Here is a 55,559-nt window from a genome sequence, read left to right as displayed (position 1 = left end):
GTTCGTGGGTGCTGCGTGTTGCTTCATGGGGCCGAGGTGTGAAGCTGGAGGCGGCCATCCTCGATCATCTGATGTTGGTCGCAGGTTCGAATCCTCGGCAGGGCTACATGCAGACGGTCCCGCGTCTGACCTGCAGGTTTCTAGCGGCTTGTTGGTGGTTGAGGGCAGTTTCCAGGTCGGCGACCGCGTGGGTGGCGCCTGATGACCGCAGGGAAGCGGAACTCGGAGGCTCCGTCGGCTTCTGATCCTGATGTAGCGGTGCGGGCAGTCACGGTGATCATGGGCACGGTCGTCGGGCTCACGTTCCTCTTCGGCTTCGGCAACGTCCTCAGCCTTGCCCTCCGCCTGGGCGTACCTGTCTGGGTGGCGCCGCTCGTCGCGCCCGCGGTCGACCTGACCATCCTCGGAATCCTCCTGGGCACTCGGTACCTCGTGGTCCGGGGCGTTGCTGCTGACGTGCTCCGTCCGCTCCGTCGGTTGTTGATCTTCGCCAGCGTGGTCACGTTGGCGTTGAACGTGGCGGATCCACTCGTTGCGGGCGACTACGGGAAGGCGGCGTTCGACGCCGTGGGACCGCTGCTGTTGATCGGGTGGTCCGAGGCTGGCCCCGGCCTCCTGCAAGCGATGATCGAAACCTGCCGGGCGCCGTCGCGTCTTCACCCGGAGGAGGGCTCAGCGGTCGGCGACGGGGAAGTGGTTGGCGCCGTGTTGGTCCATGCCCAGGGCGGAGACGTCCGAGGCGGTCCGGAGGAACGACCGGCTTCGTGTCCTCGGGGTGAGGCTGTCGATGACGATCTGCTGGATCGGGCGAGGGAGGAGGACGAACGTCACTGGAAGCAGTACCGGCGTCCTATCTCGGCGGAGACGTTGCGGAAGCGACTCGGCGTCGGAGCGGCTCGCTCGCGGGGCCTGGTCTCGGCGGTCCGGTCTGGGCAGGTGGCGGGCGTGTCCCTGCATTCCGCGCAGACCGGATGACGAACGGGGTGAGTGCCCTGGCTCCTTCCGGAGAGCGGAGAGGGGCATCTGTGGGTGACCAGTGCGTGGAGCTGTCCGATGCGATCGAGGTTGTGCAGGAGCTGCTGGTCGCGGCGCAGACGTTCGGCCGGCAGGCGGCCGCCCGGACAAAGTCGTCGACCTTCGGCGTGGGGACGGTATCGATCGACTTCGACGGTGGAGCGAGGAGCGTCGTCGGCGGTGCTGGTGGCGCGGTTCTCGGTCGTCACATTGTCCTCACGGTTGGGCCTCGTTGGCCGAGTGCTCTGGCGAAGTCAGGATGTGCCAGGTATGTTCAATTCGTGTCAACAAAGTCGACCGAGATGTGCTTGGACCTGCCGCTATACGAGAGCATCGAGTTCGCCCACAGTCCCCTCGTCCTCGTTGCCGCCCAGATCAACTTCGAAGAAGTCGGCGAAGACGTGCAACACGCGCAAGCGCGTGACATGCAGAAGAGCATGCCCCCTGAGTGGACGGTCTTGCAGAACGCGCCCCAGTTCAGGACGACACTCACGCCCACGGGGGCGGTGAATGAGCCCAAGCGATCCGCGTATCGGTTGGGCACTGCGGACGGGGCATGGTCGCTCGTGATCAACCCCGACAGCGTGACGCTGGAGACTCGCTCCTACCGGAGCTGGGACGACATGTTTGAGAAGCTGACTACGATCGCAGCGGCGGTGGCGGGGGTTTTCGACCCGGCACAAATTTTGCGGGTCGGGGTCCGGTATGTGGATCAGGTGCCCCTGCCCGACGGACGTGATTCGTGGCAGGGTTTGATCCCGGATTCCCTCCTCGGTGCAGGGCTTCACCCAGTGCTTGGCCAGGCCATCGTGGGATCCGAGCAGCGACACCTGCTCCAGATCGACGACCAGGCCCGATGCCTCGTTCGTCATGGCATGATGGCGGATGAGCGCCAGCGGCCAGGGGGTGTCTACTTGCTTGACTACGACGTCTTCAACGAGCATCCGTCACCGTTCGACGTCCAGAAGGTCCGTGATGTCGCCGACCGGCTTCATTCGTACGCGGGGTCGTTGTTCCGCGTCTGTCTCACAGACGAGTTGTACGCGATCTTGAGGGGCTAGGTCATGTTCAAGTCTCCGACACGGATCACGACGTTCGATGAACCTGAGCCGCTCGGTGCGTACACCACGGCAACCGACGCGCGACTCGGAACGGCGTGCGACGACCTGCTCGCGCAGATCGACCGGATGCTGGCTCCCGAAGAGGACACGCGCTTCGAAGCAACACGTATCAGCAGCTACCCAATCGCTCATGAACCCTTGTTCGGCACGCTGGTACATGACACCCCGGCGGTGTTCCTCGCCGGATGGAGCGACCCTGACGCAAGCTGGCTGCTCGGTCATCGGCCAGCTGTCCAACGGCCCGATGAGGCCGGGGAGGCAACCGCGCAGCTGGATACCAGCATGCGGGAGATTCAATCTTGGCTCGGCATCGGTCTCGCTCTCGTCGTCAGAGCTGTAGGTATCAGCCGGGGAACCGTTTACGCCTGGCGTGAACGCAACAGCACGCCCCGCCCTGCCACTGTCGCCGCGGTGCTGCGGGTGCACGGCCTCGTTTCGGCCGCCGTTCGTTCGGTCGGTGTCGATGTGACGCGGGCCTGGTTCCACGCCGGCGAGCCTTCCCCGCTGGACGATATGGTTGCGGCCCAAGGCGATTTGGTTCTGCTGCGCAAGGTTTCATCGCGAGTGCGCAGGGAACTGCTCAAAGTGCCTCTGCCTCAGCCGAACCCGCTACTGTCGGTCACCGTCAATGATCGGGCGGAATGACCGCCGATCTGGGACGCTCGGGCGACTGGCCTGATGGACTCGCCGACCGACTCGCCCGCTTTCGCCAAGGCTACATTGTCGAGGACGTACCGCTTTTCTTCGCCAACCTCGGTGCTGCCGAGTTGTGGGAGCACGCGCGCCACCTCATAGGAAGCGGACCGCCTGAGATTACGGTCGAGCCGGGCGGGATCCTTCACCACGCAATGATTCTCACGCAGGGTTGCGACATTATGCGTAAGAATATTCCGTGGGTCACGCTGGCGCCCGTCTACGATGCAAGCACGCGCCTCACCCCTGAACAGATCAGTAGCGCGCGGGGCGGGAAAACACTGCATCTGCTGCCACTGACAGCCGCGTGGACTCACGGTGAGCCTTGGTTCGTTGACCTCCGTCTTGAACTACCCGTTGAGAAGTCCGCTCTCCTCGATCGCGAGCCGATCGAACCGTTCGTTGACGAGGTCGATTACCGGCGCCTGTCTGAGCGTCTGGCGATTCGCAGACAACGCCCCGATCTCCCAGAGGACGTGCTCGATCACGTCGTCGGCCCGCTGTTCGACGCTGTCCGCGCCGAGCCAGATGCCGGAGCCGCCCTGAACCAGAGCGTGTACGAGGTCCGGTTGCAGTGCAACGACGCGCTGACGCCATCGGTTGTCACGGTCTTCGTGCTTGCCAAAGACGGCGAGGAGCCTGACGAGGGCGGGTGGGTGCGCATCGTCGGATCGATCTACGGCGCTGCCCAGGAACACGGGCTTACCATCATTGGCCCCGAGGTCGTTGGACTCGATGAGTTGACGGCTCGCGACTATGTCACAAGCGCCCTGATCACCGACGTAGAATCCTCATGAGCGAGCGCGTGAACAGCGCAACCTTTGGGTGACAGATGATTTGCCGGAGGTTACGAGGCTTGACGGGCGATCGCTGATGCGAGGGTGGCCATGTTGTCGCTCAAATGCGTCAGCGAGGTTGTACCTGGGATCAGGAGCGTGTGTGGTGAATCGTCGAGGTGGAACCTGAAGATGTTCTGGAGTTGTTCTCGCACAGGCAGTTCCGGTTGCAGTGCTTGGCCGCCTGCGAGTGGGCGGTAGGGGACGTAGGCGATGTTGTTGTGCTGGCAGTGGTTTCGGACTGCGTGGTCGGGGTTGGCAGGGTCGCGGTAGTTCTGGACCGCGGCGATCGGGGTGAGGGTTTCGGCCTGCGCCAGCTGGTCCAGGGTGACTTTGGACAGGCCGATGTGGCGGATTTTTCCTTGCTGGCGTGCGGTGATCAGCGCGCCGACTTGGTCGTTGAGCGGGATGCGCGGGTCGATGCGGTGGAGGTAGTAGAGGTCGATCGTGTCGCGGCGGAGGCGGGTGAGGCTTTGGTCGATGCAGGAGCGTAGGTAGTCGGGGTGGCCGTAGTGGTCCCATTCGCCGGGGCGTGTTCGTCGGATGCCGCCCTTCGTGGCGAGCGCCAGGGTGTTGTCGTAGGGGTGCAGGGCGTTGGCGATGAGGGTTTCGCAGGCGTGGGGTCCGTAGCAGTCGGCGGTGTCGATGTGGTTGAGGCCGGCGTCCAGAGCGGCGCGGAGGACCCGGGTGGCGTGCGCGGGGTCGGAGGGCGGGCCCCAGCGGTCGCTGTTGCCGGTGAACTGGATGGTGCCGAGCCCGAGCCGGGTGACCGGGATGTCCCCGCCGAGCAGGAAGGTGTCGAGGACAGGTGTTCGTGTTGAGGCGTTCATAGGTTGTCCCACAAGGAGTGTTGGTCGGATGGCGGGGAGAAGGGGGTGCCGTCCAGGTTCAGGCCTGCCACGGCCATGAGCCCACCGAGCGTGGCTTCCGCCGGTGTGGCGTCGTGCATGAACGTGCGCAGGAGGGCCGCGGTGCCGACGGTGTCCCAGAGGGCGCGGTGCGGCTGGCTGCCGGGTGCGGCGTGGGTGATGTCGTCGGACAGGGACAGTCGGTCGAGCCAGGCTTGGAGTCCGTGGCCTGTGCGGAGTTCGGGGTGGCGGTGTTTGGCGAGGCGCAGGGTGTCGACCAGGCCGATCGGTGAGGCCTCGGGGAGGACGGTGTGCAGGAGGCGCCAGTCGACGCGGACGTTGTGCCCGACCAGCGTCGCGTCGGCAACCAGGTCGATGATGGCGGGGGCGACCTCATCGAGGACGGGTGCGTCGCGGAGGACGGTGTTGGTGATGCCGGGTGAGGTCCAGGGCCCGCGGGTGATGGTGCGTTGCGGGTCGATCAGCGTGCTGAACGCGTTGTCCACGTCGGGTGTGCCGCGGTGGATCGGGACCAGGGCGATCTCCAGCAGTGCTTCGCCGGCGGGGTCCTGGGGGCCGCTGCCTTCGACGTCGATGGCGACGAGGTGGGCGTCGGTCCAGGGGGCGGTGTCGTCCGGCACGAGTGGCTCCGTTCGCAGTGCGGGGGTGGTCACTCGTCATCGAAGCGGGTCTGGTGCTCCAGGTCACGGCGAACCTCCGCGATGTGGTGCTGATCTGCCTCATCGGGGGTGAATCCGACGAGGGAGCGGCCGTGGTTGCCGTGGAAGTGCGGCAGGGTCGTGTCCCAGATCTGGTAGCCGGTCTGGTGCTGGATGGGGTAGCGCTGCTGCTCGCTCAGGCCGCGGGTCCAGACGTGTCCGTCGTCGAACGCGACCGGCGAGGAGTACCCGAGGGTGTCGAAGATGGCGTCCAGCTCACTGGTGGTGGGGGCGCGGTGGGCGTCGCGGCACAGGGTCTGCTGGGCGAGCGGGCAGATGTCGCAGAGGTCGTTGACGCCCCAGTGTCCATTGTAGTCGGCGACGCCGTGGGCGGCGGCGACACCGCAGGATGTCTTGCGGTACAAGGGTGTGCTGATGCCTGATTTCTTCCACGCAGCGACGACTTTCTCGTCGATTTCCGCGGGCATGGCCTTGCGGCGTGCGACGTCGTCGAGGCCGTAGGGCAGCGGGATGCCGAGCGAGGTGATGAATTCCGCGTTCTCGGGTTTGTGGTAGTAGCCGGTGAACACGATGCCGTCGGCGTCGCGGCCGGCGTCGAGGACACGGTTCATGGTGTCGGGGTGGTCGTTCCAGCCCGGCACGATCGGCCGCCAGTAGAGGATGACCTTGGTCCGGCGGCCGGGTGTGCGGCCGGCGGTCTGCAGGGAGGTGAGGGTGATGGAGCTTTTCGCGATGGGCTCGATCCGGGTGTCCTCGATCCCGGAGTAGGTGAACAGCAGCGTGACGCGCAGGTGGGTGAGCGACTCCAGTTCGGCCATGTCGGCGTCGGTCACGCGGAAGCGGGTGATCAGCAGGACCAGGTTCGTCAGCCCGCGCCGGTCCAGGTCGTGCAGGGCGGCGAACAGTTCGGGCTTGACCGCGGGAAGGAACGGGTCGGTGGCCTTGTTGTAGAGCTGGATGGGGGTCACGTGCGGGGCGAAGCCGGGGTGGTCGACGAGTGCTTGCACGGCGTTGGCGGTGGTTTCGATCAGCTGCGGGATCTTCTGCTCGAAGTTGCCCCAGAAGTGGCGGACGCAGTAGGCGCAGTCCAGCGGGCAGCCGATGATGTTGTTCATCGACAGGCCGCTCTTGCGGTAGCCGATGAACTGGGCCATGTACGGGTCGAGGCGTGCGATCTGTTCGGCCGGCATCATCCGCAGGGCGCGGGTGCCGCGGGAGATGGCTGTGTCGAGCGCGACGGGTGTACGGGTCATGGGTGCGGTACCTCCGGAGTGTCCTGTGCGGTGGCGGGTGGGCGGAGTAGTTCTGCGGCGCGGTGCCCGCCGAGCCAGATGTGGAAGTCGCGCCAGGCCGCGGTGGCGTCGTCGGAGCTGTGGATGAGGTTGTCGACCAGCCGGTGCTCCCGGCGTGCCGCGGCGAGGCTGTCGGCGCCCAGATCGGCGCGGATGGTCCCCGGCTTGGCGACGATCGGGTCGAAGTCGCCGAGCAGGGCGCGGGCCCGCGCGGGCGCGTCGCCTTGCGCGTGGTGGCCGAGGGCGACGACGACCTGGTGGCCGACGTAGCGGTGCCGGAGGCAGCCGGCGACATCGACGTCGAGCCGGTGCCGGTGGACGAACAGGTCCCAGTAGTGGGTGAAGATCTGCCAGTCCTGCACCGTGATGCGCTCGGCTACGACGAGGGTGACCGCGGCGGCGACCCGGTCCAGGACGGGGTTCACCAGGTCACGTTCGAGGCAGTCGGGTTTGAGCAGCACCACAGTCCACTGTGTCCAGTCCACAGGTGCGGCGACGGGCACGCCGGTCATGCTCTGTCCCAGCCGAGAACGTCGGGCGAGGGGACCCGAGCCGGCCATTTGTGGTGCAGTAGCCACCAGTGGCTGGGGTCGAGCGAGGCGAGCATGTCCTCGTCGATCGGGCGCCCGGGCTCGTGAATGAGGTGGCGGTGCAGCTCCAGCAGCGCGATCAGCCGTTGCCAGTACGCCGGAAGCCCGGTCTTGGCCAGGGAGTCGAGGGTGTGGCTGATCCGGTTGGCCCGCAGCTGTGCTTCCTGCGCGCAGACCTCCTCGACCATCGCGCGCGTGGTACTGACCGGCATCGGCGTCACCGGCAGCGACGATGGCCGTGCCTGGCGGGCTTCGGCGACGATGGCGCGGGCTTTCGCCAGGTGCTGGTCGCCGATGTGCATCGACCCGACGTGGTGCGTGTACGTCCCCAGCCGCAGGTCGAGCAGGCGCGCGGCCAGCTCCTGGATGAAGGTGAAGGAGAAGACGTCGGACACCAAGCCCTGGAAGGCGTCGTTGGCGCGCATGTAACAGACCGCGTGCAGGCGGTCCTCGCGTTTGAAGAGCTGAAACGCGATGGTGCACGACACGTCGGGGTGCTCGCCGTCGCCGACTTCGTGGGCGCCGAAGATCGGGATCACGGCGCGTTTGGTGTCGGGATCCTCGCGGATCAGGTCCAGTGTCGCGTCGAAGGCCGAGCGCCGGCCGGGGCCGGGCGTGCGGAACAGGCGGGTGCCGTAGGCGGCGCCGGCGATGGTGACGCCGTCGGGGGAGTAGCCCGCCATCCTCGGCGCGTAGTAGCGCATCATCGCCAGGTCATCGCGCCCACCGAGGAACCACAGCACCTCGGCCAGGTTGAACACGATGTTCGCTTTGCGGGAGGCGAACATCGGGACTCGCGCCGCGGGATTGCCTAGCTGGAAGGACACGTTCAGCCGTTCCGGCCCGGCGTTGCCGCGGGTGCTGATGTGTCCCGACGCTCGGGTGAGGTCGGTGAGCACCGCGGCGTACGCGTCGTGGAAGCTGCGGAACGACGACGGTGACAATGAGCGCCTTCCGGGCGGTGCGGGCTCTGGCATCACGGCTCCTCACTCGGCACGGCGGCGCCGCCGAACGGACGGCGAGTGCGTGGAATGACCGTGCCGGGCGGGGTTCGGTGCGAGGAAGGGTTCGCTGAGCGGGTGGTGATCGGTCGTGATCGGCATCCGGCGGTGGGCAGCCCGCTACGCTGGGAATTCGTTAAGTTCGTGCGATCAGACCGCCGCCGGGAGGAACGTGCAGTGACCCGCCGCCCGACCTGGACGCCGCCCGAGGTGAAGTTGCTCCGCGAGGTCCAGAACCTCAGCCAGCGCGCGTTCGCCCAGCGGCTGGGGTACGCCCAGAGCACCGTGGTCGGCTGGGAGAAACCGCAGCGGGCAGCACCCCTGCAGCACGAGACGGTCGAGGTTCTCGATGTGGAACTCGGCCGCCTGGAACCGGACAGGCGGGAGCGATTCGATCAGGAGCGCGGTGTCGTCGTGCACCGGCTCGGTGCAGGGTCGGCCGTCAGGACGGCCGCGATCCTGGCTACTGTCGATTCGGAGCCCGGTGCTCCGCTCCCGTACACCCCGCCAGCCGGCGTCGTCGGCTCCGCCCGGCTGTTCCTGGAGTCCTCGGCACGTGTCTTCCTCGTGCCCGGCTCGGCCGGCATCGGGAAAACCAGCCTGACCCGGCACCTGGCCCAGCAGTTCACCCGTGAGGCCGACTGCCAACTGCTGACCGTGGGCAGCTGGGAAATGTCCACAGTGGACATCGCAGCCGAGATCCTGCGCTACGCCTCGATTCCACGCGGCGACGACGCGTTGCTCACCCTGGAAGAACACAGCGCCCGGCTCACCCGGCCCTGCCTCGTGCTCGTCGATGGCATCGCCAGCCACGAGGCATTCGCGACGGTAGGCCGCCAGATCGACGCGATTCTCCGCCAGGCCACAGCCTCCGCGCTGCGGTTCCTGCTGACCGTGCGAACCCCGCCTGCGATCGAGACCACTGCCCACCCGCTGCTGCATGCCTCCCTGTTCACTCCGGCCGACGAGCGTCACGCCTTGTCTCCCTGGCCGGTCGGGGAAGCTCGCGCGCACTGGGAGCGGGCCGCGAGCGCATCGTTCGACAGCCTCTCTGCGGGCATTCAGCATCTGGTGCGCACGCCCTTGTACATGAAGCTCGCTCTTGCCGCTCCACCGCTGGCCGGCGGAGGCGACCTCGGTGCTTACGCGCTCGTGGATCACTGCGTGCGCCGCGTCCTGGGCACCGACGGCACCGAGCGCTACTTCCCGCTGCTCACCGAGCTTGCGCACCGCTACGGTCACGACGATCTCCCCGCCGCGCTGAACGTCCTCGACGACGGGGCCCACCCGGTTCCCGAGCTGCCGTCCGATCTGCCGGCAACGCTGCTGCGGGTGACCCAGCACCGGCAGGTGGAGTTCTCCCACGACGTCCTGCGCGAATTTTTCCTCAGCACTCGGATTGCCGATCTGCTCCATCGCCAGGGACGCTCGGTCGCAGCCGTGCAAGCGCTCAATGAACTGGCCGACCGCGCATCAACGTCCGGCGCGGCCCGCAGCATGTTCGCCCTCGTCCTCGAGCGCCTCGACCTGCTCGCCCCCGCTCTGCTGGAGGCGATCGCGACCGCGCCCACCGCATCACTGAGAACCACCGTGCCTCTGATGATGTCGATGGCCGGGGCGGCACGGTTCCTGACACCCGAAGTCCTGCGCTCCTGTGCCGCTCGCGCGGAGCACGACAACGATCCCGCGCTCAGCCGTGCCCTGCTGGGGAACCCGCGCCTGCACCACGCGCTTGGTCCCGGCCGCTACCGGTGGCTGCTGGCTCTGCTTCGGCAGTTCGGTGTGACGCTGTGGGCCGAGGTCACGTCGTTCGTCGAGGAGAACTTCGACAGCACCGACGCGTACACCTTCCTCGACCTCGCGAACCTTGCTGACGGCGCCGAGGCAACGTTTTTCGCCCGCCACTTCTATCTCTTCTTCGCCGACGCCGCGAACAGCACCCTGGAGATCTTCCTCAGCCACACCGATTGGCGCGTCCGCGCGGCCCTGGCCGAAGCGCTCGGCGACGACACCGTATCGGTCGACGACACCGGGCTGACCGTCATGACCAGGCTCGTGCACGACACCGACTACAAGGTCCGCGCGGCCATCGCTCCCGATGTCGGACGCGCACCCGGCCACGCCGCGGTGACGCACCTGACGGTGCTGCTCAACGACGACAACTGGCACGTGCGTGAGCGCGCGCTGCAAGGCCTGGACCGGCTGGGACTTCCCTCCCGACGACCCGACCTCATCCAGGCCGCGCTGGACATCCTGGCCACCGAACCAGCGTGGTCGCGAACACCCGGCCACATCCGTCCAAGCCAAGATCGTCTCCGTATTCTCCATGCGCCACCCCGTGACGCGGCGGCCTCGAACGAGGAGGCCGCCGCTTTCGCACACGACCCCCGCGCGATCGTCACCATCCTGCGGGAGATCCGGACCGGGCATCTCACCCCTCCGGACTACGTCCGTGACCGGCTCATCGACGGCGGACGGCGCAGCGACCGGTGGCTGGTGCGCCGCGAAGCCGAACACGCCGCGATGACCGACCCTGCCGAGGACGACGACCCGCGTCGCGTCCGCGAGCGGTACCGCCGCATCCGCAACCACCGGTCGGTGCAGATCGCACTCGATCTGCACGACGTTGCCGGCGCCGTGCAGATCGCCGAAGCTGCGGCCGACGCCGGCGCGGACTTCATCGAGGTCGGCGACCCGCTGATCAAAGAAGCAGGAGTCAGGGCCATCGAGCAGATCAAGAGCGCCGTCGAGGACACACCGGTGATCGCCGAAATGATGTCCGCGGACTGGGGCCGTGACCAGGTCGTGCTCGCGGCCCAAGCTGGCGCGGACATCGTCCAGCTCATCGGACCGGCCACCACCGCCAGCGTCCGCGCCGCCGTCGATGCCGGCCGCCGCCTCGCCGTCCCCATCCTCCTCGACGTTCCGGTGAAGGCCAGCCACCGCTGGATCACCGAGATGGAACGCGCCGGCGTCGACGGCTTCACCGTCACCACCAACATCGATGTCGGCATCGGCAGCACCACCCCGCTCGACGTCGCACGCGAACTACGGCACTGGACCGCGCTCCCCGTCGCCGTCAGCGGAGGCTTCAGTACCACGGACTCCGCGGTGCTGGCCAGCCCGGACTGGGACATCCTCATCGTCGGCCGCAGCGTCGTCGACGCCCTCGACCCCGCGACCGCCGCCAAGAACCTCGTCGAACTGGTCCACCTCAGCGAAAGGCACCGATGAAGATCAGCCCACTGACCCAGCACGACATCGCCGACGTCATCGAGCTGATGAGCCTCGGCGCGCCCTACATCCGGCCACGCACCGCCTCCGACTACTGGCTCTACGCCACCCTGTTCTCCACCACCTGCCCGATCGCCCGCGACGGCGATCACCTCGTCGGCGCGATCATGGCCTTCCGCAGCCAAGACAATCCCGACGACGTCTACCTCCAGGACGTCATCACCCACCCCGAGCACCGCCGCGCCGGTGTCACCACCGCCCTACTGAACGCGGTCCGCGAACGCAGCCAACTTCTCGGCGCCCGCAGGCTCTACCTCACCTCCGAACCCGACAACACCACAGCCCACACCACCTGGACACGACGAGGTTTCACCAACGTCCCCGGCGATCAGACGATCGAGGGCGTGTCCGTCATCAGTGACTACAAAGGACCCGGCAAGCACCGTGCCGTCTACGAACTCCTGATCTGAGCGTGACGCACTGGGCCAGGCCGCGCGGTTGAGCCTTGGCGCAGGCCGTCTCTGGGAAGCGACGCCGACCACCGCGCTAAAGACCTTCCCCGTTCACGATCTTCATGTGCGGGCAATAGTCCGGCCTGCCAAGGCTCAGCGACCCGGCAGGGTGCTGGGATGCCCAGAAGGCTCGCGCGCTCGCCGAGTTGTCGACCTTCGTCGTCGACCACTGGAATCCTGGGCCGCGTGCGAGGACTGCGGCGACCAGGAGCGTGCCGATACGCCGTCGACGGTAGGTATCGTCGACGCGGATCTGCTCGATGACGCCGCGCCGGTCGATGCCGCACATCTGTACGTCGATGTCCGCGACGCTGCGCTCGCTGATCTGCAGCGCGATGTAGCCGACGCCGGCGGGCTGGTCCGGTGGATGCGCGACCAGTTCGACGATCGGGCGGTGGTACTTCGGCGGCACATCGACGCGACGGACCGCGGTGTGGTCGAGGGGGAACCACCCCGGCCGGTCGAGGCGGAGTTCGGTGCAAAGGTTACACAGCGTGGCATCCAAGTCCAGGACGTGGTAATACGGCAAGGTTTGACCAGCGAGGTCGAGCGAGTGGCCGTTCAGGCACCGTGTGTGAGGGCCTGGGGAGCGAAACGGGTAGCCGGGGTCCGGGGCGGTACCCACCGTGCCTAGCTCGCTCACGCGTTCGAGTATGCGAGGTATCGAACGGCCCAGTCCAGAGATGGACCTCACCCGGGTGAGCCCGATCGGGCGCCGCCGGGCGAGACAGCTGAAGGCGACGCTCGCCCGGAACGTGGCTTCTGGCCGCTACGCTCGACCACGCGGGCTTGGCGCATCCCTCCCCCTCGTGCGCTGAGCCCGCCCTTCTTTGCAGGAAACTGCTTCGCGTCACTTCGTCGTGCTCTTCGGCCAGTGGGACGAGATCGCCGACGTGGGCTCGTTCGTCGGTCGTAGTCATGTTCTACGGTGACGTTCATGAGTACTCCGCCGGCCGATGACAAGGCCCACGTTCGGCACGAACTGGACCTCGATCGGGTCGAGTGGCGTTCGACGGCCCCAGCGGATGCGGGTGACGTCGAGGATTGGGCCGAGTACGCGTTCGTGCCACACAGCGACGGAGTCACCTACGTAGCGCTGCGGCAGTCGAGGGCGGTCGGGGTCACGCTCGTGTTCACGCCTTCGGAGTGGGACGCGTTCGTGAAAGGCGTTCGGGATGGGGAGTTCGACTTGCCCGGGTGACAGCAGGGCCGGCAGAAGCTGTTCGGAGGGGCTCGATGGCGGGGGTTGGAGCGGAGGTTGTCGATCCCGTCAGCGGGACGGTCGAGAAGGTCAACGTGGTGACGAAGCACCTCACGAGCGCGGGGGAGCCGCTGGCCGAGTTCCAACGCCTGCTCGAGCTGGCAGCGCAGGGCACCGCCGCCGATGAGGTCGGCCAGGCGATGGGGCTGGCGGCGGAGGCAGCGCAGGCGATCCCCGGGATCATGGGCTTGCTAAGCCGGGTCTCGGCGGACCTCGCGGCGTATGCGGCCGGGCTTGCCGGGGATTCCGCCGCGACCACCACTCCGCGCGTTGAGCCGAAGCCGCCGGCGCCTTCAGTTCCGCCGGGGCCGCGGAACGAGCCGGAGCACGTGAGGAAAGCCCGGCAGGAGGTGGCGCCGCCGGTGCAGCCGAGGAGCGGGCAGAAGACCCACGGCCGCTGGGCCGCGGGCGACGGAGCTGCTGGCATGCAGGCCATCGTGAGCAGGCAGGACGAGTACCAGTTGGCTGGCCTCGGTATCGCGAACGGCGCGGTGGCCGCGCATGTGGAGACGAAGATCGCGGCGCACATGGCGGCGAACAGCCTCACCGACGTCACCTTGACGATCAACAACGTGCCGTGCAAAGGGCCCTGGAGCTGCGACAAGGTGATCCCCGCGCTTCTACCGGAGGGGTCGGCCCTGACCGTCTATGGTGAGTCTCCGGCAGGTACGCGGATCATCAAGCGCTACACCGGAGGGGCGACGCTGTGAAGCTCGAAGCGTGGTGGGACGAGGACGCGGACGAGGGGACGATCGTGGAGACACCGGCCGAGCTGGATGCCGTGCTCGACGCGGTGGCTGCGCTCGACGGCCCGGCACTGGTTCAGTTCTACGACGCGGACGAGCCGAAGCAGGTCGAGTTCGCAGTGGGGCTCAACGGGGATCGCGGCGTCCTGCGCTACGCCGGGCTGGACGACATGGGCGGCTCCACCAGCAGGGCCACGAAGCAGCGGTTCACTGCTCCCGAGGGTGGCGTCCTGTACTACTGCATGTCCGCCGACACCGAGTTTCCTGATGACGCGGAAATCCCCGCTGCGGATGCCAGGGAGGCTGCCCACGAGTTCCTACGGATCGGCGGAACCCGACCCACCGGCGTCGCCTGGCAGGACGCCTAAGCACGTGGACTCCAACCAGGACAACGCACCCCGGCGCACCGACTGGGCTTGGAGAAGCCAGCGCCAGGCGGCCCGATCGCAGCAAGGGGCGGGTCCCCGGGCTTACGTTGGGACCCGCCCCTAGTCGGTGCGTCGGCTACTCGGCGGGAGGGACCTGGATCTTCGACGCGATAGCCAGGAGCTGTGTCCAGGCCTCGGCCGGAAGGTAGAAGGACCCTCCCTCAGGGTCTTTGCTGTCGCGCACGTGGGCGCCAGCCTTACCGAAACCGACTTCGACACAGTTCGTGGTGGCAGAGTCGTTCCCGGAGTAGCTGCTCGTGATCCACGCCTCAGGTGCGTCGTGCGTGGGGTTGCTCATCTGGTTTCCAGTACCTCAATCTGTCGGCGGATGAACTTGATCGTCTCGTCGGGTGACAAGGCGATCGCCCCTTCGTCGGGCGACTCCGGGACACGTGCGGCGTCCTCGTGCAATTTGGCAAACCGCAGCACGTCCTCCTCATTCTCCACCAGGTCAGCGCCCGCCTGGTACTCGAAGTACGCCCAAGACGGCTGCCCTTCTTCGTAGTCGACGATCGTGAGGCCGCCGGTGGCGGCGCCGTAGTCGCCAGCCTCCTTGGGCACGGCCTGAACGGTGACGTTGTCCCAATCCTCAGCCACATGCAGGACGTGTCGGAGTTGCGGCAGCATCACAGCCGGGCCACCGACGAGCCTGGTCAGGCAAATCTCGTCGAGAACGGCGTGATAGAAGATCGGATTCGGGTCAGCCGGGTCGAGACGTCGCTGCCGGGATTTCCGAACTTCGAAGGTCTTGTCGTCACGTCGCGACGGATCGTGGAGCGTCTGAGCCAGGGCCCTCATGTAGCCCTCGGTCTGAAGCATTCCCGGCAAGAGGTTCGTGGCGATCTCGCGAAACCCTTTGGCGACGAACGTCTCCTGGACAAGGCGGCGGAACGCCGGAGATGCACCCTTGGGCAGCCGGACCGGCTTCGGTTCGTCCTTCGTCGCCTGGTAGAGCGCCCAGGCTTCCAAAACGACCGGGTCGCCTTCTTCGGTGTGGCCGTACAAGGCGAGGAGCATCTTGATCACCGGCCAGGTCAAGCGCAGCGTACCCAGCTCGTAGCGACTCACAGTCGACGGCGATTGATCAAGATGCCTGCCGACCTGCTCTGCGATGAGCGGGACGGCTTCGCGCTTCTTCCTCAGAAACGCACCCAGGCGGCGCGTTGCTCGGGTTGCGGTCGGCATGGCCCGGAGCATAGCGCTTGCGCTAATTCGCGCACGTGCGCACTTTTATATTGCGTAGCGCACGTGCGCGGGTCTATCGTGCGTTGTGTTGGCTTGATGACAGGCGGTAGGCGGGTGGCGTCCATGGCAACCGCCACTCGCCGGTCCCGAGCCAGCCGAAGGCAGGCGGAGATGGCACCTCTTCCCTCCGTGGCGTCCCCGCCTGCCTGGCCACGACAACGGATTCGCGGAGACGCAGCTGAGTTCGGCGCCGCCGCTTTGAGGGGTTGATCGCATGCAACGTTCGTTCGGGGATTCCCTCGCTGCGTGGGAGCCGGGCATCGTCGCCGGTTTGGCGGTGGCTGCACTGGTTGTCATCAGCGCCGGCTGGCTCCTGCGCAGGCAGTTCAAGGCGCGCCGATCTGCTCTGGTGGCTACGGCGGCAGGCTCGCTCTACCTGACGGTGGCACAGCTGCAGGCCCGGCAGGCTCGTGACCACCTCGAATGGCAACTGGAGCGGGAAGCCGCCTTCCGGCAGGAGTTCTGCGCGAGGGCGGAGGAGTCCGCCATGCGACGCGCCGACGAGGAGGACGCGCGGCTGGTGGCTTCGGTGTCTGCGGAGGATTGGCCCACAGTGGAGGACGAGAACGCGAACGCGGTGACCACCGGATTCGCGGTCATCGCCGACACGGCGCCAGAACCGGAGTCGATCTCCGTGTGGGGTATTCCGGAGCAGCGGCGCCCGTCGCGAAACCGGCCCTACCGGGGCCTGCGCCCACGGCCCAGGCCTGTGTCGAGCGCGAAGTCGGTGGCGTGAGCATGTCCGTCGTGGGACCCCACGGTCACGTTCCGGCGGGTCGCCAGCGTGCCGGTCACCCAGAAGCGCGCTGCGGGCGCCGAACGCTGAACTCCCGTGGCCGCGCCGGTTATCCGCCCGCCGGTACGGGCGAGGCGATGAGGGTCGATACCGGTGTTGCGAACGCCGTGATCAGCCACCCCGGCGCGCGTGCTGGCACGCAGGCGCCACCGGGGATCCCTGGTGGCGGGCGGACGAGGTTGAGCCCGACGGCTGACGCACCCCGGATCTGCGGAGTTGCGCGCCCAGGCACCCTCGTTCGCCTGCCGCCCATCAGCGGCGGCGGAGGTGGCAGCGCCCCGACCTGCCACCTCCGCCGCCTTCCATTCCCTCGATGAGGTGTTCCGACATGACCAGCAAAGCCGATCGCATATGGACCTCACGCTGCACCTGCGCGGGTGACGCGCATGAACACGAGGTCACCGATGAGGCATTTCAGGCGGCCCGGGAGCAAGGCGTCCCGGTGATCGCGGTGTGTGGGCACCAGGTCGAGATGTCTCTCACCACCACGGCACCCGGACCCGCCTGCCGGGCCTGCCTGCTGATCGCGCGTCAGTCCCCAGCCGCGCAACGCGAGGTTCAACAGCTTGTCCTGGTGCCTGTCCGGCGGGTGCGGGCCCCGCAGCATCGGCAAACGCAGCGGCATTGTCGCCTCCGTCTTCGCCGCGATCCACGACACGCCGGGAGGGCGTCACGATGAGCACCGACGAGCCGAGGCCGGCGGAGGCCGCCGCGGACGTGCCGAAGCCGCTGTTGCCGGAGCGGATGGTGTCCGAGCAGGAATACCGCGCTTACCACGCGAAGACCTTCGATCAGCCGGAACGGCTGGTCGCGGATCTCGCGCTGTGGCGGGTGATGAGGACGCGACCGGGCTGGCGTACCGGATACGTCGGCGAGCACGGCGGGGACGTCTGGACCTACGACCTGTCCTTCGGTGGCCGGCATCTGCTGGTGCACGATCTGCTGGACAAGGGCCTGGTGACGCTGCGGGTCGGCATCCAGCCCGACCGGTCAGTCCGCATCGGCCACTGCGGTGTCCACACGGGCTGCGCGCAGCATGCCGTCCGGGAAGACTGGTGTCCGGTGGACGCCCCGAAGCTGCCGGATCTGCTCGACGCGGCCGAGCGGGCGGCCCGGGAGATCGATCGGGACGCGGTGGCCGGATGCCTGGTCTGGGGCGAGTGCGGCATGTGGGGCACCGAGCGGTTCTGGTGGGGCGAATTCGGCGAGCCCGACGCCACCCTCGGCGCAACGGACAACGCGGAAGCGGACTACGCGGCCGAGACGACGGCGATGAACGAACTGGCGGCGGCGGGCTTCCAGCTCGTGCACGCCGATGGCCCCGTTGACGCGCCGGAGCGGCTGACCTACGTGCGCACTGCGGGTGAGCGCGCGGACTTCGTGTATCTCGCGCTCAACGAGGGCGCCTACTCGATGGCCGCGCGCTACCCCCTTGAGGCCGCGCCCACGACGTTCGCCGAGGCTTCGGGCGAACACGTGCCGCCTGCCGAGGAGACGGCGAAACCTGGGTCCATTGTGGACGTGATCGCCGAGGTTCTGCGGTGGTCTCGTGGCTGACGCGACGGCGGTTCCCGATCTCGGCTGGGCGGTGGCGAACATGGAGTTCCGTCACATTGAGCATGACCCGATCTTGGGCCCGCTGCTGGAGCAGCTCCTGCTGCGGTGTGTGGAGGCCGCGATGACGCGCAGCGCCATCGCGGCCCGGTTCGGATTCCCGATCGGGGGCATCCGCCGGGTCCTGCGCCGGGCCGACGCCGACGGTGTGCCGGACCGGGCATCCGCTGCCAGGCAGAGAAAGCGCGGCCGCGGGAAGCGGGGGGCCACGCCCGTCTCGGAGGAAACGCTGGAGCAGTTCGCCGCAGGCATCGGCGATGCGCTGCGCCAGGAACGGCAGAAGCATGGGTGGACACGCCAGATCATGAACGGCAGGCTGCGCCTGGACCGCTCGGTGCAGAAGCTGGCGAGCCACGAGCGAGGCACTCGGGCGATGTCAGTGTGCCAGTTCGCCGAGTACTGCGCAGTACTCGGCGTCCAGCCCGGCGAGATCTTCGATCGCGTGTACCAGGGCGTCTTCGGGCAGCCGGATGACACGGTGATCGTGGACCTGGCCGTGCTGGCCGGGTGCGGGCAGCCGCAGCTTGCCCGGTGGGCGACGCTGCGGTTGGCCGAACCGGAAGCATCGGACACGGGGCTGGCGACGCTTCCCCGGTCCGCGCAGGACGCGCTGGCCGTGGTGTGCGGGGTCGAGCTGCCGCAGCTGCTCGACATCCTGAGCGCTGCGTGATGCCCGGCCAGCCGGGCCGGCACTCGCCGACGTTCGAGCAATGCCCCGCGCTGGCCTCGTTCCTGCTCCGCCGCGTCGTCATCATGCACAAAGTCCCTGTAGGACAAATGCGGCTACTGCGCTGGAACCGCATGTGGATCGGGCTGAGCAGCTGCGCCGTCATGTGCTTCCCGCGGCGGGCGCTCCCTCAGCGATACGAGTTCACGTGGTGTCCACGCTGCTTCTCCCCCGGCGGCCCGGGAGTACAGCAGCGGGCACATGTCCAGCCGACCCGGCCGTCACGAGGAAGGGGTCTCGGGCGATGAACGACTGGTTCCGCGTTTCTGCGCAAACGCCACCGTTCCCCCGCTGCGCCGCCGGCCGAAGTCCCTGGCCGCCCGCGCCTACCCAGTTCGGTGCCGCCCCGCCGGAATCTCCGGCCGAGCAGACGATCGTGCTCGGTGCGCTGTTCTCCTGGCCACGTCACCGGCCGCTGCATGAATGGATGGCGGCCCAGATGCCCGAGCCCCTGATCGCGTGGCCCACCCACGACGACCTGAATGACCATGAACACCAACAATGTCCGATGAACAGGAGCATGTGTGGGGAACAAGGTCCAACTGATCACGGTCGATATCGGCAGGACCCTCGGGGTGTTCACCGGAGTGTCCACTAAGGACAGGTTGGCTGAGTTGGCGCCATCGCACGTCATCGGGCCGGACCGGATCGCCGAGACGGTGCGGTCCCTGCTGCACCGCGCCCCGGTGCTGACCGACGAGCTGATCGAACGGGTGTGCCAGCGGCTGCTGATCTCGCCGGCGGACTTCCCTGCCGAATCAACGTGGCACCGCGGATACACGCCCTACCACGACACCGCCCAGGCGTTGTGGATGCTGAACGAGATAGCCGCGGTGGTAGCGCTGTCGAACATGGCCGTCACCGGCGGGCCGCAACGGGTCGCGGCGGTGCACGCGGCTCATCCGGGTGTGCTGGCCAAGGTGTATACGAGCTTCCAGCTCGGTGGCGCGAAACCAGAGCCGTGGCTGTGGCAGATCGTCGCGGCGAACCACCGCGCCGACATCGGGGCCGTGATCCACATCGGCGACCGGCTCGACGCCGACGTCAGCGGCGCCCTCTCCGCCGGGGCACGCGTCGTCCACATCCACCGACCCGGCGACGAACCAGCGCACTACCCGGAGGGCAGCGGCCAGCGGGTCGCGACGGTGCCGAGCCTGCTTGATGCGGTCCCTGTCGTGGTGGCCTGGGCCCGGCGCAGGTGAGGACCGGCATGGCGATCGCGTGGTGTGTCCCCGCTGATGACCCTTGGTCGCCCGCTCACGCATGGAACGTCGGCGATTCCGACGACCTTCCCCACCTGATGTGCGGGAAGTTCACCTGCGCTGCACGCCTGCCAGTGCGGTGCCCGCCCGAGCGAACCATGCTCGGCTGCGTGGCGGCCGTCCGCTACGCCAAGCACGGTGTCGTTGCGGCCTCGCCGGCGCCGCGTTCTCCGCATCGGATCCCCTCCGCTGATGGTGGCCCTGATCGCCGTCCCGGCGTACGGCCTGGTGATGTGGTGGCCCCGGGGCTGATCCTTCGCCTACGCACCTGCCGACGTCGGCGGCGCCCATGCTGAACGAGCGCGACGACCACAGCGTCTGGCAAGCGGCGCACAACGCTGCTCTCCGAGGCTGGCCGATCACCCCCGCCACGCACCCCGAGTTGGATACCGGAGGCAGGTGGATGGGCCACCCCCATGCCGTCGGACTGACGCCGTTGTCACCGGCCTGGTGGCGGGAACCCGTCTGGACCGTGGCCGAAGTCGACGCATGGTGGCAGCAAGCACCGTACGGGGTGCTTCTGGTGTGCGGATACGGAATCGACGCGATGGAGATACCGGAGACGGTGTTCGCCGCCCAGACCGCCCGGCTGCTCGGTCCAGTGGTGGCGGCATCAGGTCGCAGGATTGTCCTGACCTCGCCTGTGGATCGTGAGCAGCACGCAACACCCCTTCCACCGGGATGCCGCTGGATCACCGGGGCGAGCTGGATACCCCTGCCGCCAACCCGGATCACGTCGCGCGTCTCAGCCGCCTGGAAACAGCCACCTTCACGGTTTCCCGTGATCCCCGACGCCGGAAAAGTGATGTACACAGTCCGCACCTGCTTCGATAGCACGTCGAAATAAGTGAGGAGGTGCCATGAAAAGTAGGTCTCGCATGCAAGAAATGAAGCAGGATTTGCACATATTTTTCGTCTCGAAACGTGGAGACAAGAAGCGCGGCCATCTGACAATGCCCTTCGCTCACCCCGGGTGCGGGCCTCCGCAACCAGGCTACAGAAAATCCATTGTAGACAACCGACCATGTTGTTTTCAGACGGGAAGACTAGTCCGTGAACAGAAAGATTCTGTCGTCCGCAGCAGCCGTGACGGTGAGCATCGCCGCCGCGCTGACCGCTCCCGCCGGGACGGCCGTCGCCGACACACCGCCGACGGTCGCACCGAGGATCATCGGCGGTCACCCGGCCGCGACCGCGCCGCCGGGCATCACCTCGCTGCAGTACGACGCCCCCGCGTACGGCGAGAAGTACATCGACTACCACACCTGCGGCGCGGCCCTGGTGTTCCGGGGCTGGGTGGTCACCGCCGCGCACTGTGTCACCGACCCGCCCGCGGGCGCGGCGGCCAGGTCGTCCGCGATCCAGCGGTTCACCGCCGACGCGGCACCGATCCCGACCGCGGACAAACATTTCCACGTCCGGGTCGGCAGCCTCGACCGGCTCTCCGGCGGGGACACCGCGACCGTGACCAAGATCGTGGTCCACCCGGGCTGGAACTGGGCCCGGGGCGCGCCTAAGAAGCAGGTCTTCGACATCGCCATGCTCCAGCTCGACCACCTGCTCCAGCAACCGACCGTGCAGCTCGCCCGCGACACCGCCCGGCGCGGCAGCACGATCAGCCTGTACGGCTGGGGCGTGACTGAGCCCGACAGCACCTCCACCGGGCTGCCCTTGCGGCTGCAGCAGCTCGACACCCGCGTCACCGCGCCCTCGCGCTGCGCCGACATCGGTCTATCCGCCGGCGAGATCTGCACCGACAATCCCTCCAGCACCGACGGAAGCTGTTTCGGGGACTCCGGCGGACCGGCCCTCGCCACGATCGACGGTGTGCCCCAGCTCGTCGGCAGCGCCAGCCGCACCGCCAACGAGTTCTGCGGCACCGCGCCCGACGTCTACACCAGTTCCCCGGACTTCCGGGACTGGATCTACCACGTCGCCCGTACCGGCAGCGCCACCTGACCCTCTGCTCGGGGTGCCGCGCCTCACGGTGTGTGGCGGGTGCGGCACCCCGAGCCGACGACTAGGCAACAGAATGAAGCCTAAATACCGCCGCGGACCGGCCCCTCGGCGAATAAGTCGCGTTCGTGTTCCCACAATTACGACTCATCGCCGAGGAATCCCGGCAAAACAGATCTTGGTGGCCCTCCCGGCCAGGTTGCTTCGCTTGTGGCTCCCAGGGGCATCGGCCGCCAGTGTGGGCTTGCCGAGCGGGGAGGTAGTCAGGGCCGGCCGCCGGTAAACCCCGCTAAGGTTTCCCCTATTAAGTTGAACTAGCAGAGAAGTAAACTACCGTGAACACTAATTCGCATCCCGGCCGTCTTGGCAGGGACTTCATCGAGGCGCACCGTATCGAAGTGAACGCCATCAATCTTGACGCCATGATCGGCCCTGGGATCACGGGGAAGATATGGGTGATTCGCATGGACAGAACTGCTCGCGGAAACCTTGCGCATCAGTTCACCTGGCTCCTCGAAGACCAATTCGACCATGACGAACTCGATTGGGACGATGTGCTGTGTGCGCTCTCTCGCTGGGCATGGCAGGGAAGGCAATCGCTAGACAGCTTCGTCGCCGGAGAAATCGGACACGGCGCAGACGTCGCCATCCACCCCAGCGACCACGAATGGTGGGTCGGGTCCACCAGCCTCTGGCACAAGATCCGGAACTTCCTCGCGTGGGACGACAGCCTGATCGACGACTTCTTCCGCATCCTGCCACCGCAACGTGCCGGTCGGGTCAGCGGGACGACGACGGAGCACTCCTGATCTTGACAGCGCCGAACCGTCTCCGCTAAGCCTCGGAACGCGCCAAGGTAGGTCCGTGCAGCGATTCGAGGCCGCCCTGGTGTGGGCAATGCCGCACCGTAATAGCGACTGCTCTGACGTCGAAACTACTCAGTATTTACTCAGGGTAGTCACCTGATCCAACCGGGTGAACTGTCGCCGTTTGTGTCCATTTGAGCACGCTCCGGGCATACGTTGGATTGTCCCTAGGCTGTTGGCAAGGAGGGTCACCGGCTGGTGCTGCGGGACGCGGGGAGGGGGTGAGCTGATGGCTTTCGGCGAGCGTGGTCGGTTTGCTCCGGCGCTGCGTTGTGCCGAGTTTCGGGCGATGTGGCTCGCCGAAACATTATCCGTCGTCGGGGACCAGCTGGCCCGGGTTGCTCTTGCGTTGTTGGTCTTCAGCCGGACGAACTCAGCTTTACTCACGGCCTTGACCTACGCTCTGACGTTCGCCCCCGCGGTCATCGGCGGGTTCCTCTTGTCGGGCCTCGCCGACCGGTTTCCGCGGCGCACCGTCATCGTGGTGACCGACGTTGTCCGGGGTTGCCTGGCGCTCTCGATGGTGATTCCTGGCCTTCCATTGCCTGCGCTCTGGTGCCTGGTCGGTGCGCTCACGCTGGCCGGCGCGCCGTTCAAGGCGGCACAGCTGTCGCTTCTCCCTGACGTCTTGCCGGACGGCGCCTACCAGGCCGGGCTCGGATTACGTCAGGTCAGCACTCAGGTTGCCCAGGTCGTCGGCTTCGGCGCGGGCGGCATTCTGGTCACGACGGTCGGTGCTGTTGGCGTGCTGGCAATGAACAGCGGCACGTTTCTGGTGAGCGCGCTGGTGGTGCTGCTTGGGGTGCGGGCACGTCCCGCCGCCTCGCGTAGCAGGTCGGCTGTCCGGGAGCCTGTGTCCGAGGACGCTGGTAGGCGTGTCGATTCCCGGCTCGTTGGGCCGGTGCTGTTGATTTCGTTGGTTGGCCTGCTGGTCGTGCCCGAAGGCATCGCCGCACCCTACGCCGGAGTGCTGGGGGCCGGATCATTCGCGGTGGGCTGGCTGATGGCTGCGGACCCGGTCGGCAGCGTCATCGGCGGCTGGTGGGCAGGCAGGACCAGCTCGGTGGTCTCGCCGCGAGCGGTCGCCTTTCCAGCGATTGCGGCTGGGCTGCCTTTGCTGGCTTCGGCTGCAGTGCCCTGGCTGGTGGGGGTGGCGGTGTTGTGGGCGGTCTCCGGCGTCCTCTCGACGATGTATCTGATTCGGCTGCAGGCCGTTGTTGCGGAAATCGTGCCCGATGCGCGGCGAGGCACAGTAATGGGCAGGCTCAGCACCTGCCTGTATACCTCGCAAGGCGTGGCGATCGTGGGCGCAGGCCTTGCCGCCGATCGCGTCGGACCGGTGATCACGGTGGCGGCCTCGGGCGCCACGGCGTCCGTGCTGGCCGCTGGCGCGATGATCGTCTGGAAGGGGGCTCGCCCGCGTCAGGTCAGAACTGCCGAGGACGAGCCCGCGTCGGGAGTCCGATTAACGTCACCAGTCCTTGTTACGCATTGTGACCCCCTCCCGGGAGACCGGCGGTAGGAAGGGCCGCAACTAGGAGTCAGCGTGAAAGCCGTGGCCCTCCCCATGGGAACGGAAGCGAGATCAGTATGCAGCGCGTAACCGATTCAGGGCAGCCTGCCCGGGCCGGCTGGGTGAGAAGGTGGGCCCTCTGGTCGCTCCCTGCTCGTGTCCGCGGGTTCGTCCTTGCCGTCGAACTGGTCACGATCGCGATCGTGACGGCCAACCTGGTGTTGGCGCGACTGACCGCCCACGACGTCTTGGGGTACCTGGTCGTGGTCGGCCTCGGCATCGGCGCCGCCGAGATGGCCCGTCAGGTGGAGCGCCGCCGCCGCCGGTTCGCCGACACCCCGCACGTCAACTTCTCGTCGGTGTGGACGTTGGCCGCGGCGCTCGTGCTCCCCGGCATATTGGCGGCAGCCGTCGTGGTCGCGCTCTACCTGCACCTGTGGCTGCGCAGCTGGCGAGGCGTCGCCGGCGTCTACGCACACCGGACGCTCTTCAGCGCCTGCAACGCCATTCTTTCGTGCCAGCTTGCAGCCTGGTGCGCCCGCAGCCTGCACGTCCTGCCGACCGACCAGGACCGTGGCGCATGGACCGCGCTCGGTCTCAGCGCGGTGATCCTGGTCTACTTCCTGGCGAACTCAACCGTGGTCGCGACCGTCATCGCGCTCTCGAAACCAACGTGGACCGCGAAGCTGCTGATCGGCCGACTCAACGAGAACCTCCTCGAACTGGCCACCCTGTGCATGGGGACGTTGGCGGCGATGCTGATCGTTCTGCGTCCGTGGCTGGTTGTCCTGATTTTCGTCCCGCTGTATGCGCTGCACCGCAGCGCGCTCGTTCGGCAGTTCGAACACGCAGCGACCCGGGACTCGAAGACCGGATTGCTCAACGCGGCCAGCTGGCGCGCACTCGCGGAGAGCGAACTGCGGCGTGCCCGCAACCTCGGGACCAGCCTCGGCATCCTGCTGATCGATATCGACCACTTCAAGCTGGTGAATACCGTCCATGGACACCTCATCGGCGACGACGCCTTGCAAGCGGCCGGCGCCGCCATCCGCGACCTTGTCCGCGGCAGCGACCTGTGCGGACGCTTCGGAGGGGACGAATTCGTCGTCATGCTGCCCGGTAGCGACGCTGCGGGCGTCCTCGCCGTCGCGCACCGCATCCGCGAACGCATCGCCAACGCTGAAATCGCACCCACGACTGACAGCCCGCTCCAGGTCACCGTTTCTATCGGCGTCGCAGCATTCCCCGCTGCCGGGCCGGACCTGGACGACGTCCTCCTTGCCGCCGACAATGCTCTCTTCGCGGCAAAGGACTCCGGACGGAACCGGGTTCAGGCCAGCGAGGCGATGTAGGTCAGTGCGGATCGGGCTGTACACCGCCCACTCGTCGCTGACCGGCCCAACTGGCCAAGGGCCTCAGCATCCCCAGCAACGCCCGGCCGTCCGGGCTGAGCCTGTACGACACCTTGCTGAACTGTTCATGTTCACCATCCGCGCGCCGTTCGACCAGCTCGTCCGCCTCCAGCCTCCGGAGCGTGTCAGTGAGGACTCGCCTGCTGAGCGGTTTTGTGTGGCTGATCCAGCCCAGCCGTGCCTCGGTCTCGTTCACTTCGGCCAGCAGATCAGTGAATCTACGTTCACCCACGGCAAGCGTGGCGATGATCGCGACGGTCCACTGACCGGTCAGAAGGGTAAGCAAGTCGTGGAGGTTCTGCCGATAGGACACGTCCCCGTCGTTCATCTCCGCTGCTTACACGATCACGCTGCACCACGCCAGCGCGACATCAAACCTCCTCTCGCGGCACACGCTCCTTCGGGCCGAACGGGTGAATATCCGCCGGTGAGTTCAAACTCACTCGGTGGTTACGTTGAACTCACCGCAGGTCAGCGGGCTAAACCAGACGTACTCGGGGCACTGGTTCCCGGGGATGGAAGCAGCGAGGCGCCCGGCCGCCGAATCCGCGTTCGCGCCGAAACATCGGCCGGGCACCTCGCACCAGCCGCGGTGGACGGAGCCTCGAATGCCCAATCAACGTTCCGGCGCAGAGCTTCGTGCAGGAGGACAAACGACGTCGACTCGGCTGGTGCCGCGTCGACGAACACGGACGACGCCGGCCGGTTCGCCCATCATGCCCGGCCTCGCCCATCGACGATTGCGCAGCGACGTGCCGTTGGGTCTGCGGCGTTCACCGCAAGGGGGAGATTATGCCCACGCTCGTCCCATGGGCAGCCGGTGCGGCGGGTCTTTTGGCTGGCCCACTTTCGATCATGGCCTCGGAGCGGGCGATCGGGAAGCCCCTGCCGTGGGCAAGGGGGGCTCGAGGCGCCGCGATGGCGGCGGCTTCGGCTGCGGTTGGGGGGCTGTGCCTGGTCGGAAGCCTTCGACTGGGGGCCACGCCGTTGCTGCTGGCGTGGTGCTGGGCGTGCTCGCTGGGAGTCAGCCTGGCCATCACGGACCTCAGGTCTCGGCGCCTTCCTTTCCCCCTGGTGGGAGCGTTGGCCGCTGGGGGGTTCGGGGCATTCCTCGCCGGGGCGATCGTCGATGGCGGTTGGAGGCAGCTGGCCTTCGCGTGCAGCGCGTCGATCGCTGTGCTCCTGATCGCCGGACTCGTGCAGCTTGGCGTCCCCGCTCATACCGGCGGAGGGGACACGGCGCTCTACGGGGCCATTGCGATGTACCTCGGCTGGTTCGGCTGGGAGGGACTGTTGCGGGGCTTGCTCGTGGCCAGCGGGCTCACCGCAGCGGTCGCGCTGGTTGTCGTGATGCGCTCGGGACACACGAACGTGCGATTTCCGGCTGGGCCATCGCTGCTCGCCGGAGCGGCGATCAGCATCCTGTTTGCATAGGTGAAGGTGACTGGGCTGGTGAGAAAACGCAGGCTCGGTATCGGAGGCAAGGGGAGGAACCTGTGAACAAGCTCGACGCTCATCGTTCGTTGCTGAGCGCCGCTCTGGCTGGCGCCGCAGCCCTGCTGCTCGCGGGATGTGGCGGCGACGACCCGGCGCCGGCATCCCCACCAAGCCGATCCGCGCCATCTCCGGTTCCCTCGGCACCGAATCCATCTGGGCAGGACCAGAAGCAGGCAGTAGAAGCGGCCTACACCCAGTTCTGGCCTCGGTCGTTGGCTATTCCGGGCACACCGGAGAGCGCCTGGCGGAATGCCATGGCCGAACTTGCGGTAGACCCGCAATTATCCATAACCCTGGATGCGATGAGTCGCAATAAGCAGGCTGGGGTGAAGCCGTATGGAGATGTCACGACGCGCATCAGTCGTGTTGAACTCGATGGTGACCACGCGACGCTGAACGACTGTCAGGACGGATCTCGTTCGGGGCAAGCGGATGCGGCGACTGGCGACCGGAAGACCGTTGGTACATCTCAAATTCCCATACGCGCCCACCTGGTTCGGGATGTAGCGGACGGTCGGTGGAAGGTGTCACAGCTTGAGTATCCGGGTGGGCCGTGCTGATGACCATCCGACATTCGCTCGCCTGCTCAGCATGTCTACTTGCCGCTGTCTGCTGCGCCGTCGGGCTTGCTGGGACACCGTCCCAGGCTGAGCCCAGGCAGCCCAACCGGAATGACGACGGCCAGGTCATTGTCGTACCCAACAACTCTGACCAGTTCGGTCAGTACGCCCCACCACGTATCGACATGCGGGCGTTGGACCAGCGGGGACAGGCTCCTGTCCGCCCGGGGGATCCGGGATCGACGTCGGCCGGTGCCGGTCGAGAGCAGCAGGCCGCGGCGGGTCCGGGCGGAGCGGCCGATTCGCCGAGCGGGATTCCGCCGGGTTGTTTCGTCGGCGGGTTCGGTGCTGGTGGCGCTCCTGGCGCCGGTCGCCCTGGTGGCAGCGCGTTCGGGATGCGTTGCCTGCCGCCGTTGCCGGTCAACAACGCGCCGGCTCCGGCGGGCGCGCCAGCGGCTCCGCCGTTGCCGAGCCCGGCGGAGTTGGCGGCGCAGGCTTTTGAGCAGTTGCGGTTGCCGTTGCCGGTGCCGCGGCATTCGCCGGATGTGCGTCTTCCTGATGGGCGGGACGCGACGATCGTCGGGGAGAACACCTGGATCTGGACTGATTCCGGTGTGTGGCATCCGGCTGTGCAGCGGGTTCAGGTCGGTCCGGTGTGGGCGGAGGTGACCGCGACGCCGGTCGGCATGACGTTCTCCTCGGGCACCGGCGGCTCGATGACCTGTTCCGGGCCGGGCACGCCGTATGAGCGCTCGTACGGGTTGCATGCGGCCAGTCCGGATTGCGGGTTCGTCTACACCCGCAGCTCGGTCGGGCAGCCGAACGATCAGACCAGCGCGGGATGGGCGATCCAGTGGTCGGTCAGCTGGGTCGGCTCGGACGGCAATGCTCCGGTGGGCGGCGACTTCCCGCAGATGCTGTCCCGCGCCAGATCCGTGTTCGCCGTCGCCGAGGTCCAAGCCCTGCGCGCGAACTAAGAACGACACCACGGAATTCTGCGAGATAGACGTTACTCGCATTCCGTAAAAATCAAAAACCGCATTTCTTGATGGGGAAGGAGCTCCCCCGTGGGTACTGCTTTGTCTTTTTCCCGGCCGCCGCGACAACACGGCCGTGACACGGCCGCTGCTGGAGGGCCTGACGATGGTGATGGTCCGCGGGTGCCACGGCGACGGCGTTGGTGGCTGCTGGGTACGGCGGTAGTGCTGGCCGCGGTGGTCGCCGTCGGCAACTACGCCCTGATCGCGGGACAGGACGCCCGGGTCGATGTCCTGGTGCTGACCCGCGACGTGAGCTGGGGCCAGCAGATCGGCGAGGGCGATCTCGGGGTGGCGAAGGCCGTGCCCGGTCAGCCGCTGGCCTCCATCCCCGCGAGCGAGCGCGCCGGTGTCGTCGGCCAGGTGGCGCGCTCGACGTTGCCTGCGGGCAGCGTGCTGGCGCCTGGCCAGCTGTCGGCGCAGCCGGTCCCCGGCCCGGGTGAGCGGCTGGTCGGGCTCCCGGTGAGACCGGGCCACCTGCCCGCGCGTGGCTTAGCCGCCGGGGATCTGGTGCAGGTCAGCCCGGTCGCGACCGGCACCGGGACTGACACGGGACTGGCGCCGGCGGCGGTGGAGCCGTTCCGGGCGCGGGTGCTGGGTGTCGGTCTCCCGGACTCGAGCGGCGTGGTCACGGTCGATGTCGTGGTCGGCGCGGACGCCGCGGCGGCGGCGACCAGCGCCGCCGCGGGCCAGGTCGTCCTGGTCCAGCTCGGGCCGGGTGCGTGAGAGGAAGCGATGGCTGTCGGGAAAGGACGGTGAGGGTGATGGCGATGATCACGATCATCTCGGGCAAGGGTGCACCGGGCTCGACCACGACGCTGGCTGCGTTGGCGGTGGGCTGGCCGGCGCCGGTGCTGCTGGCGGATTGCGACCCGGCCGGGGGCGACCTGGCGCCGGGCTGGCTGGGCCAGTGGGTCGTGGACGGCACGATCCGCACCGACCGCGGCGTGCTGTCGCACGCCACCGCGACCCGGCACGCGACGGCCGGGGACCCGGCGACGCTGATCGAGCACGTGCAACCGGTGCCGTCCGCACGGCACGTCGGCCTCCTGGCCGGGCTGACCGCGCCGGGCCAGCAGGCGGCGGTCGGCGCTGCGGGCTGGACGCGCCTGACCTCGGCGCTGGCTGCGTTCCGCACTACGGCGGGCCAGCCGGCGGACGCGTTGGTCGACCTCGGCCGGATGAGCGCGGCCACGCCGTGGTCGTTGCTGCTGGCGGCGGATGTGGTGCTGGTGGCGGTGCGCCCGACCCAGCGGCACGTGCTGGCCGCGCGCCCGCTGCTGGCCGAGCTCGCCGAGCGGATCGTGCCGGCCCGGCTGGGCCTGGCGGTGTGCGCGACGACGCCCGCAGGGACCCGTGAGGTTCGCGCGGCGCTGGGTCGGGAGGTCGCGGTCGAGGTTCCCGCGGACGTCCGGGCGGCGGCGGTGTTCTCCGACGGCACCGACGCAGGCGCGGTGCCGTCGCGGTCGCCGTTGCTGCGTGGCGTGCGCCGCGCAGCACGGCGCCTGCACGGCACCTATCACCACTACACGCCGGCCGAACTGCGCATACCGGCTCTGCCGGCGTCGGCCCGGCTGCTTACCGGTGGTGTCCGATGACGCTGCCGCACAACGGGTACCACCCTGTCAACGGCCCGACCGGCCACGAGCCACCGGCCACCCTGCCGAGGCAGGGACGCAGTGCGCTGAAAGCCACAGCGGTCCCGCGCCTACCCGGAGCGCCGCGCAATGGCGGGCCAGTTGGGCGGTTCGATCCGGAGGTGGTTCGGGCGATCCGGGAGTCGGTGGCGGCCCGGCTGGAACGGGTCGCCGCGGGGGAGTCGCATGTGGACGTTCCGTTGTCGGTGCAGGAGCAGCAGGCGCGGATGCGTGCCTACGTGGCGGAAGCAGTTGCGGCCTGGGTGCAGCGCCGCGCCGACGCGGGGCAGGCGCCGCTGCCAGTCGAGCAGGAGCGCCGGTTGATCCGGGCGGTGGTGGCGGCGCTGTCCGGGCTGGGTGCGCTGGAGGAGCTGCTGGACCGCGACGATGTCGAGAACATCCACGTGCACGGGTGCGACCGGGTTCTGCTGGAGCTGGCGGACGGGTCGGTCGAGCAGTGGCCGCATCCGGTCGCGGACACCGACGCCGAGCTGGTGGAGATGCTTGCGGCGATGTTCGCCCGCCACGGCCAAACCTCGCGGGAGTTCAACGCCGGCAAGCCGTTGGGGAACCTGCGGATCGGCGCGGGTGGCCCGCTCGGTGCCCGGGTGGCCGCGGTGATGGAGATCAGCGACCGTCCGCGGGTCGCGATCCGCCGCCACCGACTGGTCGACGTCGGCCTGGACGACTTGATCATGAACGGCACCCTCGATCCGCTGCTGGCGTCGTTCTTGCGGTCGGCGGTGCGGGCGGGTTGCAACGTGGTCGTGTCCGGCGGTCCGGCCGCGGGGAAGACCACCCTGCTGCGGGCGCTGTGCAGCGAGATTCCGGACCACGAGCATGTGGTGACCGTCGAGGAAGAGTACGAACTTGGCCTCCACCTCGGCCCCCGGCTGCTGGTGACCCCGCTGGAAGCACGGCCCGCGAACTCGGAGGGGGTCGGAGAGATCTCCTTAGACGACCTGCTGAAGCAGACGTTGCGGCACTCGCCGAGCCGGGTGATCGTCGGGGAAGTCCGCGCCGGCGAGGTCACCGCCATGCTCCGCGCCCTCGGGAACGGCGCGGCGGGCGGGATGTGCACGCTGCACGCCACCAGCGGGTCGGCGGTGTTCGACCGGATCGCCGCACTCGGGCAATTGGCCGTCCCGCCGCTGGCGATCGAGGCCGCGCACCAGTGGACCGCCTCGGCGATCGACCTGGTCGTGCACGTCACCCGCACCGACCACGACAGCTCCGCGGGGCGGCGGCGGGAGCGGTTCGTCACCGAGGTGATCGAGGTCGGCCCGGTCGGTGACGCCGGCCGCCCGGACACCACAAGGATCTTCGCCCCCCGCCCGGCCGACGGCCGCGCCGTCCCGGCGTTCCCGCCGAGCCGCGACCTGCTGGAGCGCTTGGAGCGGGCGGGGTTCGACCGCTCCCTGTTCGACACCGCCGGTGCGGGGGCCGGTTTCCCTCATGGAGGCGTGCGATGACGGGCGTGTGGGCGGGTGCGCTCGGGGCGGCCGCGGTCCTCGCCCTTGCCTGCGCGGCTGCCGCCGTCCTCTCGCCGGCCGAGCGGACGGCCGGGCCTGCTGCACCGCGCCGGGTAGCGGGCTGGCGGGAGTCGCTGGCGCGGATTCCGGCGCGGCGGGTAGCGGTGGCAGTGCCGGTGGGCGTGGTGGTGTGGTGGGCGACCGGCTGGCCGGTCGCCGCGGTCCTGGCCGCCGCCGCGGTGATGGTCGTGCCGGTCCTGGCCCGCGGCCACGACGCCCAGCAGGTGATCATCCGGCTGGATGCGCTCGCGAGCTGGGTCCGGCGCCTGGCGGACGTGCTCGCCTCCGGGGCCGGCGGGCTGGAGCAGGCCATCGTCAGCTCGGCGCGCACCGCGCCCGCCGCACTGGCCACCGAGGTCGACACCCTGGCGGTACGGCTGCGGACCCGCGGCCTGGAACAGGCGTTGCGCGCGTTCGCCGACGACGTGGGCGACGAGGCCGCCGACGAAGTCGCCCTCGCATTGATCTTGCGTGCCCGCGCCGGTGGTCGCGGTCTGGTCGACATCCTCGACGCTACCGCCACCGCTCTGGACCGCGAGGTGGTCGCCCGCCGCGACATCGAAGCCGATCGTGCGAAACCGCGCACGGATGTCCGTGCGATCCTCGGCATCACCGCGGTCCTGCTGACCGGGTTGGTGGTTTTCGCCCATGACTTCCTGGCCCCCTTCAACGGCCTGCTGGGCCAGTGCGTGTTGGCCGGGATCGGTGGGCTGCTGGGCGTCGCCGGGTGGTGGATGCACCTGCTGATGAGGACCCGCCGCCCCGCACGCCTGCTCGGAGCCGCGTCACGAAACCCGCCCGGGACACCGAAACGCGCGCTGAGCGCGGTCTCCCGCTCCGGTGCGGGGGTGCCACGATGAGCCCGGGGGCGGCGGCGGTGCTGCTCGGTGCGCTGGCCGGGCTGGCGGTCGTGTGCGTCCTGCTGGCGGTGCTGCGCCCGGCACCGGTCAATGTCGCTGCCGCGGTCGCGGCGCTGGACGGGCGTGCCCGCCGCCGCGCCGACGGCGTCCCGGACCAGGGGCGCTGGTCGGCTCGGATGCAGCGGCTGGCCGGGTACTCGGCGCGGTCGTCGAACCGCTGGTGGGGTATTCCGGCCGCCGACCTCGATGTCCTCGACCTGACCGCCGACCGCTACCTGGTACGCCGCCTGGCCTGGACTGCTGGCGCCACCGCCAGCGTGCTGGCGGTGGCGGGGCTGGCGTGGTTCGCCGGTCTCGCGTTCCCGGGCCCGCTGGTGGTGCTGGCCGTCGTGGCCGTGGCGGGGGCAGGTTCGGTGGTGCCGGTGTTGGCCGTGCGCGAGGACGCTGCCCGGGCGCGGTCGGAGTTCCGCCGTGCCACTGCCGCCTATCTCGACCTGGTGGCGCAGGAACGCGCCACGGGCCGCGCCCCCAGTCAGGCGCTGGCCGAGGCGGCGGTCGGGGACTCGTGGGTGTTCGCCCGGATCAGCCGCACCCTGGGCCGGGCGGCCCGTGCCGGCCACACCCCGTGGGACGCGTTGTCCCGGCTGGGCAAGCGGATGGGTGTGGTCGAACTCGCCGACCTCGCCGACATCCTCGCCACCGCCGCGGACGGCGCTGCGATCTACACCACCCTGATCGCGAAAGCCGGCGCGCTGCGCGCCGCGGCGCTGGCCGCCGAGAAGACCGACGCCAACGCCCGCTCGCAGCGGCTCGCGCTCCCGGTGGCGCTGCTGCTGATCGCGTTCCTGCTCCTGGTCCTGTACCCGGCGATGATCCGCCTGATGACAGGTGGTGGATAGATCGGAGAGAAAACCGTTATGGGGCAACCATTTCCGACCTCGAAGGAGTTCGATAACCATGTCTGACAGGAAAGATCGTGACCTGCTCGCTGTCCCGTGGCGCTCCGCGGAACTTGCGCTGGCTCTGGCCGGGCTGGCCCTGATGCTGGTCGCCGGCGTGCGGACCCGCTGGGAACAGGCGCGAGCGTCCGGCGATCAGGGGTCGGAATCCGTGGAGAAAGCCGTGATCGCCGCTGTGTGCCTGGCCGTGGCCATCGGGCTCGTGGCCGCGATCAAGGCCGTGGTGGTGCGCTACCAAGGGCAGCTCCAATGACCGCCGGTCTCGATTCCGAGAGGGAGAACACCATGGCACACAAGGACATCGCTGCACGGGTGAGGGCTGCCCGCTTCGACGAGGAGCCGGATGGAGTGTTGTGGAACCCGCATCTGTCCACGGCCCGGCGCGCCTGGGAGATGCGGCGCACCGTCTTCTCTCGCGGCGTCCCGTTTCTGGGAGTGGGTGGCGGGTTGTTCGTGCTGATCGGCTTCGCTGCCGGCTCGGGGTTCGCCGTGCTCGGCGCACTGATGTTGTTGTGTGGCATCGGGGTCGGGCTGGGCAACCTCCGTTGTCTCGTCATCGGCAGGTGTATCCATCTTGACGGGCTGTGCAGGCTCGACGAAGTGGCCGGCATCGTGTTGTTCCGGTGCCGTGACTTCACGGGCATGGGCGCCTCGGCCCATGCCATCGCGTCCCGGGTGATCGACGCGGTCGACGAGTTGCGCGACACCCCGGCGCGCGCGTGGCTCGATCCGGCTCTCCCCTCGACGGCGCACCGGCTGGCGTGGGAGGTACTGGGCTGCCTGGACCGCACCCGCACCGCGCGGATCCTGGCCCTCCAGCTCGCCCAGCGCCCGGCTCACAGTGACTTGGCTGACTCGCTCGCCGAGGCCATCGCCGCGCTCGACCACCGGCTCGACGATGCAGTACAGGCTTTGGCCGGCTGCGCCACCCTCGCCCGCGAGTGGACCCGTGCTCTCCACGACGCCGAGCTACGCCACCATGGCGAACAGGAACTCCGATCAACGCGGATGATCGCGCCGGACGACTTGACGGCTGCGGCGGAATCGCTGCTGCTGCAGACATTCTGCCGGGTGACCGCGGCCCGCGACCTCACCGGTGGCGGGCCTTTCCCCTGGGAACAGCCGCGCAGCGCCTGGTCTCCCCGCGCCGTGGGCCGCCGGCTCGCAGAGGTCGCTCGGCGTCCCGGCATCCAGCGCAGCCTCGTTGGGGAAGGGACCGGCCTGTCATGACCACCAACGACGAAATCGGACGTCGCGTGAGCGCGAACGACGTACCGCTGACCGAGCAACGCACTACCGTTGCACAACGCGTCGGTGACCTTGCGCAGCAACGAGCGTCCGTCGCGCACCAGCTCGCCGCCATCGAACATCAGCTCGGCGAAGTCCTCGCCGACTCCGCCGGCATCATCCGGATCGACGAGCTGGCCGAGTTCACCGACGTACCCGCCGACGACCTCACCCGCTGGCTCGATGCACTCACACCCGCACCGGCCAAGCGAAAGAAGGCCCCCGGCACCACGTCCGGCACGAAACGGACCGTCGCCGAGCGGAAACCGTCCACTCCGCCCACGCCTCCGCCCGGAAAGGAATCCGCACCGCGCGGCCCTTCCATGCCTGTCGATCACACGGGTGACGCGCCCGCGCGGGCCATGGCACAGGTGCCGTGATGCAGTCCCATGACATCGCCCGCATTGAACGTCCTATATGGACATTGTGGCGGGACGTGCTGCGCCGGGTGCGGGCATCCGACCGGGGGTCGGAGTCGGTGGGGATGGCGGTGGTGTTCCCCGTCGTGCTGGTGCTGATCCTCTCCGCAGTGCAGGGTGGCCTGTGGTGGCACGCGCATGCCGTGGCCGCTCAAGCCGCCCAAGCCGGAGTCGACGCCGGCCGCCCAGTCGGCGCCACCAGCAGCGCGGCGGCCGATGCGGCGCGCTCGTTCGCCGACCGCGCGGGACGCGGCGTGCTCACCGCACCACAGGTCCACGCCACCGTCACCGCGACCACCGTCGCGGTCGCGGTGTCCGGCACCGCGATCCGCCTGCTCCCGATCCCGGGCCTGGACTTCCCGGTCAGCGTCAGCGCACAGGCCAGCAAGGAGCGCTTCACCGTGCCCCTCAACGACGGAGACGGCTCATGAGCCGCCGAGCTGCGGCACGCGGCCTCCGGCTCAGGGCACAGCGCTGGAGCGATGCCGGGTCGGTCAGCGTCGAAGCCGCCGTGCTCGTGCCCGGCGTGCTCTTCGTCGGGCTGCTGATCATCGCCGGCGCCCGCATCTCCTCCGCGCAGCAGGCGGTCGACAACGCCGCAGCCGCTGCGGCGCGAGCCGCGTCGCTCGCCCGCAGTCCCGCCGCAGCGCACCAGGCCGGCACGGCGGTGGCCCGTGAACGGCTCGGGCGCGAGGGCCTCACCTGCCGTACGTCGAGCGTGTCGGTTGACGCCGGCCAGATCGCCGTCGGCCGGAGCGGGCTGGTCCGGGCCAGCGTGACCTGCCAAGTTCCGCTCGGCGACCTCGCTCTTCCGCTCCCTGGCGGTCGGACGATCACTGGCACCTTCACCAGCCCGACCGACCCGTACCGAGGCACCCCGTGACCGGCCCGGCAGCGCTGCCCTCGCCGCGGGATGCCGGGTCGGTGAGCGTGATGATCGCGGTCCTGGTGCCCGCACTGCTGCTCGTGCTGGCTTTGGTGGTCGACGGGTCCGCGCGGCTGCGGGCGATCGCCCGCGCCGACGCGCTGGCCGCCGAAGCCGCCCGCGCCGCGAACACCGCCGTCGACACCCGCGGCCCGACCGTCGGGGTCGACACCGCCACCGCCGCCCGCACCGCAGCCGACTACCTCGCCGGCACTGGGCACCCCGGCCAGATCACCATCACCAGCACCCGCACCGTCCGGGTGACGGTCACGGTCACCGAGCCCACCCCCATCGGCCTGCTCGGCGCCAGCGCCCAGGCCACCGGCACCGCCATGGCCGACCTCGGCGTCGGCACCCGCACCGGCAACCTCCCATGACATCCCGCACGGCGCAACGGGTGCGGGGCGTGCTCGCCGCACTGGCCCTGCTCACCTTCGTCGCCGGAATCCCATGCGGACTTCTCGCCCTCGACGCCGGGCCCACCCGCTTGATTCCCGGCCGCTGGTCGGAACCGGTGCCGATCAGCCAATGGCCCGAGCGGATCTGGAACGCCCTGCGCTGGGCCTGGCTCACCGGCGACCTCGCGCTCTGGCTGATCATCGCCGTCGCCTGGGCCGGGTGGCTGGCCCTGACCATCTCCGTGATCGCCGAAGTACTCCGCCAAACCCGGCACGGCCTCCGTACCGCCCGCGGTCTGGCAGGTCAGGTTCCGCGCGGCCGGTGGATCGCCGGACTCGTCGCCGCCGTTGTCGTCGCGTCCTCCGCCGGCACCGCCGCCGCAGCCACCGGCCCGCCCGCCGCACCGGCCGCGGCCACCGCACCACCCTGGCCACACCCGAACCCCGCCACCACATCCCGCGCCACCGCAACCGGCACCGGGCCCGACCCCGCCGCCCGTGCAGCTGATGTCCCGGCGTCCGCGGCGCCGCCGGATGACACGGTCCCGTACACGGTCGTGCACGGCGACACCCTGTGGGGACTGGCCGAACGCCACCTCGGCGCCGGTATCCGCTACCACGAGATCGTGCGGCTCAACCCCACCCTGCGCACACCCGAGGATCTGCAACCCCGCCGGACGCTGCGCCTCCCAGCCGACGCCACCGGCCTGCCCAACCCCGCCAACACCGCCACGGCGATCGGCCGCACCATCACCGTGGAACCGGCCGACACCCTCTCCAGCATCGCCGACCGAGAACTCGGCGACCCGACCGCCTGGCCCGAAATCTTCGACCTCAACGAAGGCCGCACCCAACCCGACGGCCGCGCGCTCCGCCACCCCGATCGGCTTCTGCCCAGCTGGAACATTGTCCTCCCCGCCGAACCAGCACCGCCCTCGGATCCACCCGAGACACCCGCTGCGCCACCACGCGCCCCGTCACTCGCGCCAGACCCGGAACCCTCGGCGGACTCGCCCGTCTCGGTCGCCCAGCCGGCGCCTTCGGAGCCTCAAGACGCGCCGCAGCCGGCGCCCGCCGTCCACGTCGACAACGGTGTCTCACTCTCGACCGGTGCCTTCGTTGGCCTCGGCCTGGCCGCGCTGATCACCCTCGCGATGATCACCGTGCGGATACGGCGTCGCCGCTGGTACCGGCCCGGTGCGCACGATGCTGACCCGGCCGGGCTGCCGGTGGTCCGCGCGCTGCGCATCGCCCACGATGCCGCCACGCGAGCACCCGACGAAGACGACATGCCCGCGGTCGCGCTGCCCGGACGGGTACACCCAGCCGAGATGCAGACCCGCGACAAGGCGCGGGCCACGGTCCGGGCCGTGATGCCGACGCCGCAGGACACGCCGCTCGGCGTCCGCGACGGACAGGCCATCGCCCTCGACCTCGCCCGCACACATGGGCTGGGGCTCGTCGGCCCGGGCGCCCACGCCGCCGCGCGCGCCCTGATCGTGACCGTGCTCGCGCACGCCAGCAGCGACGGCATCGACACCACTATCGTGATTCCCGCGGCCGACGCCCGCACCCTGTTGGGGCACGACCTCAAGGACCGGGCACCGCAACAACTTCGCATCGTGGAAGATCTGCCCGCGGCCCTCGATGTCCTGGACGCCGAGCTGCTCGCGCGCACCCACGCAGCCGACGTCGCCAAGCACGACCCGCCCGCGCGCACACCGCAGCCGCGCAACGGAACCGTCCTGGTGATCGCGGCTCCCACCCTGGACACGGTCCCGCGTGCGCACACCATCCTCGAGAACGGTGCGCGCTACGGCCTGGCCGGGGTGTTCCTCGGCCCCTGGCGACCCGGCGGCACCGTCCGCGTCCGCGACGACGGCACCGTGGAGACGACCAGCCCCGCCCTGAGCGACGACCTGACCGGAGCCCGGCTGTTCACCCTGCCCGGCACCGACGCCCGTGACCTCCTCGCGCTGCTGCACGCGGCCGACCCCAGCGGCGACGGCCCGAGCCGCAACCCCGCCGGCGCAACCGACGACCCCGCCACGCCGCGGCCGAGCCGGGCTGGGAGCCCGGCGGCAACCGAGCAGAACATCTCCGAGCACGAGTTCGTCCCCGCAGCACCCGGTAACGAAACGGCGGCAGCGTCTGCCTTGGCGGACCTCGACGTCCCTGCCCGGCATCCGGTGGCGGTCCCCTCCAGCTCAGTGGACACCAGGGGGAGCGGGCCGTCCTTGCGGGGTACCGGCAATGACCTGCCCGGGCTCGCCACACCATCCGCGGTGCCCGACGACGCCACGACCGCGGGGCACCCGCCGGCATCCGGAAACCCGGCCACGCGGCTGCATCTGCAGGTACTCGGCCGACTTCACCTGACCCGCGCGGACCCCGAGCCCCGCGACCTCATCGGCGCCTTCGCGCCGCGGCAACGCGAGATCCTGGTCTACTTGGCGCTGCACCGCGCAGGCTGCCGCCGGGAGACCCTGACCGCCGCGCTCTGGCCGGACGCGCCGGGCGAACGCCCGTACAACAGCTTCCACGCCACCCTGTCCCAGCTGCGCCGCGGCCTTCGCCGAACCACCGAGGACAACACCCTCGACCTCACCGTCCTGCAGGACGGCCACTACGGGCTCGACCCGACGATCGTGACCGTCGACCTCTGGCAGCTGCAGGACGCGCTCACCACGAGCCGCCAGGGCTCGCCGACCGACGCGGTCGCGGCGCTGAACCGCGTCACCGAGCTGTACCGCGCAGACCTCGCCGAAGGCATCGCCGCGGACTGGATCGACGGCCCCCGCGAAGCGCTCCGGCGCGACGTACTCGACGCGCTGAGCACCCTGATCCGCCACGTCCGCGGCGACGACCCCGAGCGCGCACTCGCCCTCCTCGAACACGCCCGCCGGCTCGACCCCTACAACGAAGCGATCTACCGCGACCTCATGCGCGTCCAAGCGCGCCTCGGCCAGCACGACAGCATCCCGCGTACCTTGAGTATCCTCACCACCTCGTTGGCAGGACTCGACCAACGCCTGGACCCAGGCACTCTCAACCTCGCCGCGGCCCTGCAACAGTCAAACATCCAGAACCGGCAAGCCAGCTGAGCCACTATCAGCATCTTCGGCCGGTGTCGCGGAGATACGAATTCGGATCCGAAGTTGTCTGCCTGTCCAACTTCCTTTCTTCCTTCTCGTCTGGCTTCTCCTGCGGGATCCCTCTAGAGAGGAGTGGGCAGCCTCCCTCCTTGTCCCAGGTCAATCAGGCACCGTCGGTGCCGGCGCTCCCCCCGACTTCGTCGCCAGCAGGCACGTGAAGAGTCGGTGTGGGGGTGGTCGGCTGTCTCCTCTGTGATTCCGGGGTCATGTTGAGTGCGCAGGTCACCCTCTCGTGAGCACGGCACTCCATCGTCTGAAGCACTTCTTCCGCCTCCGTTCGGCGTGGTGCAGCTACCCGTCCCAACCGCCGGCGCCAGGTGTCCTTTGTGGACATAAATTGGAACCTGCTAAGCGCTGACAGTGAGAGGATCGACAGGCGCGTAAGCGCGCTAAGCCCCCTGGAACTGCTTAGGGCCCGGGTCTGGGCGGCTTAGCCTTAGCTTGCGCACGCCCTTAGCTCTGACGCTAAGCCCTTAGCCGTAGCTCGCGCCTGCTCACTGAGTCTGACTCCTGTCTCAACCACGGCCACCCCACCTCCTTGCTCATCCCTTGGGCGTCGTCGTTGCTCCATTTGGCTGACGGAAGCGCGATTCAAGCGCCTTGACCTGCAAGTTTTCAGATGTGACTTGGATCACGTACGGGGAATCTTGCAAATCCCCGTACGGGGTGGCAATGTATATGACGTACCGCTTGACGCGGAGCCGGTGAAGGACTCCCGCCGACGCGAAGAGCGGCGATTCGATTCAGTATTTGATCTTTGAGAACTGCATGCACACCGGGCCACCCCCTGGGCTTAGATCGCCGTTATTTGAACGGAAAACCGCTTGCTGGCCAAGATGGAGAGTGAATTCCTGCCGTGTCGCGCAACGCGATTAAAGTGCGTGACGTGGGGCGCTAGCTCTAGCTAGCCGCAAGGGAAGGGGTGTCATCACGGTGCACTTCATGCCGGATCATTGTCCGGTGCGAAGTGGAAACCCGCCGCGATGTCCGTTGTGTAGCGCGTAATCGCGCCTTGTGCAGTAAAGAAGCTTGATATCTCAATAGTGAGACAGCTCTCAGTGTTCCGTATTCGACCCAATGGAACGGATACGTACAAACGTTCGCGGGAATGCGTCCCGCTCATGGTTCATGCCGTCGACTTGTCCGGCTTGTGAGACCAGGCGTGAACGCTGAGAACGAAGTGCCCATCCCTGGTGAATGATTCACGTGTCGGCGGTGACAGCACCAACAGCGCAAATAGAAAGCCAAGCGGACCGTAAACACGGCTACTCCGTAGGTCTGGACAGGTGCGCGACGTGAGTAAGAGCCAGGCGCGTATTGGACACTCTAAACTATCGGCCGCCATTTGGCCGGGTGCCGCTGGCTAGGAAGCCTCTGCCTTATCAGGCTGCAGACCGGTTCAATTCCGGCAGCGAGCACAAAGTAAAAAGTCGCCAAGAAAAGCCGTGAGGAGATGATCTACGATGCTGGTCAAGCATTCAAGGCGAACAATAAGGAGCGGTTGCAAGAAATGTGGCAACAGGTCGCTTTACTGGGCTCATGACACGGAGCAGGGCGGCGACCATTGCGAGGACTGCGATACTTCCGGAAAGTGGGTGCTAATCGGCGCCGCCGGGACACTGCACAAGTGTGCTGGAGACGATGTCACCACCTCGGGTGCGGTGGAAGAAAAAGCACCCAACAAGCTTAGTGCCGTACCGGCCAACGAGCACGAGGAGAAAGCTGTGTCGACCCCTGTTCCTACCCTGTCTGCTCCTGCGGGTGACGCCTTCGCTGCATTTCAATCGCTGGTGGCGAGTCTTGCTCCGAAAGTTGATCGGGACGAGGTTGCCGCAATGATCAAATCCGAGATGGATAACATCATCGTGCCGACGCGTACTGTAGTGGAGCGAGCTTCCGGCGAGCGTAGGATCATTCCAAATTCTCACGAAAAGCTTGCTGACGTGACTACCGACCTGCTTGCGGGCGAGCATGTGCTGATGGTCGGCCCGGCGGGTACCGGTAAGAGTACCATTGCGGAGCAAGCGGCGGAAAGCATCGGCATTCCTTACTACTCAATCAGTCTTTCTCCAATGACTGCGGCCTCTCAAATTATCGGGTATATGCAGGCTGAGGGTGAGTACGTCAGGTCGCTTTTCCGGGAAGCGTTCGAGCACGGTGGAGTATTCCATTTCGACGAGTTCGACAACGGGCACCCAAGTGTCCTCGCGGTGATCAATGCAAGTTTGGCGAATGGCCACATGGCGTTCCCGGATCAAATGGTCAAACGTCACCCTGACTTTCGCTGTGTGGCGTCGGCCAACACCTATGGGCGCGGCCCGGACCGTGCGTACGTTGGACGCCAGCAAGTCGACGCGGCTACCCTTGACCGCTTTTCCATCGAAACAATAGGAGTAGATGAAGCCCTAGAGCAGTCGTTGTGCTTGGCTACTGGGATTGACAAGCAAAAAGCTCTCGAAGTCCTCGACTACGTCCGACGCTTGCGAAAAAACGCTGAAGAGAGCGCCATGACGGTTGTCATCTCGCCCCGTGCAAGCGTTGGCATGTGCCGCCTGCTTGCCGCTGGAAAAACCTGGGACGCGGCGGTTGAGTCCCGTGTGCATCGCGGCATGGGAGAAAAAGATTGGAACAAGCTCCGCGCCGCGTGCTGACGCTGGCCAGTTCGGTCAAGCTAAGTACCGCACTCTACGTCGATTATTCGGATTCTACCTTAAGAGGTGTAATCAATGCGTGTAAATCAGCTATCGAATGAAGTAGAATATGTATACGACTCGATTTCCGAAATGGCCGAGGTGGGGCTAAGTTATCTCGACGTGTTCCTGAAAGGTCGCAACTTTCGAGAGGACTGGCACGGAGTCAACTCCCGTGAAGAGGTGCGAAAACTTGCCTCTGAAGGTTGGATTAGTGAAGCCGAGGATGCCATGGAGATTGCGGCGGAATCGGTTGACCTAGTGGACCGCGAGCATGATCTTACAGGATTCCGCTCGATATGGGATGTTGCAGGTTGCGAGGTTGACGTGGGGAGATATCTTGCGAAAGAGCCAGAAAACATGATCAACTATGAGATTGTTCCAACCACGCGATCGGGTCGCGTAATCGTGCTCTGTGCTTCGGTTGCGTATAGTTCCGTCGTTTCCGTCGACAGTATCAAAAAGCGCGGCCATGGTATCGCAGCTTTGGCTTTCGCGCTGTCGAAACTCGGATTTTCTTCAGAGCTGTGGGCTGATGTGAGTATTAACAGTGAGGGAAAGAAGAGTCGTGAAGGAAAGTTTTCCGGGCGATTCCGAGTGCAGGTTAAGGGGTCGAATGATGCGGTAGATCCAGCGTTTATAATGTTCGCATTCTGTCACCCGGCGATGCTTCGTGCGCTAGTTTTGCCTGCAATGCACGAAATTCCATCGCGGTTTCATGGGCCGCTGGATATAGGACGTAAATACGGCCTACCTGCCGACCCTAAGGAAGACCTCCACGATGGGGCGATCTATCTTCCGTCTGTCCGTTCTGAGGTGGACGTTCCGAATGTTCAGGAAGCGTTACTCGGTTACCTGCGACTGCTGGGAATCTTGGAAGACTGAGAGGAAGTGTTCGCGCCGTGTCGGTGCTGTGTGGTCCTTGTCTGCATGGTTCCTTCACTGTGCATGCACCTCCTAAATTCTCGCTGTAGATGAAAGGAATTTCTTCGATGGTTAATGTGGTTCATGTAGCAACTTCTATCGCGGTAGAACTGGGCAAGGAATGGAGAGCAGAGCCCGGCTACATGGCTGACGCTAGTGACGCCTACCTTCAAGGACCGGAGGATATCCGAATCCGCATAGGCACGGACCATCACAAGAAGTCCGGGAACAACCGGCTGTTTCTGTCCGAAGCGGTCACAGGTGACTTGAGGCGCTTCGTCCGGAGTGGCCTCATGATCAGCGTGTCCCGGGATCGGACGAGTCGGGACGTCGCAGCTGAGCTCCGGCGGCGATTGCTTCCGAACGTAATGGAGGCGCTCGGAAAGGCGCGTGTCGACAAGGCGGAGAGTGACGCCCGAGACGCTGAACACGCCGCGATGCGTGAGACCATGTCGGTTGCTCTCGACGGCCGGACTCACAGCCATGATCAGAACAACGTTCACTTCGGTTCATACGGTGACGGCGTCAGCGGCTCTGTCGAGGTCCGGAAATTCGGCGGCGACGTGAAGTTTGAGGTGAAGGTGCCGAAAGCCCTTGCACCGGCAATGGCCGATACTGTCGCTGCGCTGAGCAAGTCAGACGTTCCGGCGCCGGTCGAACCGGCGGCGCGCCCTGATACCTCTCCTGAACCCGCCCCTCGTGAGCCGGAGTCACCGGACACTGCGGCGAAGGGGCAGAAGGGGAGGCGTAAGCGCCTGACGCCGGAGGAGCGTCAAGATCGGGTCGACGCGCTGACTGGCAAGCTTGAGGCGGGCATCGCCGAAATGGTAGACGGTGAGCGCTGGACGGCGTTCTTGCGTACCGCACAGGGCTTCGGGGCCAGCTGGAGCTTCAACAACCTCATGTTGATTACCTTGCAGGCTGCGGAGCGCGGATTCACCCCGTCGATGGTGAAGACCTTTGAAGCCTGGAAGAGGCTCGGGCGCCATCCCAAGACCGGCGAGAAGGCGCTCTACATCTTCGAGCCGATCAAGTACCGGCTGTCGGTGGAGGAGGCGCTGGAGGAAGGCCCGGGCGGTTTCGACAGCGACGGCAAGCCGCGCATGACGATTCGCGGCGTCCGGCCGTCCCCGCGATTCGACATCAGCCAGACCGAGGGGGAACAGGCCCCGGCAGGCGCGGGGGCGCAGGTCCTGGCCACCGACGAGGAGATTGCAGGTGCATGGGAAGCGGTTGCCGCTCAGATCCGGGCGACCGGATACAACGTGGTAGGTGGGCCACCCGGCCGAGTAGACAGTTACACGGATCCGGCCTCGCGCGAGGTGTGGGTGTGCGACACGTTGGACGATACGGCCGCCGCGCTCGCGGCACTCCACGAGCTGGCGCACATCCTGCTCAATCACGTCGACGACGCGAAAGAGTACCGACTACACCGCGGCCAGTTGGAGGCCCAGGCGCAGTCGGTGGCGCTACTCGCGGCCGGTGCCATTGGATTGGACACCGCGTCGTATGACCGAATTGACGTCGCCAGCTGGGCGCACGGCAACACCGACCTGTTTGCCGAAGCCGCCGAGCGGGTGACATCCACGGCTCACCAGATCATCCGTGCGGTACAGGAATCCAACTCGGACGAGTAGCGCCGTGCGTGCCGCACCAACAGAGCCACCTACGACACCGGAGCTAAGCCGTGCCGCTCACGGTCGCGTGCATCTCCGCCTGCTGATGCACGCGTGCCGTGGCCACACGGAACACGCGGCCACACAGAACACCAGGTATGGGAGGAACAACGATGGACGACACCAACTCATACGAGACGCCCGACGACGCCATTGACATCGTCGAGCTGGCCGAAAGCGCACTCCGAAAGGATTCCTACCCTGAGCTGAGCGAATTCTTCGAGTGGGTGACGCAGGCGCAGACCTCAGAATTGGAGATGCTCGTGGAGGTCGGGCCACCAGAGCCCCGGCCGCGCGACCGTCAGGACGTGGTCGGCTTCCGCCTGGCGGTGCCGGAACAGGTGGACGGGCACACGGTGGTCGAGGTTGCGTTCTGCACACCCGGAGGGCCCGGCTTCAACGCCTCCGCATTGGCCGTGACCCAGCAAGGCCTGGCGTACGCCACGCACCTGCTGCAGTACGACCAGCAACGCCGCCGCTGGTGTCTCGAGCACGGGCACTATGGCTTCACGAGCCTGCCGCCGGCCCAGTCCGACCTGATCAATCGGCACCAGCGCTCATCCAGGAGCGACGAGCCGCCGGCGAACACCAGAGACAACGCCAGCGAGCTGCAGGACGAGACCGGGCCGAAGCCGCAGCGGACGCGAGAGCAGATCGCAACGTGGGTTCGAGAGCACCCCGGCGGAACACCGACCGAGATCGCCGCCGGTCTCGGCCTCGGCGCTGACCGGGTCAAGCAGTCATGCCGGAGGATGGTGCGGGATGGACAGCTACGCAGCACGCCCGGCGGCGCCTACCACCCCGGACCGGCTAACGTGTCACCCGAAGTGGGCTGAACAGGGCGAACAACCGACGACCCGGCCAGCGTCACCACTTCGACGACCGACACGGCGACGGGGTCGCCGCAAGGACATGCGGCGACAGGGAAGCGCAGGTGATGACCCGGTGGAACCGCTGGAGCTGACGCCGGAGGTTCAGGCGGTCATCGAAGCATGCCGGGAGTTCATCGTCGGCGGGGGTGGCGCCTCGGTGGAGGCGCTGTACAGCGGGGACGAACTGCCGGAGCTGCAGTCCTCCGTCCGGGAACAGGTCGACCTGCTGCTCAGGCTCGCGCGGGCTGGCCAACTCGTCGGAGTCGAGACGGAGATGCCGACCGAGACCGGGGACTCCGACGACGATGCAGTCGTGCGATGCGCCCGCGCGGTAGCCCGGTGGAAGGCCAGCCGGGATATGCACAAGACCCTCCGAGCCCGGACGGCGCAAGTCAAGGACAACGAGCGAGAGAACCAGCAGGCCAGAGACGCGGCAGTCGCCGAGTTGTCTGCCGCTCGGCCGGACTGGGGCACACAACGAATGGGCAAGGCGGTCGGCCTCCCTGAGAAGACTCTTCGAGACATCTTGACGAAGTCCGTCGCTTCGAAGTGACGACGGTAGCCCTGGCGGTGCCGTCTATGACCAGCTACTCCCTGCTGCCCGTTCCTCGATACGCAGACAAACCACACAGCTAACGTCAGGCCAGTCGGTGACGAACCGGTCCGGACCGACGCAGGCTAGTGCCGATCTCGGCGAACGGCCCGGCCGACCTCGGTTCGACGCGCCTCACTGGCGCGGTGAATGTCCAGTTTGCAGGCAAAGGTCACGAAGACGATGCTGCGGAATTTCTCGGGTGTCATCGCGGCACGAATTGCCCAGTATCGCTGATCTTGATTCGAATGCATTTGCAATGCGTCTTTGATTCGTTCCCGTGTGGATCTGTGGATCGTCGATTTAAGTCCGAATGTATGCGGCGAATTTGAGAAATATTACTTCTGGTGAATACCTGCATTATGCCTGTTTGTAATGCCACTTGATAATAATGGAAAGGATTTGTTATGTACACGCCCAGTATTCCCGCCGTCGACGGCGAGGTGTACGTCGCGCTCGACGACGCCACGCAGGCGTTCCCGGCTGCTATCGACCATCAGCGGTGGAACGGCTTCGCCGTGCCTCGGTTCCGACGTCCGGTCGCTGAGGCTGTGGCCGCGTGTATCAACGCGATGCACGCGCAGGATCCCGACGAATGGCCAGACACCGCCAGCTTCGACGGCGAGGTGCTGACCGTTCTGGAGGCTGAAGGGCACCGGCCGGAACGGATCGAACCCGACGAGAACGGCCGCTATGCGATCGGCTACCGCCGATGGTGCTGGGAACTCACTGTGCCGACCCCTGGCCCGCGGGTCGATGCCGCGGCGCAGGCCGACTCTGCACGGCTTACACCGCAGGACGATGAAATCCTGGTCGCCATCGACAGCGTTGAGCCTGCCTTTCCCGCGCTGCCCTCAGCTGGCTGTGGGTGGAGCAAGGCCGGATGCCCACGCTTCCGACGTCCGGTCGCGGAGGCTGTCGTGGCCTGGATCAACGACAACTCCGATGGGTTCGACGACGCCTACTGGGACGGCGACAACGTCGTGCAGATCGATTATCAGTCGACCTGTGAGGACGGTTACCTGCCTGCCCGGATCTCCGCCGATGACGACGGCCGGTACTCCATCGGAGCCTCATTCGAATGGATGCGTAGGCCGATGTAACTCGGATCAGTAAACCTATGACGACAATCGGAAAATAGAAGGAAGAAATGTCATGTCGGAAGTGAAACTCACCAAACTGACCAAGGGCAACATTGCCGCGCTGAAAGAAACGATGACCAGCAAGCAGGCTGCCACTGTGCGACTCACCGCGACTACAGCCGTCTTCGAGATGAGCCCATTAGAAGCGTTGATGTTGGTGTGCTCTCTGCAGAGCCAGGCGGCGCAAGACCACGGATCCATGGGCCATCCGTACAAGTCACTCAGCGCCGTTCGCCGCAAGCTGGACGCACTCCACACCGCCGCCAACGCAGAGACGTTGACGGCGGCCCCGCGGCCCGTGCAGAAGCCACCGCTGGCGCTGGCCGAACTCCTTCGCATCGATAGTGACAAGTGAACGGCCCGAGCGCGAAGCCCTGCCAGTAAAGCGCACTCGCTCGCGGCCTCGGCTACTGGCAACTTCCAGCTCATGAACAGCAAAGCACGCATCCGGTGTGGGGACGGGCAAGCGAGGTCGTCCCCGCACCGGACCACACCCACTGCCCCGATAGGAAAGAGACTGATGAGTACTCCGGATTTCCTTATCTCGTGGACGTTCATGCAGTCCTTCGAGATGACACTGACCGTGGATGAAGCCCGGGAGTTGTTCGTGCCGGACCCGCTCGCGAAAGGCCGGATGGTGGCGCAGCTCTGGGAGGCCGCATGTTCCCGCCAGCAGGCCGCCACCGACGCAACAGCGCAGCAACTGCGGGAGATGCTGCACGAGAATCCCGAAGTCCTCAGTGAGCCTTTGTGCACGTTCGAACACGACGATGTTGATCACACACGACGGATCGACTCCATCGAGATCATCGGGTGATTGATCGTCTCACTGCAAGATCCGGACGGCACCCGCGTACTCGCTCAGGTCGACGGGCTGGACTCGGACCACGGTGCCGGATTCGTAGGCGTTGATCATCTGCCCGTTGCCGAGATAGATCCCGACGTGGTGGATGGTCTCAGGGCTGTAGAAGACGAGGTCTGCGGGATTCAGCACGGCCAGGCCAGCCGATCGGGGTATCCGGGTACCTACGTTGAATTGGCCTCCGCTTTGGTGGGGCAGGGAGATTCCGGCTTGAGCGTAGGCGAACAGGGTGAGGCCGCTGCAGTCGAAGCCGATCTTGGTGTAGTCGCCGTGTTGGTCGGCGACGCCGCCGTCGCGGATGCCGCGGCTGGGCCCGGTGGCGGTGCCGCCGCCCCAGGCGTAAGTGACGCCGAGTTGCGAGCGCGCCGCGTCGATGACGATCTTCGCCGGGCCGGTCACCGGAATAGGCGTGGCGTCGCTGGTGCTGCAGGTCGCGCCTTGCACGGCGCCGAGGATCTGGCGGGCGGTCTGCTCATTTGTCGCGTAGCGGTCGGGAAAGCCCGAGCGCTGCACGGTTTGGGCGGCTTCGGCGACGGGCATGGTCTGCCAGTTCGGCGACGCGAGCAGGTGCCGGTAGAACTGTTCGCTGCTGTAGGCGGGGTCCATGATCTGGGCGACGGTGCCCCAGCCTTGCGAGGGCCGCTGCTGGAACAGCCCGACGCTGTCCTGGTCGCCGTGGTCGAGGTTGTGCAGTTGGGACTCGGTGATCGCGGTGGTGATGGCGATGACCCAGCCCTGTTCGGGGACGTTCATGCGTTTGCCGACGGCGACGATCGTCGCGGCGTTGGTCATCTCCTGCGGGCCGTATCCGGCGGCCGAGGTCGCGGTCGCAACGGCGGGAGCGCAGTTCGCGCTCCCGCCGGAGCTGCCGAAGACGGCCTGGACGACGGCGATCGTGCCGCCGCCGATGAGCAGGATGAGCACGAACACTAACGAGGCCCCGGCCGCGGCGATCCTGCCCATCGCGCCTGTCACCTCCAGGGCTGTACGGGATCGGGCGGGGGCATCGGCGAGGGCGGCGCTAGGTCCTGGCGCTCGGCGGCCGGGTTGACGCCCGTTGGACGCTGCCCGCTGCCCGGCGCCGAAGAGCGCAGTTCAGGCCAGCGCGCGGGCAAATCGACGAGTGTCACCCGCCCGGCGGCGCCGGGTTCGTCGACCCGTCGCCAGCGGGGCGCGGTCATGTCGAGTGGGTCGGCGGCGGCGTCGCCGCTGGTGGTCGCCACCGGTACCCGGGCAGGCCGGTCGAGTCCGCGCAGCGCTTCGGCCAATGCCCGGCGGGCGTTGGATTCGCGGGCGGCGCTGGGCAGCCAGATCAGCACGGGGGTGGTGATGCCGGTGGTGCCGGCCAGGCGTTCGTAGCGGGCCAGCTTGCCGGCCAGGCGGGACAGTTGGCTCGGTGCCGAAGTCGAACTCGATGAACCACTCGACGTCCCGCCCTGCCTCGCGCCAGCGGCCGTAGCCGTCCGGGGTGACGATGTCGCCCCAGTGCCGCCCGCACCGGGCCGCCGACCACCAGGCCATCAGCTGTCCAGCGGCGCCGGGCTGGCGTGCCTGGTGGACCAGGGTGGTGAACAGGCCGTTGCAGCCGACGGTGTGCGCGAGCTGCAGGGAGAAGGCGCGGCCGATCTCGCGTTCGCGGCGGTAGCCGAGCTCCTTGGGGTCGATGCCGTCTTCGCGGGCGAGCGCGACGGCTCCGGCGGTGTCGAGGACGTAGTACATCGGGTGTGAGCCGCGGTCGCGGTGCGGCTGGAACCGGTGCACCACGCCCCATTGGTAGAGGTTGCGCAGGCGCAGGTTCGCGGCGCGGCGGCCGGTGAAGGCGATGTCGATGATCTGGGTGCTGGTGAGCACGTGGTGCTCGAACAGCATCCGGCACAGCCACCGGTCGCGGTCGGTGAGATGCCGGGCCAGCCACGCATGGTGCTCGGCGGAGTTGAGCACACGCTGCACCGGGCGTTCCGGCCGGTGGGTGCGCAACTGGCGCTGCGGGGTGGGATTGCTGACCACGATGACGGATACCTCCAAGGAAATGAGCGGAATTGCATTGGTGCAGCATTGGATAAGATGAAGAAGTCGCTGTACTTGCTGGCCAGGCTGACATGACAAGCGTGCACCTTAGCCGGACACCGGAATGCTGGAATCATTCACAGAACATCGACCCTTTATCAGTCGTTATTTCAGTGGCGTTGAGATGACGATCAGGTCATACTGTCCGTGTGGAAGAACAGCAGGCGGTGCCGCCGGAATGGGATGATCTACGTGACGACTCGCCACCCGGCGACTGGCGGGACCTTCAGAGGCCTCAGTTCGGTGAGCAGCTACGTGAGTGGTCGGACATCCTCAATGACATCTACTGGCGACCTAGCGAGGACGGACGCGGCGAGCCTGGCGGCTTTGACACGTCCGCCATGCAACGGCTTCGCGGTCTGATCATGGCCCAAGCGGCTGAAACCGAGGCCGTGCTCGGCTGCATCCTGCGCAAGCTGGATCCACTGGCAAAACCTGGGAAAATGATGGCTGGTGCACTGCTGAAGAAAATTTGGGACAAGCTTTCGAACCATAACAAGGTCGCTTGGCAGTCACACGTACGCCAGATACGCAAAGCTCAGAAGAGACGTAACCATGCTGTCCACAACAGAGTGGACACTGGCTACACCTGGGCTGAGTACGCCACCGGTGGTGGCGAATGGATGCCGGTCATCACCACGATGGGCAACGAATCGTGTGACGAGCGGGAGTTGAGTCACGATCTGGCGCTGCAGCAGTCATCCACGGTGTTCGCGATCGAGATGCTCCATGGGTTGTCGTGTTCCAACCACGATCCAGCTGATCGTTGCCCTGACTGGTGGGAGTAACGGATATCGACATGGTGTGAGTGGGACGGTGGCCCAGTTCGGGCGCGGGTCGGCGCTGCGAGGCCGCAGCACCGGACCGGTTTGCTCGGTTCGCCGACCGCAATCCAGTGGCGGGGCTTCGGTGAAGCCGCGAGGGCGAGCTACCGCTGGCAGTCGGAGCAACCGTACGGCGTCGGCGCGCTTCCTGAAGGCGTCGACGATCACGCCGAGGCCGCCATGGTCGGGCTTAGCATCGCGCTCATGCCAAGGACAGGCGAGGTCAGAGAATAATGCAGTGTTGGAATACCGTCCCTTCACCAGTCCGGGCCGGGTGAGAAGGTGCTTGCGGGCAAAGGAAAAGCGCGTGGTGGTGTCACGCTGCGCGGCGGGGGTCGAACGCCGCCGGCTGGACGTGCTCTACGGGCTCCGGCGCGGACGGCGGATCGGTGTTGACTAGTGCGAGGTGCCGGATCTTCTTGCTGCGCCCAGGAATCGCGGGCGGGAGCTTCTCCGTGACCGCGGTGAACGGGGGTGCTTCCTCGCCGTCGAGCACGAGCCGTGCGGCGATGTGGTAGCGGCCGAGGTTGGCGAGGTCGTGTTCGGAGATCCGGGGCGCGGTGTGCCGGGCGAGGTCACGTGCGTCTTCGGGTGAGGCCGCGAAGATGTTCTTCGAGCGGGCGTTGGTGGAGATGGCTTCTTTCAGAGGTGCCGGTAGCTGGAGCAGGAATTGGTGCGCGAGGATCAGCGCCAGCCGGTAGCCGCGGGATTCGGGCAGCATGTCCTCCAGCGGGTAGGCGAGGTTGAGGAAGTTGTGGCATTCGTCGATGTACAACGCCGCGTCGCGGCGGTCGCGCGGTGGTATCTGGGCTCGCTGCATGGCGGCCTGCCAGGTGCGGGCGACGATGATCGACCCGATCAGCCGGGCGGTGTCCGTGCCGAGCGTGCCCTTGTTCAGGCGTACCAGGCAGATCCCGCCGTCGAGGACCGCGCTCATGTCCACGGTGGACTCGCCGCCGGCGAGGGAGGCCCGCACGAACGGGCGGAGCAGCAGCCCGCGGAGTTTGTTCATCAAGGGTGCGACGACCTGGGCCCGGCTGGCGTCGGACAGGTCGTCGTACCAAGTCCAGAAGCCGGTGAGGATGTCGTCGGAGACCTGTTCGAGTGCGCGGTGCCGGAACGCGGGGACGGTGAGGAGTTTCGGCAGATCGGTCAGGACGGGTGTACCGGGAAGCGCGCGCAGGGTGAGGAGCCCGGAGCGGAGGATGTCCTCGGTGCGGGGCCCCCAGCTGGAGGCGTAGATGCGGGAGAAGATCGACACGAGGTTGTCCACGGCACGGGCGGTGTCGGCGCCGCCGAGCGGGTTGAGCACCGGTGGGCGGGACCGGCTGTCGGCGTCGAAGAGCACGACCTTCTCCCCGAGCCGTACCGGCAGGCGCATCAGGACGTCGGCGACCAGGTCACCCTTCGGGTCGATGACGACGAGGCCGCGGCCGGCGTCGGCGTCGTCGAGGATCATCCGGGCCATCAGCTCGGACTTGCCTGACCCGGTCGCGCCGATGATGTGCAGGTGGTGGCGGGCGTCGGCCACGCGCAGCCCGACCGGGCGGGAGTGGCCGGAGTCGGTGATCCCGATCGGCTTGACCCCGGGGCCTTCGGTGGCGATGCCCGGCGGCGGCGGTACCGCTTTCGCCCCGGCACGCTGGAGCCCGGGCACCGCTTCGTCGGTCGGGACGTGCGCGAGCGCGGCCAGTTCCGGGATCGAGAGCAGGTCACCGGAGCCGAGCCGCCGCTCGGCCACGGCCTGCACGGGGTGGGACAGGCGGGCGCGGCGGTAGTAGTTGTGCTCGGTGTAGGCCGCGAACGTGCTGGCGATGGCGTGGCCGCGTCCGCGCAGGTGCTCGCGCACCGGACCTCTTTCCGTGCTGGTCGCGTGCTCGGGGACGAGGGTGGCCACGGCGTAGCGGATGCGGGTTTCGTACTGGGAGCCACGCTGTTTGGCCACGATGACCCGGTCCTGCGCCGAGGTTTCGAGCGAGGTCTGGTGATCGACGACCTGCTTCGTCGCTGTGGCGCGGGGTGTGCGGGAGCCGGTGTGCGGGGTGAGCAGGTCCAGCACCCGCCCGGCCGGCGTCGCGGAGCGGCCAGCGCGGACTCGGCGGGCCGCCCGCCGCGCGGTCCCGACGCGGGCGCCGGTGACCGGGCGGGCGAGGATCTGCACGACGGCCCGTTCGTGGGTGGCGAGCCCGACCGGGGCGCCGAGCAGCGCCCGGACCGGGTCGACCGGAAAGCCGGATCGGATCGGCAGGGCTTCGGTGCGGGCCAGGCGCAGCTCGCCGCCCACGGCCTCGACCGACTTCCCCGGCGGGTGGGACAGCGGGATCGGTGGTCTGGCCGGGGTGGTCCGGGTACGCGCGCCGGGCCAGGCGGCCTCGATTGCGCGCTCGGCCATCCCGGGCGGCACCACACCCGGCAGCCACAGCCGCAACGCGACTCCGGCGTGGGAGAACACGTACTCCCACACGACGTGCGGCTGACCGTGTATCCGGCGCTTCCACCCGGACCGCAGCAGCCCGACCAAATTGGAGTACAAGGCCGCCGCACCGTCCGGATCGACCGCGGGCGGGGCGAGCACCGTCACCACCCGGGCGTCGGCGGCCATCCGGTCATGGCACCGGCGCGCCCACCACCGGCGCCCCACGGCGAGACCGGTCACCACGAGCACCAGGACCGGGCCGGCGACCGGGCCCCAGGACACCGCGACGTCCCGCAGCGCCGTGACCACCGCGCGCACCGCGCCAGCGGGATCGCGCAGGTAGTCCTGCACCGGCGAGGCGAGCATCCCCGCCTGCGCGACGACAGACTGAGCAGGAAACATCAAGAACCTCTTCTCGCGCAGGGAAAGTCCGAAGGAGGCTGCGGGTTCAGGCAGCGTCGCGCTCGGCGTCGTCCGGTCCCGGACGGCTTCCGGGCGCAGGGGCCGAGGTGGGCCGGTCGCCGGGCACGAGCCGGAGGTGACTGCGCCGCGTGCGTGCCCGTTTGGCGTCGATCTCGGCTTGCCATTCGGAGAGCCGCCGCTCGCCCATGCGCTTGAGGAACTGCGGGATGCGGTTTGCCGTCACCCCGACCAGCCGGGGGCCGAGCACTGCCAGCAGGTCGGAGGCTTCCTGCGAGGACCACCCGGCCGCGGCGATCGCGTCGGCATCGGGGAACACGTCGGCGACCCGGTCCCGATCAGGGTCGATGGCGGAGTCCTCGCGACCGCCGTAGCTGTAGACCCACAGGAAGTTCCCGGGCGGGTCGGGCTCGATCAACCGCTTGAACCGGCGGACTTCCTTGGTATAGGCGTAAAACGTCGCCTGTGGGCTCGCTTTCATCACGCGGCGCCACGCCAGGGTGTAGGCATCAGAGAAAAAATCCCCGGCGTCATGCACTCGGATGAATGTCCCGGCGAAGCGGGGCGCCGACAACTCGCTGATCATGGCGGCTTCCCACCCGGGCAGGTCGTCCAGAACATACGCGAGATTGGCGGTGTGCTTCGCTTTCACCGCGGGGAAGAGGTAGGTTCCGTTGCGGGCGTAGCAGATTCGGGCGCACGCCGAGGCTGCGGGACAGGTCACCTGTGTCCGGCCGTCGGGCAGCCGGGCGGCCAGCGCGGGCAGCGTCCAGTTCCAGACACCGATTGCGCGCATTTCCCGGTTCTGCGTCAGCAACCGGCCCGGCCGCGCCGGAACTCCGGAGACGGTGGTGGAAGAAGACATACCTCACCTCATGAAACGAAAGTCGGGAAACAAAGAGAGAGCAGAAACGGTTGTGGCTGAGGCAATCCACAGTTGCGCTAGGCGGCACGGTCGAGGTCGACGTGATCGTCCGCGTCCGCATCAAGACCTGGCCCGGCGTCCTCGATGCCGAGGTCGACGAATCCGCTGTCGTCCGTGCTACCTTCGAGATCTGCGTACTGAGCCAGCTCGGCCGGATCTGTGGTGATCAAGGCATCTTCCTGCGGTGAAGCCAAAGCTTGAAACGCGACCCGCTGGGTGCCGGTGCTCAGGAGACC

General features: G+C 67.5%; 56 protein-coding genes and 1 pseudogene. 42 read left to right on the top strand and 15 right to left on the bottom strand.

Annotated features, from left to right (window positions below):
* The first annotated feature begins 201 nt into the window (after nucleotides 1–201).
* The 4 genes from BMY97_RS43285 (at nucleotide 202) to BMY97_RS43270 (ending at nucleotide 3,625) form a co-directional block, all read left to right on the top strand.
* A complete protein-coding gene (locus BMY97_RS43285; protein WP_245787798.1) occupies nucleotides 202–975 on the top strand; it encodes a hypothetical protein in 774 nt (257 codons plus the stop codon).
* Nucleotides 976–1,040: 65 nt separating this feature from the next.
* Complete coding sequence (locus BMY97_RS43280) at nucleotides 1,041–2,075, top strand: TIGR04255 family protein (protein ID WP_177231830.1); 1,035 nt, start codon at nucleotides 1,041–1,043, stop codon at nucleotides 2,073–2,075.
* 3 nt (nucleotides 2,076–2,078) lie between these two features.
* Nucleotides 2,079–2,780: a hypothetical protein gene (locus BMY97_RS43275; RefSeq protein ID WP_091629165.1), complete on the top strand. Its 702-nt coding sequence runs from the start codon at nucleotides 2,079–2,081 to the stop codon at nucleotides 2,778–2,780.
* Complete coding sequence (locus tag BMY97_RS43270; protein WP_091629163.1) at nucleotides 2,777–3,625, top strand: hypothetical protein; 849 nt, start codon at nucleotides 2,777–2,779, stop codon at nucleotides 3,623–3,625. The genes BMY97_RS43275 and BMY97_RS43270 overlap by 4 nt, the downstream gene beginning before the upstream one ends.
* Before the next feature lie 50 nt (nucleotides 3,626–3,675).
* Here the strand turns inward: BMY97_RS43270 and BMY97_RS43265 are convergent, their stop codons facing one another.
* The 5 genes from BMY97_RS43265 to BMY97_RS43245 are packed head-to-tail and all read right to left on the bottom strand — an operon-like array spanning nucleotide 3,676 to nucleotide 8,051.
* On the bottom strand, nucleotides 3,676–4,494 hold the full coding sequence (locus tag BMY97_RS43265; protein WP_091629161.1) for an aldo/keto reductase: 819 nt from the start codon (nucleotides 4,492–4,494) through the stop codon (nucleotides 3,676–3,678).
* Complete coding sequence (locus BMY97_RS43260; RefSeq protein ID WP_091629159.1) at nucleotides 4,491–5,153, bottom strand: 3'-5' exonuclease; 663 nt, start codon at nucleotides 5,151–5,153, stop codon at nucleotides 4,491–4,493. The genes BMY97_RS43265 and BMY97_RS43260 overlap by 4 nt, the downstream gene beginning before the upstream one ends.
* Nucleotides 5,154–5,182: 29 nt before the next feature.
* The gene (locus BMY97_RS43255; protein ID WP_091629157.1) at nucleotides 5,183–6,445 is read right to left on the bottom strand and encodes a hypothetical protein; all 1,263 of its coding nucleotides are present in this window, start codon (nucleotides 6,443–6,445) and stop codon (nucleotides 5,183–5,185) included.
* Nucleotides 6,442–6,996 (bottom strand): nucleoside-diphosphate kinase, encoded by a 555-nt coding sequence (locus tag BMY97_RS43250; RefSeq protein ID WP_177231829.1) that lies wholly within the window; start codon nucleotides 6,994–6,996, stop codon nucleotides 6,442–6,444. Before BMY97_RS43250 ends, BMY97_RS43255 begins: the two co-directional genes overlap by 4 nt.
* On the bottom strand, nucleotides 6,993–8,051 hold the full coding sequence (locus tag BMY97_RS43245; protein WP_091629154.1) for a thymidylate synthase: 1,059 nt from the start codon (nucleotides 8,049–8,051) through the stop codon (nucleotides 6,993–6,995). The genes BMY97_RS43250 and BMY97_RS43245 overlap by 4 nt, the downstream gene beginning before the upstream one ends.
* A 54-nt stretch (nucleotides 8,052–8,105) precedes the next feature.
* Here BMY97_RS43245 and BMY97_RS43240 point away from each other — a divergent pair, with 54 nt between their 5' ends.
* Nucleotides 8,106–11,309, top strand: a complete 3,204-nt coding sequence (locus BMY97_RS43240; protein ID WP_091629153.1) for an orotidine 5'-phosphate decarboxylase / HUMPS family protein — start codon at nucleotides 8,106–8,108, stop codon at nucleotides 11,307–11,309.
* Entirely contained in the window at nucleotides 11,306–11,779 is a 474-nt protein-coding gene (locus BMY97_RS43235) for a GNAT family N-acetyltransferase (RefSeq protein WP_091629151.1), read from the top strand. The genes BMY97_RS43240 and BMY97_RS43235 overlap by 4 nt, the downstream gene beginning before the upstream one ends.
* Nucleotides 11,780–11,855: 76 nt before the next feature.
* Here the strand turns inward: BMY97_RS43235 and BMY97_RS43230 are convergent, their stop codons facing one another.
* Nucleotides 11,856–12,464, bottom strand: a complete 609-nt coding sequence (locus BMY97_RS43230) for a GNAT family N-acetyltransferase (RefSeq protein WP_143086500.1) — start codon at nucleotides 12,462–12,464, stop codon at nucleotides 11,856–11,858.
* Between the two features lie 294 nt (nucleotides 12,465–12,758).
* Here BMY97_RS43230 and BMY97_RS43225 point away from each other — a divergent pair, with 294 nt between their 5' ends.
* The 3 genes from BMY97_RS43225 (at nucleotide 12,759) to BMY97_RS43215 (ending at nucleotide 14,196) form a co-directional block, all read left to right on the top strand.
* Nucleotides 12,759–13,022: a DUF397 domain-containing protein gene (locus tag BMY97_RS43225; protein ID WP_091629175.1), complete on the top strand. Its 264-nt coding sequence runs from the start codon at nucleotides 12,759–12,761 to the stop codon at nucleotides 13,020–13,022.
* Nucleotides 13,023–13,120: 98 nt separating this feature from the next.
* On the top strand, nucleotides 13,121–13,792 hold the full coding sequence (locus BMY97_RS43220; RefSeq protein WP_177231828.1) for a DddA-like double-stranded DNA deaminase toxin: 672 nt from the start codon (nucleotides 13,121–13,123) through the stop codon (nucleotides 13,790–13,792).
* On the top strand, nucleotides 13,789–14,196 hold the full coding sequence (locus tag BMY97_RS43215) for an Imm1 family immunity protein (RefSeq protein WP_091629146.1): 408 nt from the start codon (nucleotides 13,789–13,791) through the stop codon (nucleotides 14,194–14,196). The genes BMY97_RS43220 and BMY97_RS43215 overlap by 4 nt, the downstream gene beginning before the upstream one ends.
* 136 nt (nucleotides 14,197–14,332) lie before the next feature.
* Here BMY97_RS43215 and BMY97_RS43210 read toward each other — a convergent pair whose 3' ends face one another.
* Together BMY97_RS43210 and BMY97_RS43205 are read right to left on the bottom strand one after the other, a co-directional pair.
* On the bottom strand, nucleotides 14,333–14,554 hold the full coding sequence (locus tag BMY97_RS43210; protein ID WP_091629145.1) for a DUF397 domain-containing protein: 222 nt from the start codon (nucleotides 14,552–14,554) through the stop codon (nucleotides 14,333–14,335).
* The gene (locus BMY97_RS43205; RefSeq protein WP_177231827.1) at nucleotides 14,551–15,441 is read right to left on the bottom strand and encodes a helix-turn-helix domain-containing protein; all 891 of its coding nucleotides are present in this window, start codon (nucleotides 15,439–15,441) and stop codon (nucleotides 14,551–14,553) included. The genes BMY97_RS43210 and BMY97_RS43205 overlap by 4 nt, the downstream gene beginning before the upstream one ends.
* Nucleotides 15,442–15,715: 274 nt before the next feature.
* Here BMY97_RS43205 and BMY97_RS43200 point away from each other — a divergent pair, with 274 nt between their 5' ends.
* Nucleotides 15,716–16,237 (top strand): hypothetical protein, encoded by a 522-nt coding sequence (locus BMY97_RS43200; RefSeq protein ID WP_091629142.1) that lies wholly within the window; start codon nucleotides 15,716–15,718, stop codon nucleotides 16,235–16,237.
* 418 nt (nucleotides 16,238–16,655) lie between these two features.
* Here BMY97_RS43200 and BMY97_RS43195 read toward each other — a convergent pair whose 3' ends face one another.
* On the bottom strand, nucleotides 16,656–16,922 hold the full coding sequence (locus BMY97_RS43195) for a hypothetical protein (RefSeq protein ID WP_177231826.1): 267 nt from the start codon (nucleotides 16,920–16,922) through the stop codon (nucleotides 16,656–16,658).
* Between the two features lie 50 nt (nucleotides 16,923–16,972).
* On the opposite strand from BMY97_RS43195, the gene BMY97_RS43190 reads away from it, so the two are divergent.
* The 8 genes from BMY97_RS43190 (at nucleotide 16,973) to BMY97_RS43160 (ending at nucleotide 25,587) form a co-directional block, all read left to right on the top strand.
* The gene (locus BMY97_RS43190) at nucleotides 16,973–17,854 is read left to right on the top strand and encodes a hypothetical protein (protein ID WP_091629139.1); all 882 of its coding nucleotides are present in this window, start codon (nucleotides 16,973–16,975) and stop codon (nucleotides 17,852–17,854) included.
* Nucleotides 17,847–18,581, top strand: a complete 735-nt coding sequence (locus BMY97_RS43185; protein WP_091629137.1) for a helix-turn-helix domain-containing protein — start codon at nucleotides 17,847–17,849, stop codon at nucleotides 18,579–18,581. Before BMY97_RS43190 ends, BMY97_RS43185 begins: the two co-directional genes overlap by 8 nt.
* Before the next feature lie 581 nt (nucleotides 18,582–19,162).
* Nucleotides 19,163–19,840 carry an HAD family hydrolase gene (locus BMY97_RS43180; RefSeq protein ID WP_091629135.1) on the top strand — a complete coding sequence of 226 codons (678 nt, stop codon included), beginning with the start codon at nucleotides 19,163–19,165 and terminating at the stop codon, nucleotides 19,838–19,840.
* Nucleotides 19,841–20,189: 349 nt separating this feature from the next.
* Nucleotides 20,190–20,747 (top strand): bifunctional DNA primase/polymerase, encoded by a 558-nt coding sequence (locus BMY97_RS46650; RefSeq protein ID WP_143086498.1) that lies wholly within the window; start codon nucleotides 20,190–20,192, stop codon nucleotides 20,745–20,747.
* A 206-nt stretch (nucleotides 20,748–20,953) separates the two neighbouring features.
* Nucleotides 20,954–21,859: a S1 family peptidase gene (locus BMY97_RS43175; protein ID WP_245787797.1), complete on the top strand. Its 906-nt coding sequence runs from the start codon at nucleotides 20,954–20,956 to the stop codon at nucleotides 21,857–21,859.
* A gap of 332 nt (nucleotides 21,860–22,191) precedes the next feature.
* Nucleotides 22,192–22,665: a hypothetical protein gene (locus tag BMY97_RS43170; protein WP_143086497.1), complete on the top strand. Its 474-nt coding sequence runs from the start codon at nucleotides 22,192–22,194 to the stop codon at nucleotides 22,663–22,665.
* Between the two features lie 286 nt (nucleotides 22,666–22,951).
* Nucleotides 22,952–24,244, top strand: coding sequence for an MFS transporter (locus tag BMY97_RS43165; protein WP_091629132.1), 1,293 nt, complete (start codon nucleotides 22,952–22,954; stop codon nucleotides 24,242–24,244).
* 194 nt (nucleotides 24,245–24,438) lie between these two features.
* On the top strand, nucleotides 24,439–25,587 hold the full coding sequence (locus tag BMY97_RS43160; protein WP_177231825.1) for a GGDEF domain-containing protein: 1,149 nt from the start codon (nucleotides 24,439–24,441) through the stop codon (nucleotides 25,585–25,587).
* Between the two features lies 1 nt (nucleotide 25,588).
* On the opposite strand, the gene BMY97_RS43155 is transcribed toward BMY97_RS43160, so the two are convergent.
* The gene (locus BMY97_RS43155; RefSeq protein WP_091629129.1) at nucleotides 25,589–25,975 is read right to left on the bottom strand and encodes a winged helix-turn-helix transcriptional regulator; all 387 of its coding nucleotides are present in this window, start codon (nucleotides 25,973–25,975) and stop codon (nucleotides 25,589–25,591) included.
* 746 nt (nucleotides 25,976–26,721) lie between these two features.
* On the opposite strand from BMY97_RS43155, the gene BMY97_RS48965 reads away from it, so the two are divergent.
* The 23 genes from BMY97_RS48965 (at nucleotide 26,722) to BMY97_RS43050 (ending at nucleotide 48,626) form a co-directional block, all read left to right on the top strand.
* Nucleotides 26,722–27,081, top strand: coding sequence for an A24 family peptidase (locus BMY97_RS48965; RefSeq protein ID WP_245787796.1), 360 nt, complete (start codon nucleotides 26,722–26,724; stop codon nucleotides 27,079–27,081).
* 62 nt (nucleotides 27,082–27,143) lie between these two features.
* On the top strand, nucleotides 27,144–27,704 hold the full coding sequence (locus BMY97_RS46645) for a hypothetical protein (RefSeq protein WP_143086496.1): 561 nt from the start codon (nucleotides 27,144–27,146) through the stop codon (nucleotides 27,702–27,704).
* 413 nt (nucleotides 27,705–28,117) lie between these two features.
* Nucleotides 28,118–28,681: a hypothetical protein gene (locus BMY97_RS43145; protein WP_245787795.1), complete on the top strand. Its 564-nt coding sequence runs from the start codon at nucleotides 28,118–28,120 to the stop codon at nucleotides 28,679–28,681.
* A gap of 183 nt (nucleotides 28,682–28,864) precedes the next feature.
* Complete coding sequence (locus BMY97_RS43140; RefSeq protein ID WP_245787794.1) at nucleotides 28,865–29,467, top strand: SAF domain-containing protein; 603 nt, start codon at nucleotides 28,865–28,867, stop codon at nucleotides 29,465–29,467.
* A gap of 44 nt (nucleotides 29,468–29,511) precedes the next feature.
* Nucleotides 29,512–30,339 (top strand): CpaE/TadZ family protein, encoded by an 828-nt coding sequence (locus BMY97_RS43135; RefSeq protein ID WP_091629171.1) that lies wholly within the window; start codon nucleotides 29,512–29,514, stop codon nucleotides 30,337–30,339.
* Between the two features lie 161 nt (nucleotides 30,340–30,500).
* Entirely contained in the window at nucleotides 30,501–31,850 is a 1,350-nt protein-coding gene (locus BMY97_RS43130) for a TadA family conjugal transfer-associated ATPase (protein ID WP_245787793.1), read from the top strand.
* Nucleotides 31,847–32,770: a type II secretion system F family protein gene (locus BMY97_RS43125; RefSeq protein ID WP_091629123.1), complete on the top strand. Its 924-nt coding sequence runs from the start codon at nucleotides 31,847–31,849 to the stop codon at nucleotides 32,768–32,770. The genes BMY97_RS43130 and BMY97_RS43125 overlap by 4 nt, the downstream gene beginning before the upstream one ends.
* Nucleotides 32,767–33,669, top strand: a complete 903-nt coding sequence (locus tag BMY97_RS43120; RefSeq protein WP_091629121.1) for a pilus assembly protein TadB — start codon at nucleotides 32,767–32,769, stop codon at nucleotides 33,667–33,669. Before BMY97_RS43125 ends, BMY97_RS43120 begins: the two co-directional genes overlap by 4 nt.
* A 58-nt stretch (nucleotides 33,670–33,727) precedes the next feature.
* Complete coding sequence (locus BMY97_RS43115; RefSeq protein ID WP_091629120.1) at nucleotides 33,728–33,982, top strand: hypothetical protein; 255 nt, start codon at nucleotides 33,728–33,730, stop codon at nucleotides 33,980–33,982.
* 32 nt (nucleotides 33,983–34,014) lie between these two features.
* The gene (locus BMY97_RS43110; RefSeq protein WP_143086495.1) at nucleotides 34,015–34,959 is read left to right on the top strand and encodes a hypothetical protein; all 945 of its coding nucleotides are present in this window, start codon (nucleotides 34,015–34,017) and stop codon (nucleotides 34,957–34,959) included.
* A complete protein-coding gene (locus BMY97_RS43105; RefSeq protein WP_091629117.1) occupies nucleotides 34,956–35,396 on the top strand; it encodes a hypothetical protein in 441 nt (146 codons plus the stop codon). The genes BMY97_RS43110 and BMY97_RS43105 overlap by 4 nt, the downstream gene beginning before the upstream one ends.
* Entirely contained in the window at nucleotides 35,396–35,866 is a 471-nt protein-coding gene (locus BMY97_RS43100) for a TadE/TadG family type IV pilus assembly protein (protein ID WP_091629115.1), read from the top strand. Before BMY97_RS43105 ends, BMY97_RS43100 begins: the two co-directional genes overlap by 1 nt.
* A complete protein-coding gene (locus BMY97_RS43095) occupies nucleotides 35,863–36,318 on the top strand; it encodes a TadE/TadG family type IV pilus assembly protein (RefSeq protein ID WP_091629113.1) in 456 nt (151 codons plus the stop codon). Before BMY97_RS43100 ends, BMY97_RS43095 begins: the two co-directional genes overlap by 4 nt.
* Entirely contained in the window at nucleotides 36,315–36,737 is a 423-nt protein-coding gene (locus tag BMY97_RS49285) for a hypothetical protein (RefSeq protein WP_281246970.1), read from the top strand. Before BMY97_RS43095 ends, BMY97_RS49285 begins: the two co-directional genes overlap by 4 nt.
* Nucleotides 36,734–39,862 (top strand): LysM peptidoglycan-binding domain-containing protein, encoded by a 3,129-nt coding sequence (locus BMY97_RS43085; RefSeq protein WP_091629111.1) that lies wholly within the window; start codon nucleotides 36,734–36,736, stop codon nucleotides 39,860–39,862. Before BMY97_RS49285 ends, BMY97_RS43085 begins: the two co-directional genes overlap by 4 nt.
* 1,514 nt (nucleotides 39,863–41,376) lie before the next feature.
* Nucleotides 41,377–42,564, top strand: coding sequence for an AAA family ATPase (locus BMY97_RS43080; protein WP_091629109.1), 1,188 nt, complete (start codon nucleotides 41,377–41,379; stop codon nucleotides 42,562–42,564).
* Between the two features lie 75 nt (nucleotides 42,565–42,639).
* Complete coding sequence (locus BMY97_RS46640; RefSeq protein ID WP_143086494.1) at nucleotides 42,640–43,488, top strand: DUF7192 family protein; 849 nt, start codon at nucleotides 42,640–42,642, stop codon at nucleotides 43,486–43,488.
* Nucleotides 43,489–43,577: 89 nt separating this feature from the next.
* Entirely contained in the window at nucleotides 43,578–45,164 is a 1,587-nt protein-coding gene (locus BMY97_RS43075; protein WP_218157014.1) for an ArdC family protein, read from the top strand.
* A gap of 152 nt (nucleotides 45,165–45,316) precedes the next feature.
* A complete protein-coding gene (locus BMY97_RS43070) occupies nucleotides 45,317–46,039 on the top strand; it encodes a hypothetical protein (RefSeq protein WP_091629105.1) in 723 nt (240 codons plus the stop codon).
* Between the two features lie 109 nt (nucleotides 46,040–46,148).
* Entirely contained in the window at nucleotides 46,149–46,628 is a 480-nt protein-coding gene (locus tag BMY97_RS43065; RefSeq protein WP_091629104.1) for a hypothetical protein, read from the top strand.
* 446 nt (nucleotides 46,629–47,074) lie between these two features.
* Complete coding sequence (locus BMY97_RS43060) at nucleotides 47,075–47,770, top strand: hypothetical protein (protein ID WP_091629102.1); 696 nt, start codon at nucleotides 47,075–47,077, stop codon at nucleotides 47,768–47,770.
* Between the two features lie 52 nt (nucleotides 47,771–47,822).
* Nucleotides 47,823–48,164 (top strand): hypothetical protein, encoded by a 342-nt coding sequence (locus BMY97_RS43055; protein WP_091629100.1) that lies wholly within the window; start codon nucleotides 47,823–47,825, stop codon nucleotides 48,162–48,164.
* Between the two features lie 165 nt (nucleotides 48,165–48,329).
* Complete coding sequence (locus tag BMY97_RS43050; protein WP_091629098.1) at nucleotides 48,330–48,626, top strand: DUF802 domain-containing protein; 297 nt, start codon at nucleotides 48,330–48,332, stop codon at nucleotides 48,624–48,626.
* Nucleotides 48,627–48,635: 9 nt separating this feature from the next.
* Here the strand turns inward: BMY97_RS43050 and BMY97_RS43045 are convergent, their stop codons facing one another.
* Nucleotides 48,636–49,634 (bottom strand): C40 family peptidase, encoded by a 999-nt coding sequence (locus BMY97_RS43045; protein WP_091629096.1) that lies wholly within the window; start codon nucleotides 49,632–49,634, stop codon nucleotides 48,636–48,638.
* A gap of 132 nt (nucleotides 49,635–49,766) precedes the next feature.
* A complete protein-coding gene (locus BMY97_RS43040) occupies nucleotides 49,767–50,696 on the bottom strand; it encodes a replication-relaxation family protein (RefSeq protein ID WP_245787792.1) in 930 nt (309 codons plus the stop codon).
* A gap of 191 nt (nucleotides 50,697–50,887) precedes the next feature.
* On the opposite strand from BMY97_RS43040, the gene BMY97_RS46635 reads away from it, so the two are divergent.
* Nucleotides 50,888–51,526: a hypothetical protein gene (locus BMY97_RS46635; RefSeq protein WP_143086492.1), complete on the top strand. Its 639-nt coding sequence runs from the start codon at nucleotides 50,888–50,890 to the stop codon at nucleotides 51,524–51,526.
* Between the two features lie 352 nt (nucleotides 51,527–51,878).
* On the opposite strand, the gene BMY97_RS43025 is transcribed toward BMY97_RS46635, so the two are convergent.
* From BMY97_RS43025 to BMY97_RS43015, 3 genes and pseudogenes are all read right to left on the bottom strand, one after another.
* Nucleotides 51,879–54,380, bottom strand: a complete 2,502-nt coding sequence (locus BMY97_RS43025; protein ID WP_091629091.1) for a type IV secretory system conjugative DNA transfer family protein — start codon at nucleotides 54,378–54,380, stop codon at nucleotides 51,879–51,881.
* A gap of 46 nt (nucleotides 54,381–54,426) precedes the next feature.
* On the bottom strand, nucleotides 54,427–55,263 hold the full coding sequence (locus BMY97_RS43020) for a GP88 family protein (RefSeq protein WP_091629089.1): 837 nt from the start codon (nucleotides 55,261–55,263) through the stop codon (nucleotides 54,427–54,429).
* Nucleotides 55,264–55,340: 77 nt separating this feature from the next.
* Nucleotides 55,341–55,559 (bottom strand): annotated as a pseudogene (locus tag BMY97_RS43015) (conjugal transfer protein TraC); the annotation flags it as partial.

The organism is Amycolatopsis saalfeldensis, from assembly GCF_900110575.1.
Taxonomy (GTDB): Bacteria; Actinomycetota; Actinomycetes; order Mycobacteriales; family Pseudonocardiaceae; genus Amycolatopsis; species Amycolatopsis saalfeldensis.
Note: the sequence above shows the minus strand (reverse complement) of the source record. Positions and strands in the feature narration are given on the sequence as shown.

Coding starts and splice junctions, on each gene's coding strand:
- BMY97_RS43155 (WP_091629129.1), bottom strand. CDS start 25,975: ATGAACGACGGGGACGTGTCCTATCGGCAGAACCTCCACGACTTGCTT.
- BMY97_RS43085 (WP_091629111.1), top strand. CDS start 36,734: ATGACATCCCGCACGGCGCAACGGGTGCGGGGCGTGCTCGCCGCACTG.
- BMY97_RS43120 (WP_091629121.1), top strand. CDS start 32,767: ATGAGCCCGGGGGCGGCGGCGGTGCTGCTCGGTGCGCTGGCCGGGCTG.
- BMY97_RS43020 (WP_091629089.1), bottom strand. CDS start 55,263: ATGTCTTCTTCCACCACCGTCTCCGGAGTTCCGGCGCGGCCGGGCCGG.
- BMY97_RS43070 (WP_091629105.1), top strand. CDS start 45,317: ATGGACGACACCAACTCATACGAGACGCCCGACGACGCCATTGACATC.
- BMY97_RS43250 (WP_177231829.1), bottom strand. CDS start 6,996: ATGACCGGCGTGCCCGTCGCCGCACCTGTGGACTGGACACAGTGGACT.
- BMY97_RS46650 (WP_143086498.1), top strand. CDS start 20,190: ATGCTGAACGAGCGCGACGACCACAGCGTCTGGCAAGCGGCGCACAAC.
- BMY97_RS43190 (WP_091629139.1), top strand. CDS start 16,973: ATGAGCACCGACGAGCCGAGGCCGGCGGAGGCCGCCGCGGACGTGCCG.
- BMY97_RS43200 (WP_091629142.1), top strand. CDS start 15,716: ATGCAACGTTCGTTCGGGGATTCCCTCGCTGCGTGGGAGCCGGGCATC.
- BMY97_RS43165 (WP_091629132.1), top strand. CDS start 22,952: ATGGCTTTCGGCGAGCGTGGTCGGTTTGCTCCGGCGCTGCGTTGTGCC.
- BMY97_RS46640 (WP_143086494.1), top strand. CDS start 42,640: ATGCGTGTAAATCAGCTATCGAATGAAGTAGAATATGTATACGACTCG.
- BMY97_RS43100 (WP_091629115.1), top strand. CDS start 35,396: ATGCAGTCCCATGACATCGCCCGCATTGAACGTCCTATATGGACATTG.
- BMY97_RS43240 (WP_091629153.1), top strand. CDS start 8,106: ATGACCGTGCCGGGCGGGGTTCGGTGCGAGGAAGGGTTCGCTGAGCGG.
- BMY97_RS43195 (WP_177231826.1), bottom strand. CDS start 16,922: ATGCCGCTGCGTTTGCCGATGCTGCGGGGCCCGCACCCGCCGGACAGG.
- BMY97_RS43235 (WP_091629151.1), top strand. CDS start 11,306: ATGAAGATCAGCCCACTGACCCAGCACGACATCGCCGACGTCATCGAG.
- BMY97_RS43110 (WP_143086495.1), top strand. CDS start 34,015: ATGGCACACAAGGACATCGCTGCACGGGTGAGGGCTGCCCGCTTCGAC.
- BMY97_RS43050 (WP_091629098.1), top strand. CDS start 48,330: ATGAGTACTCCGGATTTCCTTATCTCGTGGACGTTCATGCAGTCCTTC.
- BMY97_RS43125 (WP_091629123.1), top strand. CDS start 31,847: ATGACGGGCGTGTGGGCGGGTGCGCTCGGGGCGGCCGCGGTCCTCGCC.
- BMY97_RS43095 (WP_091629113.1), top strand. CDS start 35,863: ATGAGCCGCCGAGCTGCGGCACGCGGCCTCCGGCTCAGGGCACAGCGC.
- BMY97_RS43270 (WP_091629163.1), top strand. CDS start 2,777: ATGACCGCCGATCTGGGACGCTCGGGCGACTGGCCTGATGGACTCGCC.
- BMY97_RS43105 (WP_091629117.1), top strand. CDS start 34,956: ATGACCACCAACGACGAAATCGGACGTCGCGTGAGCGCGAACGACGTA.
- BMY97_RS43225 (WP_091629175.1), top strand. CDS start 12,759: ATGAGTACTCCGCCGGCCGATGACAAGGCCCACGTTCGGCACGAACTG.
- BMY97_RS43075 (WP_218157014.1), top strand. CDS start 43,578: ATGAAAGGAATTTCTTCGATGGTTAATGTGGTTCATGTAGCAACTTCT.
- BMY97_RS43115 (WP_091629120.1), top strand. CDS start 33,728: ATGTCTGACAGGAAAGATCGTGACCTGCTCGCTGTCCCGTGGCGCTCC.
- BMY97_RS43045 (WP_091629096.1), bottom strand. CDS start 49,634: ATGGGCAGGATCGCCGCGGCCGGGGCCTCGTTAGTGTTCGTGCTCATC.
- BMY97_RS43255 (WP_091629157.1), bottom strand. CDS start 6,445: ATGACCCGTACACCCGTCGCGCTCGACACAGCCATCTCCCGCGGCACC.
- BMY97_RS43025 (WP_091629091.1), bottom strand. CDS start 54,380: ATGTTTCCTGCTCAGTCTGTCGTCGCGCAGGCGGGGATGCTCGCCTCG.
- BMY97_RS43135 (WP_091629171.1), top strand. CDS start 29,512: ATGATCACGATCATCTCGGGCAAGGGTGCACCGGGCTCGACCACGACG.
- BMY97_RS43265 (WP_091629161.1), bottom strand. CDS start 4,494: ATGAACGCCTCAACACGAACACCTGTCCTCGACACCTTCCTGCTCGGC.
- BMY97_RS43060 (WP_091629102.1), top strand. CDS start 47,075: ATGTACACGCCCAGTATTCCCGCCGTCGACGGCGAGGTGTACGTCGCG.
- BMY97_RS43245 (WP_091629154.1), bottom strand. CDS start 8,051: ATGCCAGAGCCCGCACCGCCCGGAAGGCGCTCATTGTCACCGTCGTCG.
- BMY97_RS43205 (WP_177231827.1), bottom strand. CDS start 15,441: ATGCCGACCGCAACCCGAGCAACGCGCCGCCTGGGTGCGTTTCTGAGG.
- BMY97_RS43080 (WP_091629109.1), top strand. CDS start 41,377: ATGCTGGTCAAGCATTCAAGGCGAACAATAAGGAGCGGTTGCAAGAAA.
- BMY97_RS43210 (WP_091629145.1), bottom strand. CDS start 14,554: ATGAGCAACCCCACGCACGACGCACCTGAGGCGTGGATCACGAGCAGC.
- BMY97_RS43275 (WP_091629165.1), top strand. CDS start 2,079: ATGTTCAAGTCTCCGACACGGATCACGACGTTCGATGAACCTGAGCCG.
- BMY97_RS43285 (WP_245787798.1), top strand. CDS start 202: ATGACCGCAGGGAAGCGGAACTCGGAGGCTCCGTCGGCTTCTGATCCT.
- BMY97_RS43055 (WP_091629100.1), top strand. CDS start 47,823: ATGTCGGAAGTGAAACTCACCAAACTGACCAAGGGCAACATTGCCGCG.